59 protein-coding genes, 5 tRNA genes and 1 riboswitch (2 of these 65 running past the window's edge) are annotated in these 57,671 nt (G+C 39.3%); of the genes, 44 read left to right on the forward strand and 20 right to left on the reverse strand.

What is annotated here, in order from left to right; translation table 11 throughout:
• On the forward strand, positions 1–833 hold the 3' portion of the coding sequence (locus MHB66_RS00995; protein ID WP_046313579.1) for a bile acid:sodium symporter family protein. It extends 133 nt beyond the left edge of the window; 833 of the gene's 966 nt are visible here — the last part of the coding sequence; the start codon falls outside the window, past its left edge; it ends in the stop codon at positions 831–833.
• Between the two features lie 43 nt (positions 834–876).
• On the opposite strand, the gene MHB66_RS01000 is transcribed toward MHB66_RS00995, so the two are convergent.
• The 6 genes from MHB66_RS01000 to murQ are packed head-to-tail and all read right to left on the reverse strand — an operon-like array spanning position 877 to position 8,606.
• Positions 877–2,121 carry a DUF1343 domain-containing protein gene (locus MHB66_RS01000; RefSeq protein WP_046313582.1) on the reverse strand — a complete coding sequence of 415 codons (1,245 nt, stop codon included), beginning with the start codon at positions 2,119–2,121 and terminating at the stop codon, positions 877–879.
• Between the two features lie 11 nt (positions 2,122–2,132).
• Positions 2,133–4,052, reverse strand: a complete 1,920-nt coding sequence (locus MHB66_RS01005; RefSeq protein ID WP_046313584.1) for a glycoside hydrolase family 3 protein — start codon at positions 4,050–4,052, stop codon at positions 2,133–2,135.
• Between the two features lie 13 nt (positions 4,053–4,065).
• Positions 4,066–5,421 (reverse strand): penicillin binding protein PBP4B, encoded by a 1,356-nt coding sequence (gene pbp4b, locus MHB66_RS01010; protein ID WP_046313586.1) that lies wholly within the window; start codon positions 5,419–5,421, stop codon positions 4,066–4,068.
• A gap of 13 nt (positions 5,422–5,434) precedes the next feature.
• Positions 5,435–6,814, reverse strand: coding sequence for a PTS transporter subunit EIIC (locus MHB66_RS01015; protein ID WP_025093531.1), 1,380 nt, complete (start codon positions 6,812–6,814; stop codon positions 5,435–5,437).
• Positions 6,811–7,680: a MurR/RpiR family transcriptional regulator gene (locus MHB66_RS01020; RefSeq protein ID WP_025093532.1), complete on the reverse strand. Its 870-nt coding sequence runs from the start codon at positions 7,678–7,680 to the stop codon at positions 6,811–6,813. The genes MHB66_RS01015 and MHB66_RS01020 overlap by 4 nt, the downstream gene beginning before the upstream one ends.
• Before the next feature lie 14 nt (positions 7,681–7,694).
• Complete coding sequence (gene murQ / locus MHB66_RS01025; protein WP_024424451.1) at positions 7,695–8,606, reverse strand: N-acetylmuramic acid 6-phosphate etherase; 912 nt, start codon at positions 8,604–8,606, stop codon at positions 7,695–7,697.
• A gap of 220 nt (positions 8,607–8,826) precedes the next feature.
• Between murQ and MHB66_RS01030 the strand changes: the two genes are divergently transcribed.
• The 22 genes from MHB66_RS01030 (at position 8,827) to MHB66_RS01135 (ending at position 27,631) form a co-directional block, all read left to right on the forward strand.
• Positions 8,827–8,901: transfer RNA gene (locus MHB66_RS01030), tRNA-Glu, on the forward strand.
• A 6-nt stretch (positions 8,902–8,907) separates the two neighbouring features.
• A tRNA-Val gene (locus tag MHB66_RS01035) sits at positions 8,908–8,983 on the forward strand.
• Between the two features lie 3 nt (positions 8,984–8,986).
• Positions 8,987–9,059: transfer RNA gene (locus MHB66_RS01040), tRNA-Thr, on the forward strand.
• 28 nt (positions 9,060–9,087) lie between these two features.
• Positions 9,088–9,172 (forward strand) — tRNA-Tyr (locus MHB66_RS01045).
• A 4-nt stretch (positions 9,173–9,176) separates the two neighbouring features.
• Positions 9,177–9,248, forward strand: a tRNA-Gln gene (locus MHB66_RS01050).
• A 135-nt stretch (positions 9,249–9,383) separates the two neighbouring features.
• On the forward strand, positions 9,384–10,295 hold the full coding sequence (gene rocF, locus MHB66_RS01055) for an arginase (RefSeq protein WP_024424450.1): 912 nt from the start codon (positions 9,384–9,386) through the stop codon (positions 10,293–10,295).
• Between the two features lie 184 nt (positions 10,296–10,479).
• Entirely contained in the window at positions 10,480–11,043 is a 564-nt protein-coding gene (sigW, locus tag MHB66_RS01060; protein WP_046313590.1) for an RNA polymerase sigma factor SigW, read from the forward strand.
• Between the two features lie 14 nt (positions 11,044–11,057).
• A complete protein-coding gene (gene rsiW, locus MHB66_RS01065; RefSeq protein ID WP_024424448.1) occupies positions 11,058–11,684 on the forward strand; it encodes an anti-sigma-W factor RsiW in 627 nt (208 codons plus the stop codon).
• Between the two features lie 217 nt (positions 11,685–11,901).
• Complete coding sequence (gene cdaA, locus MHB66_RS01070) at positions 11,902–12,723, forward strand: diadenylate cyclase CdaA (RefSeq protein ID WP_008344027.1); 822 nt, start codon at positions 11,902–11,904, stop codon at positions 12,721–12,723.
• Positions 12,716–14,143, forward strand: a complete 1,428-nt coding sequence (locus MHB66_RS01075; RefSeq protein ID WP_046313592.1) for a YbbR-like domain-containing protein — start codon at positions 12,716–12,718, stop codon at positions 14,141–14,143. Before cdaA ends, MHB66_RS01075 begins: the two co-directional genes overlap by 8 nt.
• Before the next feature lie 25 nt (positions 14,144–14,168).
• Positions 14,169–15,515, forward strand: coding sequence for a phosphoglucosamine mutase (gene glmM / locus MHB66_RS01080; protein ID WP_034284242.1), 1,347 nt, complete (start codon positions 14,169–14,171; stop codon positions 15,513–15,515).
• Positions 15,516–16,090: 575 nt separating this feature from the next.
• Positions 16,091–17,893, forward strand: a complete 1,803-nt coding sequence (gene glmS / locus MHB66_RS01085) for a glutamine--fructose-6-phosphate transaminase (isomerizing) (protein WP_007498541.1) — start codon at positions 16,091–16,093, stop codon at positions 17,891–17,893.
• Positions 17,894–18,216: 323 nt separating this feature from the next.
• Positions 18,217–20,127, forward strand: a complete 1,911-nt coding sequence (locus tag MHB66_RS01090; protein ID WP_052712406.1) for an AAA family ATPase — start codon at positions 18,217–18,219, stop codon at positions 20,125–20,127.
• A complete protein-coding gene (locus MHB66_RS01095; RefSeq protein ID WP_046313595.1) occupies positions 20,111–21,937 on the forward strand; it encodes a nuclease domain-containing protein in 1,827 nt (608 codons plus the stop codon). Before MHB66_RS01090 ends, MHB66_RS01095 begins: the two co-directional genes overlap by 17 nt.
• A gap of 197 nt (positions 21,938–22,134) precedes the next feature.
• Entirely contained in the window at positions 22,135–22,326 is a 192-nt protein-coding gene (locus tag MHB66_RS01100) for a PLD nuclease N-terminal domain-containing protein (RefSeq protein WP_034621703.1), read from the forward strand.
• 15 nt (positions 22,327–22,341) lie between these two features.
• A complete protein-coding gene (locus MHB66_RS01105) occupies positions 22,342–23,259 on the forward strand; it encodes an ABC transporter ATP-binding protein (RefSeq protein WP_046313598.1) in 918 nt (305 codons plus the stop codon).
• Positions 23,256–24,020 carry an ABC transporter permease subunit gene (locus MHB66_RS01110; RefSeq protein ID WP_046313601.1) on the forward strand — a complete coding sequence of 255 codons (765 nt, stop codon included), beginning with the start codon at positions 23,256–23,258 and terminating at the stop codon, positions 24,018–24,020. The genes MHB66_RS01105 and MHB66_RS01110 overlap by 4 nt, the downstream gene beginning before the upstream one ends.
• Before the next feature lie 115 nt (positions 24,021–24,135).
• Entirely contained in the window at positions 24,136–24,528 is a 393-nt protein-coding gene (locus MHB66_RS01115; RefSeq protein ID WP_046313603.1) for a RidA family protein, read from the forward strand.
• A 231-nt stretch (positions 24,529–24,759) separates the two neighbouring features.
• Positions 24,760–25,482, forward strand: coding sequence for an ABC transporter ATP-binding protein (locus MHB66_RS01120; protein WP_046313605.1), 723 nt, complete (start codon positions 24,760–24,762; stop codon positions 25,480–25,482).
• A complete protein-coding gene (gene skfF / locus MHB66_RS01125) occupies positions 25,475–26,896 on the forward strand; it encodes a sporulation killing factor system integral membrane protein (protein ID WP_046313607.1) in 1,422 nt (473 codons plus the stop codon). Before MHB66_RS01120 ends, skfF begins: the two co-directional genes overlap by 8 nt.
• A gap of 19 nt (positions 26,897–26,915) precedes the next feature.
• Entirely contained in the window at positions 26,916–27,431 is a 516-nt protein-coding gene (locus MHB66_RS01130) for a HEAT repeat domain-containing protein (protein WP_046313609.1), read from the forward strand.
• Between the two features lie 68 nt (positions 27,432–27,499).
• Complete coding sequence (locus MHB66_RS01135) at positions 27,500–27,631, forward strand: hypothetical protein (protein ID WP_259407243.1); 132 nt, start codon at positions 27,500–27,502, stop codon at positions 27,629–27,631.
• Between the two features lie 130 nt (positions 27,632–27,761).
• On the opposite strand, the gene MHB66_RS01140 is transcribed toward MHB66_RS01135, so the two are convergent.
• From MHB66_RS01140 to MHB66_RS01150, 3 genes are read right to left on the reverse strand one after another with little or no spacing between them, the layout of a single operon-like run.
• Positions 27,762–28,682 (reverse strand): ABC transporter ATP-binding protein, encoded by a 921-nt coding sequence (locus MHB66_RS01140; RefSeq protein WP_046313611.1) that lies wholly within the window; start codon positions 28,680–28,682, stop codon positions 27,762–27,764.
• Positions 28,682–29,371 carry an ABC transporter permease subunit gene (locus MHB66_RS01145; protein ID WP_046313613.1) on the reverse strand — a complete coding sequence of 230 codons (690 nt, stop codon included), beginning with the start codon at positions 29,369–29,371 and terminating at the stop codon, positions 28,682–28,684. The genes MHB66_RS01140 and MHB66_RS01145 overlap by 1 nt, the downstream gene beginning before the upstream one ends.
• Positions 29,372–29,384: 13 nt before the next feature.
• Complete coding sequence (locus MHB66_RS01150) at positions 29,385–29,810, reverse strand: DUF4064 domain-containing protein (protein WP_046313615.1); 426 nt, start codon at positions 29,808–29,810, stop codon at positions 29,385–29,387.
• 189 nt (positions 29,811–29,999) lie between these two features.
• On the opposite strand from MHB66_RS01150, the gene MHB66_RS01155 reads away from it, so the two are divergent.
• The 7 genes from MHB66_RS01155 (at position 30,000) to MHB66_RS01185 (ending at position 35,572) form a co-directional block, all read left to right on the forward strand.
• Positions 30,000–30,302, forward strand: a complete 303-nt coding sequence (locus MHB66_RS01155) for a DUF2089 family protein (protein WP_046313618.1) — start codon at positions 30,000–30,002, stop codon at positions 30,300–30,302.
• Positions 30,295–30,582, forward strand: coding sequence for a hypothetical protein (locus MHB66_RS01160; protein ID WP_046313621.1), 288 nt, complete (start codon positions 30,295–30,297; stop codon positions 30,580–30,582). Before MHB66_RS01155 ends, MHB66_RS01160 begins: the two co-directional genes overlap by 8 nt.
• 176 nt (positions 30,583–30,758) lie before the next feature.
• The gene (locus MHB66_RS01165) at positions 30,759–31,886 is read left to right on the forward strand and encodes a DUF418 domain-containing protein (RefSeq protein WP_046313623.1); all 1,128 of its coding nucleotides are present in this window, start codon (positions 30,759–30,761) and stop codon (positions 31,884–31,886) included.
• Between the two features lie 169 nt (positions 31,887–32,055).
• Positions 32,056–32,427, forward strand: coding sequence for a GntR family transcriptional regulator (locus MHB66_RS01170; RefSeq protein ID WP_003217079.1), 372 nt, complete (start codon positions 32,056–32,058; stop codon positions 32,425–32,427).
• Positions 32,428–32,432: 5 nt separating this feature from the next.
• Positions 32,433–33,308, forward strand: coding sequence for an ABC transporter ATP-binding protein (locus tag MHB66_RS01175; RefSeq protein WP_046313625.1), 876 nt, complete (start codon positions 32,433–32,435; stop codon positions 33,306–33,308).
• Entirely contained in the window at positions 33,292–33,897 is a 606-nt protein-coding gene (locus tag MHB66_RS01180) for an ABC-2 transporter permease (protein ID WP_046313627.1), read from the forward strand. Before MHB66_RS01175 ends, MHB66_RS01180 begins: the two co-directional genes overlap by 17 nt.
• Positions 33,898–34,183: 286 nt before the next feature.
• Positions 34,184–35,572 (forward strand): amino acid permease, encoded by a 1,389-nt coding sequence (locus MHB66_RS01185; RefSeq protein ID WP_046313629.1) that lies wholly within the window; start codon positions 34,184–34,186, stop codon positions 35,570–35,572.
• Positions 35,573–35,610: 38 nt separating this feature from the next.
• On the opposite strand, the gene MHB66_RS01190 is transcribed toward MHB66_RS01185, so the two are convergent.
• From MHB66_RS01190 to MHB66_RS01205, 4 genes are all read right to left on the reverse strand, one after another.
• Entirely contained in the window at positions 35,611–36,492 is an 882-nt protein-coding gene (locus tag MHB66_RS01190; protein WP_041115336.1) for a glycerophosphodiester phosphodiesterase, read from the reverse strand.
• A gap of 92 nt (positions 36,493–36,584) precedes the next feature.
• On the reverse strand, positions 36,585–37,919 hold the full coding sequence (gene glpT, locus MHB66_RS01195; protein ID WP_024424430.1) for a glycerol-3-phosphate transporter: 1,335 nt from the start codon (positions 37,917–37,919) through the stop codon (positions 36,585–36,587).
• Positions 37,920–38,143: 224 nt separating this feature from the next.
• Positions 38,144–38,914, reverse strand: a complete 771-nt coding sequence (locus MHB66_RS01200; RefSeq protein ID WP_034284220.1) for a SurA N-terminal domain-containing protein — start codon at positions 38,912–38,914, stop codon at positions 38,144–38,146.
• Between the two features lie 152 nt (positions 38,915–39,066).
• Positions 39,067–41,130 carry a thioredoxin domain-containing protein gene (locus MHB66_RS01205; protein ID WP_080943494.1) on the reverse strand — a complete coding sequence of 688 codons (2,064 nt, stop codon included), beginning with the start codon at positions 41,128–41,130 and terminating at the stop codon, positions 39,067–39,069.
• A 278-nt stretch (positions 41,131–41,408) separates the two neighbouring features.
• Here MHB66_RS01205 and MHB66_RS01210 point away from each other — a divergent pair, with 278 nt between their 5' ends.
• Positions 41,409–41,786: a multidrug efflux SMR transporter gene (locus MHB66_RS01210; RefSeq protein WP_034284218.1), complete on the forward strand. Its 378-nt coding sequence runs from the start codon at positions 41,409–41,411 to the stop codon at positions 41,784–41,786.
• A 335-nt stretch (positions 41,787–42,121) separates the two neighbouring features.
• Here the strand turns inward: MHB66_RS01210 and fabF are convergent, their stop codons facing one another.
• Positions 42,122–43,354: a beta-ketoacyl-ACP synthase II gene (fabF, locus tag MHB66_RS01215; RefSeq protein ID WP_046313634.1), complete on the reverse strand. Its 1,233-nt coding sequence runs from the start codon at positions 43,352–43,354 to the stop codon at positions 42,122–42,124.
• Positions 43,355–43,457: 103 nt separating this feature from the next.
• Here fabF and MHB66_RS01220 point away from each other — a divergent pair, with 103 nt between their 5' ends.
• Positions 43,458–44,294: a helix-turn-helix transcriptional regulator gene (locus tag MHB66_RS01220; RefSeq protein WP_046313636.1), complete on the forward strand. Its 837-nt coding sequence runs from the start codon at positions 43,458–43,460 to the stop codon at positions 44,292–44,294.
• Between the two features lie 141 nt (positions 44,295–44,435).
• On the opposite strand, the gene MHB66_RS01225 is transcribed toward MHB66_RS01220, so the two are convergent.
• Both MHB66_RS01225 and MHB66_RS01230 read right to left on the reverse strand, forming a co-directional pair.
• On the reverse strand, positions 44,436–45,044 hold the full coding sequence (locus MHB66_RS01225) for a transglutaminase family protein (RefSeq protein ID WP_046313638.1): 609 nt from the start codon (positions 45,042–45,044) through the stop codon (positions 44,436–44,438).
• 40 nt (positions 45,045–45,084) lie between these two features.
• The gene (locus tag MHB66_RS01230) at positions 45,085–45,591 is read right to left on the reverse strand and encodes a hypothetical protein (protein ID WP_046313639.1); all 507 of its coding nucleotides are present in this window, start codon (positions 45,589–45,591) and stop codon (positions 45,085–45,087) included.
• A gap of 183 nt (positions 45,592–45,774) precedes the next feature.
• On the opposite strand from MHB66_RS01230, the gene MHB66_RS01235 reads away from it, so the two are divergent.
• From MHB66_RS01235 to MHB66_RS01265, 7 genes are all read left to right on the forward strand, one after another.
• Positions 45,775–46,035 carry a metal-sensitive transcriptional regulator gene (locus tag MHB66_RS01235; protein ID WP_003217059.1) on the forward strand — a complete coding sequence of 87 codons (261 nt, stop codon included), beginning with the start codon at positions 45,775–45,777 and terminating at the stop codon, positions 46,033–46,035.
• A gap of 123 nt (positions 46,036–46,158) precedes the next feature.
• A complete protein-coding gene (locus tag MHB66_RS01240) occupies positions 46,159–46,641 on the forward strand; it encodes a DsrE/DsrF/DrsH-like family protein (protein WP_041088802.1) in 483 nt (160 codons plus the stop codon).
• Positions 46,642–46,653: 12 nt separating this feature from the next.
• Positions 46,654–47,007 carry a rhodanese-like domain-containing protein gene (locus MHB66_RS01245; RefSeq protein ID WP_046313643.1) on the forward strand — a complete coding sequence of 118 codons (354 nt, stop codon included), beginning with the start codon at positions 46,654–46,656 and terminating at the stop codon, positions 47,005–47,007.
• 45 nt (positions 47,008–47,052) lie between these two features.
• Positions 47,053–47,613 carry a sulfurtransferase TusA family protein gene (locus tag MHB66_RS01250; protein WP_046313645.1) on the forward strand — a complete coding sequence of 187 codons (561 nt, stop codon included), beginning with the start codon at positions 47,053–47,055 and terminating at the stop codon, positions 47,611–47,613.
• 14 nt (positions 47,614–47,627) lie between these two features.
• Positions 47,628–48,755, forward strand: a complete 1,128-nt coding sequence (locus MHB66_RS01255) for an MBL fold metallo-hydrolase (protein WP_046313647.1) — start codon at positions 47,628–47,630, stop codon at positions 48,753–48,755.
• A gap of 33 nt (positions 48,756–48,788) precedes the next feature.
• Positions 48,789–49,019 (forward strand): sulfurtransferase TusA family protein, encoded by a 231-nt coding sequence (locus MHB66_RS01260; protein ID WP_034283076.1) that lies wholly within the window; start codon positions 48,789–48,791, stop codon positions 49,017–49,019.
• 58 nt (positions 49,020–49,077) lie between these two features.
• Entirely contained in the window at positions 49,078–49,854 is a 777-nt protein-coding gene (locus tag MHB66_RS01265; RefSeq protein WP_046313651.1) for a sulfite exporter TauE/SafE family protein, read from the forward strand.
• 35 nt (positions 49,855–49,889) lie between these two features.
• Here MHB66_RS01265 and MHB66_RS01270 read toward each other — a convergent pair whose 3' ends face one another.
• The 4 genes from MHB66_RS01270 to MHB66_RS01285 all read right to left on the reverse strand — a co-directional run bounded on the left by MHB66_RS01270 (position 49,890) and on the right by MHB66_RS01285 (position 53,600).
• Positions 49,890–50,066 (reverse strand): hypothetical protein, encoded by a 177-nt coding sequence (locus MHB66_RS01270; RefSeq protein ID WP_164512187.1) that lies wholly within the window; start codon positions 50,064–50,066, stop codon positions 49,890–49,892.
• Between the two features lie 143 nt (positions 50,067–50,209).
• Positions 50,210–51,643, reverse strand: a complete 1,434-nt coding sequence (proS, locus tag MHB66_RS01275; protein WP_046313653.1) for a proline--tRNA ligase — start codon at positions 51,641–51,643, stop codon at positions 50,210–50,212.
• 616 nt (positions 51,644–52,259) lie between these two features.
• Complete coding sequence (locus MHB66_RS01280; RefSeq protein WP_046313658.1) at positions 52,260–52,781, reverse strand: hypothetical protein; 522 nt, start codon at positions 52,779–52,781, stop codon at positions 52,260–52,262.
• 537 nt (positions 52,782–53,318) lie between these two features.
• Positions 53,319–53,600, reverse strand: a complete 282-nt coding sequence (locus MHB66_RS01285; RefSeq protein WP_034283090.1) for a class IIc cyclic bacteriocin — start codon at positions 53,598–53,600, stop codon at positions 53,319–53,321.
• Between the two features lie 161 nt (positions 53,601–53,761).
• Here MHB66_RS01285 and MHB66_RS01290 point away from each other — a divergent pair, with 161 nt between their 5' ends.
• The 5 genes from MHB66_RS01290 (at position 53,762) to MHB66_RS01310 (ending at position 57,453) form a co-directional block, all read left to right on the forward strand.
• Positions 53,762–54,880, forward strand: a complete 1,119-nt coding sequence (locus MHB66_RS01290; protein ID WP_046313660.1) for an efflux RND transporter periplasmic adaptor subunit — start codon at positions 53,762–53,764, stop codon at positions 54,878–54,880.
• The gene (locus MHB66_RS01295; protein ID WP_034283095.1) at positions 54,877–55,557 is read left to right on the forward strand and encodes an ABC transporter ATP-binding protein; all 681 of its coding nucleotides are present in this window, start codon (positions 54,877–54,879) and stop codon (positions 55,555–55,557) included. The genes MHB66_RS01290 and MHB66_RS01295 overlap by 4 nt, the downstream gene beginning before the upstream one ends.
• A gap of 5 nt (positions 55,558–55,562) precedes the next feature.
• A complete protein-coding gene (locus MHB66_RS01300; RefSeq protein ID WP_051627362.1) occupies positions 55,563–56,753 on the forward strand; it encodes an ABC transporter permease in 1,191 nt (396 codons plus the stop codon).
• A gap of 89 nt (positions 56,754–56,842) precedes the next feature.
• Positions 56,843–57,052, forward strand: a complete 210-nt coding sequence (locus MHB66_RS01305; RefSeq protein WP_034283098.1) for a helix-turn-helix transcriptional regulator — start codon at positions 56,843–56,845, stop codon at positions 57,050–57,052.
• A gap of 242 nt (positions 57,053–57,294) precedes the next feature.
• Positions 57,295–57,453 (forward strand): hypothetical protein, encoded by a 159-nt coding sequence (locus tag MHB66_RS01310; protein WP_155267120.1) that lies wholly within the window; start codon positions 57,295–57,297, stop codon positions 57,451–57,453.
• A gap of 164 nt (positions 57,454–57,617) precedes the next feature.
• Positions 57,618–57,671: riboswitch (purine riboswitch) on the forward strand (it continues 46 nt past the right edge of the window).

The raw sequence follows: 57,671 nt of genomic DNA on the forward strand, positions 1-57,671 counted from the left end.
TGACCTTTGCAGGGAGTTTGTCTTCTACTTTTTCGGCTTTAAAGCATACAGTGATGCACCCATTGCCTTTGATTTTATCGTTTATGATTTTGCACGTGTTGATGCCTCTTTATGCTTGGTCAGCGGGACATCTCATATTTGCGGGTGATGCTATGACGATCACCGGTTTGACACTTGCAATGGTGATTCCCACAGGAGTTTCTAGTTTAATATGGGCGGCAATGTATAAGGGGAATGTTGGGTTAACATTATCCATTATTTTAATTGATACATTGCTTTCGCCATTGATTGTGCCAGCCAGTTTGTCACTTTTGGCCGGTACACAGGTTCATATGGACATGGTCGCGATCATGAAAGGGCTGTTTGGGATGGTGGTGCTTCCATCTATTTTAGGGATGCTCGTTCGTCAATATGCAAAGCCTGCTGTGACAAAAATGATTAGTCAGACACTGTCACCTTTTTCAAAAATAGGCTTGTTTGTAGTGGTGTCGATTAACAGTTCTGTTGTTGCGCCATACTTGCGTGAACTGGATGCCGCATTTTTTAGCAAGGCAGCGACTGTGTTTCTCATTGCGATGAGCGGATATGCGTTTGCATGGTTGATTGGAAAGACGATGAAATGTACTCAAGGAGAGATTGTGGCTATCGTGTATACAGGCGGTATGAGGAACATTAGTGCGGGGGCTGTGCTTGCCATTAGCTTTTTCCCGCCTGCTGTCGCTGTTCCTGTGGTGATTGGCATGCTGTTTCAGCAAGTGCTTGCTGCCTTGTTTGGTTTCTTACTCAATCGTTTTGAGCTGAAAGCACCTGCTGTGAACAAATCTTTCTCATGAAAAAACCTCCATCCTTTGATAGATGGAGGTTTTTTCTGTGATCTTAATAGATGAGATATTTTTTTCGTTTCTTTTCGAATGTTTTGAGGTCGTGATGATAGCGTTTCATCATATGTTTGACGGAAGTTCCTTTATTGATTTCTTCTTTCATCCAGCCATTCCCGATGAGTTTGTCAAAGCTGCCTGTTTGAAGGAACTCAAAGTCATTAGGGTATAAATCATGTATTGCTTTGATGATGGATAACCCCGTTTTCACCGCTTCGAAGGATGAGCGGTCTGTGACGTATAACTGCACACCATGAGATAGTGTACCGGCATGTTTAGAAAATGTGGGGGTGAATGACACAGGTCTAAATTGAACGCCTTTTAGTTTTAGCTGATTTAAATGATCTGCCAGCTCGCTGCTATTGATATATGGTGCACCAATGAGCTCGAATGGTTTTGTCGTTCCTCTGCCTTCAGAGACATTTGTGCCTTCAATTAATCCTGTGGCAGGATATACAAAGGTACTATCCACTGTTGGCATGTTAGGAGAAGGAAGGACGAACGGCAGCTTTGTATCATCGAATGTCATGGACCGCTTCCAATTTTTCATTTTGATGACTGTTACATCAGCATTGATATGAAACTCTTTGTTAAACAGTTTTGCAAGCTCACCAGTAGTCATTCCATGTCTTAATGGGATGGGATAGAGCCCTACAAATGAGGCGTGTTCAGGCTCTAAAACAGGTCCTTCTACTTTTAGTCCGCCAATGGGATTTGGGCGGTCTAGGACAACAAAGGGAATGTTGTTTTCTTTAGCGGCTTCCATCGCATAGGCCATCGTGTAAATATAGGTGTAATAACGAGTACCAACGTCTTGAATATCAAACAGCAGGACATCTACATTTTTCAGCATTTCAGGAGTTGGTTTTCTTGTTTTTCCATAAAGAGAGTAAACAGGAAGCCCTGTTTTTTCATCGGTATAGGATTCGACGCCTTCTCCTGCTTGTGCATCGCCGCGTACGCCGTGTTCAGGTCCATATAAAGCAGTGAGCTTGATATTTGGATGTTCAAATAGGAGATCGACACTGCTTTTCATATTTGCATCGATGCCAGTCGGGTTTGTAATGAGACCAACTCTTTTCCCTTTTAGCCATGAAAGATTGCTTGAGAGTAGTGTTTCGATCCCTGTTTTGACTGATGCTTTTTTCCCTTTTGTGACTGTTCGTTCTTCTGCGGGAGAGGCAGCGGTCATTGTGCTCATCATGAGAAAGCTTGCGAGTATGAAACTGACTGTTTTCTTCAAGAGAATCCCTCCTATTTGATCTGTTTCCCTTTCAAGTTGAGGCCATAGCCGAATGGGTAAAGGGTTTGATTTGGATGAGTGACAGATGGGATATCAACTGGCAGTTTCCCTTTAGGTGATGCAGCTCCAAATATCACTTCTAGTCCAGCAGGAATATTTGGCTGATTGAATTGTCCGTTTGAGTAGCCTTTAAAACCGTACACAGCTAGTAAGGCATCGGCTTCTTCAAAATTTGCCGCATCATAAGGATTTCTAAGACTCATGATGACCATTTTTTTGTTTTGTGCTGCTGCTTCTTTCATGACAGCACGAGGAAAGGCGGTTGCCCATTTTTTCGGATCCTGGACATTGTCATCAATTACGCCATCATTCACTGCTGGATCATTTTGGACAACGTAAGAGCCAGTGATGACATAGTCAGCTTCTTGAATCAGTTTGGCTGTATCTTTGGTGAACGTTTTATCCGCAAAAGCATATGACTGGATGCTTACAGGCTTGATCTTTTTTTGTTTCATGAGAGATTCGACTGTGACAGACATTGCTTTTGTCTGATCTTCGTAAGGTGCCATGACCACGATTTTGTCATTCTTTTTAGGCTTGAAAGGTAAGGTTTTTTTGTTGTTTTTAAGCAGGGTGATCCCTTCACGTGCCATTTTTTGTTCTGCTTTAAGGTGCGACTTTTTCCCAACGACTTGAGTGGCTTTTTTGATTTTTTTCTCAAGATTGATTGGTTTTTTGGAGGAAATAATGCCGCGTTTGATTTTCAATTGAAGAATTTTTTCGACAGATTCGTTGATCTGCGACATCGGAATCTCTTTCTTTAAAATCGCTTGTTTGACAGCATTGAATACATTCTCTAGGTTTTTCTCTGTTTTTAATGAGGTGACTGGTGCTGGCATGAGAGCGATGTCGACGCCTGCTTTAATGGCCATCACGACGGCTTCTTCCTGTCCGAAATTATCTGCAATCGCTTTCATATTTAGAGCGTCTGTCACAACAACACCTTGAAAGCCCATCTCTTCTTTTAATAAGTGTGTGATGACTTTTTTTGATAAGGTTGCTGGAACCATGATGTCCTCGCCATCTTTTTTGCTTCGATACGTTGTGTCATCAATGGCAGGAAATTGCACATGAGCGGTCATGACCATATCTGCACCAGCATTGATCGCTTGTTGGAACGGATACAGCTCAACCTTTTTTAAACGATCTAGGTCATGCTCTACGAGCGGCAAGCCGTAGTGACTATCGACGGCTGTATCACCATGTCCCGGGAAATGTTTTAGTGTGGAAATGGTCTTTTCCTTTTGAAGTCCTTTCATGGTTTGAAGGCCAAGTCTAGAGACAAGAGCAGGATCAGAGCTAAAGGAACGGACACCAATGACGGGGTTGTTTGGGTTATTATTCACATCAAGCACAGGAGAGAAGTTTGTATTGATGCCTAAGGCGTTTAATTCTTTTCCGATGATTTTTCCTGTGTCATATGCATTTTTTTTGCTTCTAGAGGCACCAATCGACATATTTCCTGGGAAATGTGTTCCCTTTTGTAACCTTGTGACGATTCCGCCTTCTTGATCAATGGAAATGAGTAAAGGAATGTTTGGTGATGCTTTTTGAAATTCATGGGTTAGTTTCACGGTTTGTTTTGTATCAACGACATTCTCGGCAAATAAGATGACACCGCCTAGATGATATTTTTCTACTAGGTGAGATACTTCGTTATTCATCTTTGTGAAGCCTGTAGGTGCGGATTCATCTTTTGTTTGCCAATTGCGAAAGTCCGGCATGAGCATTTGACCTATCTTTTCATCCAGTGACATGTCTTGAACCATTTGTTTAGCGGTTGGCAGAGAGGCAGAGCTAACCTTTTCCGTTGGAATGGAAGAGGTTAGCAGGGCTAAAACCAGTGCAGCGGGGAAGAGAGCTTTCAACATCGAATTCCTCCTTTTACTGAAAAGATTCGTAGATTGCGGTCATGATGCTTCCATAAGTACCAGTTGGGAACAGGTCACCTTCAAATTGATTAGGATTTGTTTCTGGTGAAACAACGGGTGAATGTTTCTTATTCGTCAGCAACACGACACCTAAATTGTGTTTAGGATCAATCAACGTCATGGTGCCGGTCCAGCCAGTATGCCCATAGGCTTCGTTACTTGCATATTTTCCAAACATCCATTCCATGTCAGTATGACCGTTTTTTCGCCAGCCTAGCCCGTAAGTTGGGTTCGTATCAGATGAGGCTGTAAAGAGATCGATAGAAGCCTGATCAAAGATGGTTGTTTTTCCATAGCCTCCTTTATTAAGCATCAGCTGAAGCAGCACGGCCATATCTGAGGTATTCGAGAAAAGTCCAGCGTGGCCGGAGATACCTGCCATTGAGTAATATGCTTTCTCGTCGTGTACTTCACCTAGCAGGGTGTAACGTCGGATGTTTTCAAAATCGATCACACCGTCTCGTGAATTGCCTAAACGTTCAGTTGCTGCAAAATGCTTCGGCTTGAACCCTTTTTGCAGTGGATTGAACATTGTATGTTTGAGACCTAGCGGCCGATAAATCGTTGACTCGACATATTGATCAAGAGGCATGCCTGTTTTCTTTTCGATGATCATGCCTAGCAGCATGTAATCAATGTCACTATAAATGTGCTGGGTACCTGGCTTGTATTGCAGCGGTACCTTTGGCAGCCATTTCATCGTTGTTTTTCTGTCTTGAGAATAAAAAGAGCCAGCTGATTCTTTGCTATAAAATAAGACACTGGAAGGGAGACCCGCAGAATGGGTGAGAAGATCTTTTACCCGAAGCTGGTCTTTACCGGTTACCTTTGCATCAGGTTCATCCTGAAAATCTGGAAGGATGGTCTGTATTTTTTCGTTGACATCAAGTTTTTTCTCGTAGACAAGCTTTTGCAGGGCATAGTTGGTCGCATACATTTTTGTATTGGATGCCAAATCGAATAGTGTATCTTTTTTCATTTTTTTATACGATTTGAGTTCTGTTGTGCCATCATATTTTTGCCGGTAGCCATAGGCTTTTTGATGGACGATCTTTCCGTCCTTGATAATGATGAGAGCGGCTCCTGGAAATCCTGCTTTGATGTCATTTTGAATCATTTGATCAACCTTCCTCAGCTGCCTGGAAGAAACACCTACTTGTTCCGGTCGTTTTGATTTTTTTAAGACGGGAGATTCTTCAGGAGCTGTTTTAGACAAAGACGATACAGGATGGGAGCTAGTTGCAAATGTTTGTACTGGTAACCCAAGGAGCATGAGCAGACATGTGATCAAAAGAAAACATTTCTTCAAGGTCTAGACCTCCTTATTGATTGTGATCCTCGAATTCAACAGCCATATCATCATGAAACCCAAATAAGTATGTGAAGAAAAATCCAGCAACATATGCGATGAATAGTCCAATTAAGTAAAGAAGCATTTGATGTGTGTGAACAATAAAGGTTAATGGAAGACCGGATACCCCGATGGCTTTCGTCGCAATTTGGAAGTAGGCTTGAAATGCGCCGCCGATTCCTGCACCAAGACAAGCGGTGAGAAATGGTCGTCCCAGCGGGAGTGTGACACCAAAAATGAGTGGTTCGCCAATGCCCAGCATCCCTGAAGGAAGTCCGCCAGCAATGGCTCTTTTGAGCTTTTTCTTTTTTGTTTTCATATAAATGGCGAATGCAGCGCCTACCTGTCCTGCACCGCCCATAGCGAGAATTGGCAGAAGCGGGTCATCTCCAATTGAATTGATGAGTTCCATATGAATCGGTGTCAGCCCTTGGTGAAGTCCTGTTACAACAAGTGGGAGGAAGGTAGCACCAAGAACAAATCCTGCGAAAATTCCGCCCATATTCAATAGATAAGTCAGTCCTGAGGTGATGGCATCAGATATAAATCCGCCGACTGGCATGAAGACAACGTACGTGAAAATGCCTGTAATGAGTAGTGTGATGGTTGGTGTGACGATGATATCAAGTGATTGCGGGATGAAGCGTCTAATTCGGGTTTCCACAAGTGCCATAAAGATGGCGGCTAGAAGAACACCGATGAGTCCGCCTCTGCCTGGTAGAATATTTGTGCCAAATAACATAATGTCTGCGGAGGCTGGGTTAATAATGAGGATACCAGCTAATGCGCCTAATGCAGGAGAGCCTCCAAATTCCTTTGCGGCATTTGTTCCGACTAATATCCCGAGATAAGCGAAAAGTCCAGAACCGATAACCGTTAAAATAATCGCCGCTTGAGATTTTTCGTCAAGCCAGCCTGCTTGCACGATTGCTTTTGTAATTCCGGTAATCAGACCTGAGGCAACTAGTGCCGGAATAATTGGAATGAAAATGCTGGCAATCCGCCGTAAGAACAGCTTGAACGGTGTACGGTTCTTTTGTGAAATGGCTTGCTTGTTTTTTTGTGCTTCGTTGTTTAAATCATAAGAGCCAGAGGCATTTAGCAGCTCTTCAAACGCACTGGATACTTGGTTGACAACGCCAGTGCCTAAAATGATTTGAAGCGTTTCTGCTTCGACGACGCCAATGACGCCATCGAGTTCTTTGATTGCTGTGACGTGAACTTTTTCATTGTCCATCGGTGTAATTCGGAGCCTTGTCATACAATGTGTATGGGAAGAGATATTTTCAGAACCACCACAGAGTGAAAGAATGTCTTTCGCCAACTGCTGATATTTCTTTTGATGACTCATGTTGAATCCCCCTTTGATTTTCGTTTCATGGAGCGGATGGCATGTCTTGTTTTGTCAATATATTGGGCTGTCTCTTCATATTGACGAGAAGCTAAACTGAGGAACAAGACATCAATTAAGTAGAGCTGTGCCATTCTAGAGGAAGTGGCAGCACTGCGAAAAGGTGCTTCATTGGAACCGGACGTCGATAGGTGAACATCACATAAAGCAGAAACGCTTGTATGACCTGGATGTGTTAAAGCAATGGTTTTCACTTGATTGTCTTTTGCGAGCTGAAGGGCTTGAATGATGTCTAACGTTTCTCCTGAAAAGGAGATCCCAAACACAATGTCATTCTCACCCGCATTTGCAATGACCGTAGATGCAATGTGCATGTCAGTGAAGGCTGTTGCTGCATAGTTAATTCTGAGAAATTTCTGCTGGGCATCAGCTGCGACGATGCCAGATGCACCAACACCGATAAAATGAATTTGGTTTGCATGCAGCAGTAATTGAACAGCCTTTTCTAAAGCATCTGCATTTAAAATAGAAGCGGTGTCCTTAATCGATTGAATCGAGTTTCCTGCTGTTTTTTGAATAATGGATTGAAGCGGTTCATCTTGTTCGATATCTCTGTAGCCTTGTTTATCGTCATGCATCAAGTCTCCAGCGATCCGCATTTTTAAATCTTGATAGCCATCCAGCCCGAGAGATTTACAAAGGCGGATGACTGCAGAGCTGCTTGCGCCGGCTGCCTGACTAATTTCATGTACTGTGCTTTTAATGACTTTGTCAGGATGGGCAAGGATATAGTCTGCAATGATTTTTTCAGATTGGGGAAGCTTTGATTTGATTGTGTGTAGTAGGGTAAGTCCACCTGCTGACATGAGCTCTGCCTCCTTTAGGATTGATAACGTGAGATCGCTTTGTCAATATGGCCATTCGTTTTGTTGAGTAAATCTTTGGCTGTTTTCTTATCTGTATTTGTTTGGAGCATGACGATGGCCGTTTTGACTTCTAAGTCTGCTGCTTCAAGAGTCTTCACGGCTTGTTCGTAGGAAGCATTTGTCACATGTTGAATGATGGTGATGGCGCGTTCTTTTAATTTATGATTGCTGACTTTTACATCAACCATCAGGTTTTCATATACTTTGCCTTGTCTGATCATGACTGAGGTGGAAAGCATATTTAAAATCATTTTATGAGCGGATGCTGCTTTCATTCTTGTTGACCCAGTGATGGCTTCTGGTCCTACAATAACCTCAATGGCGCAATCTGCAAGCTCGCTAATTTCTGCTTGTTCATTGCAGCTGAGTGCTACTGTTTTAGCTCCAATTGACTTTGCGTAGTTTAAAGCGCCGATGATATAAGGTGTCCTGCCGCTTGCGGCAATACCGACGACTGTATCTTTTGATGTCAGGTGGATGTGTACTAAATCCTGTTTGCCGGCATCTTCACTGTCTTCCACGTCTTCGGCAGCTTGAGAAAAAGCTGAGTCTCCGCCTGCCATGATGCCAACAATGACATCAGGTGAGACGCTATAGGTTGGCGGACATTCGACAGCATCCATTACGCCAATTCTGCCGCTTGTTCCGGCGCCTAAATAAACGAGTCGGCCTCCATTTGAGATGGATTCATAAGCAAAGTCACTTGCTGTTTTGACATGTGGAAGTACAAGGTTGACTGCTTGAGCGACCTTCATATCTTCTTCATTGATCATCTGGAGTATTTCAAGCGGATCTGCTTGAGAAATTCCCATTGTGTTTGGGTTTCTTGATTCTGTTGTCAAAGAACGCAGTTGAGATGGCTGCATGTGACATACCTCCTTATTTCTTCATTTTCAGTATATTGAGTATGATATGAAATTTCAATATTATATTTGAATATTGAAATTATATTTCAGTCAGATTGTTGAACGAATAGGGAGTAAATAGTTAGAAAATAAAAAAAATAAAAATCCCCTTTACAAAAGGGGGACAACCTGTATATAATAACTTTTGTCAGCTTCACGGAAACAACAAACTTGACAAACTGGCCCGTTGGTCAAGCGGTTAAGACACCGCCCTTTCACGGCGGTAACACGGGTTCGAATCCCGTACGGGTCACCATGATGTGGAGGATTAGCTCAGCTGGGAGAGCATCTGCCTTACAAGCAGAGGGTCGGCGGTTCGAGCCCGTCATCCTCCACCATATGCCGGTGTAGCTCAACTGGTAGAGCAACTGACTTGTAATCAGTAGGTTGGGGGTTCAAGTCCTCTTGCCGGCACTGTTTTTTCTTTATCAATTCCATATGTGGAGGGGTAGCGAAGTGGCTAAACGCGGCGGACTGTAAATCCGCTCCCTCCGGGTTCGGCGGTTCGAATCCGTCCCCCTCCACCATTTTTGGGCTATAGCCAAGCGGTAAGGCAACGGACTTTGACTCCGTCATGCGTTGGTTCGAATCCAGCTAGCCCAGTTAAGACACCTTTTTGAAAAAGGTGTCTTTTTTATGTTGGCAGAGGGACTGTATAACTATTCAAAATGTTGTCGAGTTGAGTCAGAAGGCATCAAGAAAGTAAAATATAAGCATGAACGGAAAGGGGATGTACATATGGGAGAGCAAAAGAAGGTCACGATTATTGGAGTTCCAATGGACTTGGGTCAAACGAGAAGGGGCGTCGATATGGGCCCGAGTGCGATTCGTTGTGCAGGCGTAAAAGAAAAATTGGAAACGCTCTCATTTGATGTAGAGGATCTTGGAGATATTCCAGTTGAACAAAGAGATGATGAGAAAGGTTTATATACAAGTGAAAAGCTGAAAAATTTGACGGAGAATGCTGGGGCAAATCAGCTGCTTGCTGAGAAGGTTGACAGTATTGTGCAATCTGGTTCGTTTCCGCTCATTTTAGGCGGTGATCACAGCATTGCGATTGGCACACTTGCTGGGGTAGCCAAGCATTATGAAAACTTAGGGGTCATTTGGTATGATGCACACGGGGATTTGAATACGGAGGAAACCTCTCCTTCTGGAAATATTCATGGCATGCCGCTTGCTGTCAGTCTCGGTTTTGGGCATGCTGATTTAACGAACATTGGCGGTTATTCGCCTAAATTGAAGCCTGAAAATGTCGTTATAATTGGTGCTCGATCTTTAGATGAAGGAGAGCGGGCATTGATTCGAGAGAAAGGCATTAAAGTGTATACGATGCATGAAATTGATCGTTTAGGGATGACAAGGGTGATGGAGGAAGCGATTGCGTATCTAAAGGAGAGAACCGATGGTGTCCATCTGTCGCTTGATTTAGATGGATTAGATCCAGCGGAATGCCCTGGTGTAGGTACTCCGGTAGCAGGCGGCATTAGTTACCGGGAGAGTCATCTCGCAATGGAGCTTTTAGAGGAGGCGGGTATTTTAACGTCTGCTGAATTTGTTGAAGTAAACCCGGTTTTAGATGAGAAAAACAAAACCGCAGAAGCGGCAGTTGCGTTAATTGGTTCATTAATGGGTGAAAAGCTATTGTAGAGCGGGACTTGTTCCCGTTCTTTTTTTGTTTTGGGAAAATTTAAGGATATGTTAAGGTTTTTACCGGTTGATAAGCGTAACACACTGTCAAAAATTTGTTACACTATTTTTTAGAGGAGAATGAAACCTTTTGGAAAGAGGTTCGTATACATAAAGACCGGTGAAGGCAGAGGTTGAATATACTATGGACACAATGATTAAAAAGAGAATTAAGCAAGTGAAAAAAGGCGACCAGAACGCATTTGCAGACATCGTAGACCTGTATAAAGACAAAATTTATCAGCTGTGCTACCGTATGCTTGGGAATGCACATGAAGCGGAGGATATTGCGCAGGAGGCGTTTATTCGTGCTTATGTGAATATCGAAAGCTTTGATGTGAATCGCAAGTTTTCCACGTGGCTGTACCGCATTGCAACCAACCTGACCATCGACCGTATTCGCAAAAAAAAGCCGGATTATTATTTAGATGCAGAGGTGGCAGGAACAGAAGGATTAAATATGTATTCTCAAATTGCTGCTGATGGCATTTTGCCAGAGGATGAGGTGATGTCTCTTGAATTATCGAGTACCATTCAGCAAAAAATTTTAAGATTACCCGACAAATATCGTTCGGTCATCGTATTAAAGTATATTGATGAACTCTCGTTAAAAGAAATTAGTGAGATTCTGAATATACCAGTTGGTACGGTGAAAACGAGAATACACAGGGGTAGAGAGGCTCTCCGGAAACAGTTGAGAGACCTTTGAGTGAGGTGATTTTGATGAGCTGTCAGGATAGAATCGTCCAGCTTATGCATCAGTATTTAGACGGGGACATTGAGCCCCAAGACGAAAAAGAATTAAAAAGCCATCTGCAATCGTGTGAGGAGTGCCGTACTCATTTTCAACAAATTGAGAAATCCATCGCGCTAGTGCAGAGTACATCTCATATAGAAGCACCATCTGATTTCACTGCAAAGGTGATGGCAGGTCTTCCAAAGGAGAAAAAGCGTGTGTCGGTTCAAAGATGGATCAAAGCTCACCCGCTGATGGTAGCCGCTGCCCTCTTTCTCATTTTAATGGGAGGCAGTCTGTTTACGAGCTGGAATACCGATCATAATTTCAGTGTGTCAAAGCAGCCGAATCTCGTCGTTGAAAATGATACAGTGACCGTACCTAAAGGGGAAACCGTAAAGGGTGATGTCACTGTCAAAAATGGCAAGCTGATTGTAGAAGGCAAGGTTGATGGAAATGTCACCGTCGTCAATGGGGAACAGTTGACTGCTTCTGCCGGACAAGTCACTGGTCAAATTAATGAAATTAATGAAGTATTTGATTGGATCTGGTACAAAATGAAATCAACAGCACAAAACGTAATGCGGGTCATTGGGCCAGAGGAGCAAAAGTAACTCAATCGGCTTAAAGAGCAGTCTCTAAGGGGGCTGCTCTTTTTCTATACATTGGTGGGATTCACGCATACTAGCAACTCAGCCAGATATGGCAACTATTTTCCTTGCTGAAACAAAATGTGGTATAATAGCCACGCTATGTATTGATACATAGGCTCTTTTTTTATTAAAAAATGCATCAAACGAAGAATAACTGAAAATTCTGGAGGACGAGGAAATGGCTTTAGGGGATATTCCTTTTTTGCAGTACCTCGGTAATGCTGTTGATATTCTCGTTGTTTGGTATGTGATATATAAATTAATGATGGTCATCCGCGGAACAAAAGCGGTTCAGCTTTTAAAGGGAATTGTGGTCATTGTTCTCGTCAGGATGGGAAGTGCGTATCTCGGTCTTAACACACTTCAATGGCTAATGGATCAAGCGATTACGTGGGGATTCCTTGCGATCATTATTATTTTTCAGCCAGAGCTAAGGAGAGCGCTTGAGCAGCTTGGGCGCGGCCGTTTCTTCTCAAGAAGCGGGACACCTGTAGAGGAACAGCAGCAGAAAACGATCGAGGCAATTACAAAAGCAATTAACTATATGGCGAAACGCAGAATCGGCGCACTGCTGACAATTGAGCGCGATACCGGAATGAATGATTACATAGAGACAGGAATTCCTTTGAATGCAAAGGTGAGTTCAGAGCTGCTCATTAATATTTTCATTCCGAATACACCGCTTCATGACGGTGCTGTCATTATGAAGCGGGATGAGATTGCAGCTGCAGCTTGCTATTTACCGCTGTCAGAAAGCCCTTTTATCTCTAAGGAGCTGGGGACGCGTCATAGGGCTGCAGTCGGAATTAGTGAAGTGACAGACAGCTTAACTGTCATCGTTTCTGAGGAAACTGGCGGTATTTCTGTCGCAAGGAATGGTGATCTCCACCGAGAATTGACAGAAGAAGCGCTTGAAGAAATGCTGATTGCTGAATTTAGTAAGAACAGCAAAGATGCTTCCTCGACCAAATGGTATTGGAGGGGCAAGAAAAATGGATAAGATTTTGAATAATCGCTGGGCCGTTAAGCTTCTTGCATTGGTCTTCGCTTTATTGCTGTATGGTGCAGTCAATTCAGCGCAAGCGCCCACGCCGAAAAAAATCGGTGAATCCTTTTTCCCAACATCGACGACAGATGAAGCAACTTTAACCGACATTCCTGTTAAAGCGTATTATGATGACGAGAAGTACGTCGTCACTGGTGTGCCGCAGACAGTCAATGTCACGATTAAAGGATCAACTAGTGCTGTGAAAACAGCAAGACAAACAAAGAATTTTGAAATTTACGCAGACATGCAGAACTTATCGACAGGTACACATAAAGTGGAGCTGAAGGCAAGAGATGTATCGAAGGGACTCACACTATCGATTAATCCATCTGTGACGACTGTGACGATACAAGAAAAAACGACAGCTGAATTTCCTGTTGAAACCGAGTTTTATAATCAAAATAAAATCAAAGACGGCTATTCACCTGAACAGCCCATTGTGAATCCGAAAAAGGTCACAGTTACTGGATCAAAGGACGTCATCGACAAAATTTCTGTCATTAAAGCTTTTGTAAACTTAGAAGATGTCGATCAGCAAATTGAAAAAGAAGCGAAGCTCACTGTGTATGATAGCAGCGGGAATGAGCTGCCAGTTGAAGTAAGTCCGTCCGTGGTGGATATTACGGTCCCAATCTCTAGTCCAAGCAAAAAGGTCCCTTTTAAAATTGAGCGGACGGGCAGCTTGCCAGAAGGGATCAGCATCTCAAGCATTGAGACAAGCCCGAGTGAGGTCACAGTGTACGGCTCTCAAAAGGTGCTGGATGCCCTTGATTTTATTGATGGCGTCAAGCTGGACTTAAGCAAGATCAAAGATGATACGGAGATTGATGCCGATATTCCCCTGCCAGATGGTGTGAAAAAGGTATCACCCGAAACTGTTAAGATCAAAGTGAAGGTTGCAACAGCTGAAGAAAAAAAGATCGATAATGTACCGATTTCTGTCGTGGGTTTGAGCAAGGATCTCACATCTGATTTTGTGAGCCCCTCTTCTGGACGGCTCACGTTAACAGCAAAGGGATCAAAGAGTGCGATTGATAAACTAAAGGCTTCAGATGTTGAAGCCTATATCAATGCAGGGGACTTGAACGAAGGAACCCATGAGGTCAAAGTTCAAGTGAATGGTCCTCAAAATGTGACTTGGACATTATCGAGATCAAAGGTCAAAGTGAAACTCACTTCTACTGAAACAGAGGATCAGCCGGCTTCGACGAATGATCGGAAGAATCAAAAAGATCAACAAGATCCATCAACTGATGACGATGATCAGGGTGAGAAGAGTAAAGAAGAATCCACGCAAGATAAAGCAAAGAAAGAATCGAGTCAAAGACAGCGGGTCAAAGAAGATAAAAAAGAGGACGAAGCGTCCTCTTGAATGGTAAAAAAGGAGCGATTGAAACATGGGCAAGTACTTTGGAACTGATGGTGTAAGGGGTGTAGCGAATAGCGAATTAACGCCAGAGCTCGCATTTAAAGTTGGGAGATTTGGCGGCTATGTGCTCACGAAGGATAAAGAACGTCCAAAGGTACTCGTTGGTCGAGACACACGTGTATCTGGTCATATGTTAGAAGGAGCGCTTGTTGCAGGCTTACTTTCAATTGGAGCCGAAGTGATGCGTCTAGGTGTGATCTCAACACCTGGTGTGTCTTATTTAACGAAGGCAATGGATGCTGAAGCGGGTGTCATGATTTCTGCTTCACACAATCCAGTTCAAGACAACGGCATTAAATTCTTTGGCGGTGACGGCTTTAAGCTGTCAGATGAACAGGAAAACGAAATTGAGCAGCTGATGGATCAGCCAGTCGATCAATTACCACGCCCAGTTGGAGCCGATCTTGGAACGGTGAACGACTACTTTGAAGGCGGTCAGAAATACCTGCAATTCTTAAAGCAGACAGCGGACGAGGATTTTACAGGTATTCACGTGGCGCTTGACTGTGCACACGGTGCAACCTCTTCTCTAGCGACACATTTATTTGCAGATTTAGATGCTGATGTGTCCACAATGGGAACATCTCCAAACGGATTGAATATCAATGATGGTGTAGGTTCCACTCATCCAGAGGCACTTTCTGCTTTTGTGAAGGAGAAGGGTGCAGATATTGGTCTTGCGTTTGATGGTGACGGTGACCGTTTAATTGCAGTCGATGAAAAAGGTGATATCGTAGACGGCGATCAAATTATGTACATATGTGCACGTTATTTGAAGGATGAAGGCCGGTTAAAGGATGACACCGTCGTGTCAACGGTCATGAGTAACCTTGGTTTCTATAAAGCGCTTGAGAAACAAGGCATTAAGAGCATTCAAACAGCTGTTGGTGACCGCTATGTGGTCGAAGCGATGAAAAAGGATGGCTATAATGTCGGCGGTGAGCAGTCAGGCCATTTGATTTTCCTTGATTATAATACGACAGGTGATGGCATGCTTTCTGCGATCATGCTTGTGAATACGCTCAAAGCGACAGGGAAAACATTATCAGAGCTTGCAGCGGAAATGGAAAAATTCCCACAGCTTTTAGTGAATGTGAAAGTGTCTGATAAATATAAAGTAGAAGAAAATGAAAAAGTAAAAGCGGTGATCCAAGAGGTCGAAAAAGAGATGAATGGTGACGGCCGTATTCTTGTTCGTCCATCTGGAACAGAGCCGCTTGTACGTGTCATGGCAGAGGCGAAAACAAAAGAGCTGTGTAATGAATATGTGGCTCGAATTACAGCTGTTGTGAAAGAAGAAATGGGTATTGAGTAATAGATGAAAGCAAATCGCTAACAGCGGTTTGCTTTTTTTTCGAATAAGCGACATAAATGGATGGATTTGTACGAATCTTATAAGCGAGGGCAATTTGCCGCTGTCTTCATACATAGGAGAGCACATCAAAGGTAGAACGAGACAAGCCTCATCGCATATAGTGTATGGAGGTCTCACTTTCTCAAATGAAGGGGATTACCCGCACATTGTGATTGACGGAGGTCAGACCTTATAGTACAATCATCCTTGTGTTACTGGATTTTTATTCTATCAGGAAAGGCAGGGTAGATGTTCAGAAACTCTCTTATAATTATAGCGCCCGAACTAAGCGATCGGACGAAAGATGCTTAGTTGACGAGGATGGAGGTTATCGAATTTTCGGCGGATGCCTCCCGGCTGATCAAAAAAAGAGATCACAGCCGTAAGTGTTTCTTTAAAGCAAAGAGGTGACTCTTTGTACAAAGGGAATACACATGATCTCCCAAATTAAACATGTAGAGAGGGACGAAGAAATGTCCCTTCTATTTTAGTAGGCTTTCTTTGTCCCTTTCACATGATCGGGAGGAAGAATATTTATGTGTGGAATCGTAGGTTATATTGGTCAGAATGATGCGAAGGAAATCTTATTAAAAGGTTTAGAGAAGCTTGAGTACCGCGGGTATGATTCAGCAGGTATCGCTGTGGCAAACGAAGATGGCGTGCATGTGTTCAAAGAAAAAGGACGTATTGCTGAGCTTCGTGAAGTCGTAGATGCTAACGTGGCATCTTCAGCAGGAATCGGACATACACGCTGGGCAACTCACGGTGTACCAAGCCATCTAAATGCGCATCCGCATCAAAGTGCTTCTGGCCGTTTTACGCTTGTTCATAACGGTGTCATCGAGAACTATGTACAATTGACACGCGAATATTTACAAGACGTCACACTAAAAAGCGACACAGATACAGAGGTTGTTGTTCAAGTCATCGAACAATTTGTAAACAGAGGTCTTGATACAGAGGAAGCTTTCCGTCAAACGCTTCTTCAACTAAAAGGCTCTTACGCAATTGCCCTTTTCGATAACGAAAACAAAGAAACAATCTATGTGGCGAAAAACAAAAGCCCATTATTGGTTGGTTTCGGCGAAGATTTCAACGTTGTGGCTTCTGACGCAATGGCGATGCTTCAAGTAACAAACGAATATGCGGAATTAATGGATAAAGAAATGGTCATTGTTACTAAAGACGAGGTTATTATTAAAAACCTTGACGGTGATATCATGACACGTCCTTCTTATATCGCTGAGCTTGATGCAAGCGACATTGAGAAAGGCACATATCCTCACTACATGTTAAAAGAAACGGATGAACAGCCGCTTGTTATGCGTAAAATCATCCAAGAATATCAAGACGAAAACGGCAAGCTGTCAGTTGCTGGCGATATCGCAAGCGCAGTAGCAGAAGCAGACCGCATTTACATTGTGGCTTGCGGAACGAGCTACCATGCTGGACTTGTCGGTAAACAATACATTGAAGACTGGGCAAAAGTACCTGTAGAAGTCCATGTAGCAAGTGAATTCTCTTACAACATGCCGCTTCTATCGAAAAAACCGTTGTTCATCTTCCTTTCTCAATCTGGGGAGACTGCGGACAGCCGTGCTGTACTTGTTCAAGTCAAAGAACTTGGTCATAAAGCATTAACGATCACAAACGTACCAGGATCTACGCTTTCTCGTGAAGCGGACTTCACATTGCTTCTTCATGCAGGACCAGAAATCGCAGTGGCTTCAACAAAAGCCTACACAGCTCAAATCGCTGTACTTGCAATCCTTGCATCCGTTGCAGCTGAATTAAACGGTCAATCTCTTGACTTTGATCTTGTGAAAGAGCTTGGTATTGTAGCAAACGCAATGGAAGCCCTTGTGGATCAAAAGGATGAAATGGAACAAATCGCTCGTGATTTCTTCACAGTGACACGTAACGCATTCTTTATCGGAAGAGGACTTGACTACTATGTGTGCCTTGAAGGTTCACTGAAGCTAAAAGAGATCTCTTACATCCAAGCAGAAGGCTTTGCTGGCGGAGAACTCAAACACGGCACAATTGCTTTAATTGAAGAAGGCACACCGGTCATTGCCCTTGCAACACAAGAGCACGTGAACCTCAGCATTCGCGGTAACGTCAAAGAAGTCGTTGCACGCGGAGCAAACCCATGTGTCATCTCACTAAAAGGCCTAGAAGACGAAGGCGACCGTTTCGTCCTTCCAGCTGTACACCCAGCACTTGCACCACTTGCATCTGTTGTTCCATTACAGCTGATTGCTTACTACGCAGCCCTTCACCGCGGGTGTGATGTGGATAAACCACGTAACCTTGCGAAGAGTGTGACGGTGGAGTAGGAAAGCTCTTTTATTTTTAAATAAAAAATATAGAAACTATTTAAAGCAAAATCCGTAAATCCGTTCCCTTAATTAGATACTAAGGGGACGGGTTTTTTAATATAGGATTAACTTATGGGGAAATTACTTATCTAAACTCTCAAACATTTGAAAGTGATTTAAAAAATTGGATATAATTAGTATCAAAATCAAAAGATGTTCTTTGAATAGATCAAACATATTTAACATGTTCTCCGTAATTTAGTTTTTTGGTGTTAACTTAAGTGCTATAATAAGGTAAATAAAAGACTTTTGATTACTCAATTTAGTAAGGTGGAAATTATATGGAGTTAAATATATACCTAGTAGGTGTTTTAGCACTTGAAAGTAGACTTAAATCATTCTATCCCAATTTACAACCAGTTAGAGCAAGCAATACTGATTTTAATCAATTTCAATTTTTTTTAGAAGTTTTAAATACTGATGATATTCCATATGATTATCAGAATGCATTTAAAAACAAATTTGCACTTGGGAGGAGTATCCAGGTTAAATCCATAGAATGGAATGACATAGCCAAAGATAATTTCTTTAATGAGGAAAAATTTGAAGAATTTGCTTCTGATAAGTTATTTATTTTTAAACCATATATAGAAGAGACTAACTATGGTGAGAAAAATATCAAGGTATCTAATAATACATTAAAGATAGTTGAAAAACCAAAAGGTTTTTTTAATAAATCACCAGGTGGTTTAATTACAATTCCAATATTTAATGATTACAATCAGTATAATTTTGAAAAAAGATTGCTCTCATCCCAATCTATAAGTAATTATGAATTTCTAGATAAAATTACTACATCTTGTGTTGTTGCTGGCTCCTACATATATGGCGAATTTTCCAACTTTGAAAAATTAAATGATGGTTGGCATTTTTCAATTGATGAAGAAATAAAAAAACTACCTATTGATTTTGAAGCATATAAAGATCATCTTATTATTGAACCTCATGCTGTGTACATTGATGATGAGTTCTTTTTCGATGTAATTCTAAGCGAAGGTTTAAATAAACATGGAATAAAAGTTTCCTTGAATAAGGAAATAAAAACTAAAAAAATTGATGAAGATATAGAAATGGATCTTGAAAATGATCATTTTTCAGAAGAGGATTATTTAAGTAAATTATTAAATGATTTAAGTAAAGAAGGTTTGATTTTTGAGAAAAATCAAATTATTAACTTTCATACAGCGTTAAAAACAAGAAGGCTTGTAATTTTAAGTGGTCCTTCCGGAACAGGTAAGACACAACTAGTATATCAATATGCTAAGGCATTAGGGTTAATAAAAAAAGGCATACAACAATTTAGGCTCATACCAGTTAAACCAAACTGGAAAGATGATACTGATTTAATAGGTTTCTTAGATACAATTAATAATATTTATCGCCCTTCAGATTCAGGTCTATTAGACATATTAATTGAGGCCAAAAATAATTCAGATAAATTGTATTTGGTATGTTTCGATGAGATGAATTTAGCGAGAGTAGAACATTATTTTTCACAATTTTTAAGTGTTCTAGAATTAGAAGGGCATGAAAGGAAAATATCACTATATAGTAAGAAAATGGTTGGGAGAGTACTTAATGGAGAGCAATTCCCTCATGAAGTGAATATATTACCAAATGTATTATTTGTAGGGACTATCAATAATGATGAAACTACTGAAACACTATCAGATAAAGTTTTAGATCGTTCTAATTTTATAGAATTTGGGATTCCAGAAAACCATATTAATAATTGGATAAACTCATTTACTCATGATCATGAAAGAGAAGGGAAAATTCCATCGAAAAATGAAAATGAAACTGTAAATTTTCATTATTATAATAATTGGACAAAGTGTAAAAGTAACATAGGTTTATTACCTAATGAAATTGATATATTGAATAAGATAAACAATATTTTAACTAAAGAAGATGATATAAAAGGAATAGGTTTCCGAGTATTGGATCATATTAATTCCTATATGATTAATTTACCTGAAAATTTAGAATTTAGTCGTTCGGTTGCGTTTGACTTACAAATTTCTCAAAAGATTGTGCCGAAAATTAGAGGTACTATCGATGAATTAAAAGATGTTTTAATGGATGATGAGAACTCATTAAGGAGTATTCTGGATCAAACAATATTTCCTATCACTACTATGGCGCTTGGTCGAAAGGTTAGGGAGTTGAAATTATATGGCTATACTTATTGATGGTGAACATAAACATGAGGTGGATTTCACTATCGAATTTGTAACTTACCACAATAAAAGTGGAGAGGTTAGGGAGTTGAAAAGGTTTGAAAAATTCTCTAGAAATCCAAACCCACCATTAATTGAGGATATAGGTATTAGAGAGTATGATAATTTGGCTGTGAGGTTTACTTCAAACGAAAGAAGCGAACAGGATAGTAAATTATATATGGACTGTTTCGATTTTATTGATGAATTAGATGATGATATAACTCTTGGGCAAGAAGATACTGGGTTTATTACAATAAATAATGAAATTGTAATACATCGACATTACGACAATGATGTTGGCAGTCCACTTATTCCAGGTGTATATAAAATTAAGGTAATATCTAATGGAGAGAATTATTATAGTCAGATTTTAATAAAACCAAATAATCTTGAAATAGAAGAGCATTATCAAATGATTAAAGAAATAGAAAACAATGTTAAGGGGTTAGCGAGAGATTGGGTTAGGAAAAATAAGTCTTTGGATATTTTAAAAGACTATATAGATATTGATCCAACTTATCTAGATTATGCTTTATTGCTCTTGAAAAATAAAAATTTATTAAAATATTCAATGAATATTATAAATAAAAACCCATTTAGTAATTTAGTTAAGGGTTATAATGAAACACCGCTTTATAGAAGTGGCAATTTAGATAATAAATCAATGAAATTGAATCAACTAAAACCTAGTGCAGCTATGTATAGATTTGTAAATTCAAATGAAAAAATTTATTCTTATAACATGGAAGTGCATTTTAATAATAAGGTTAATCAATACTTATTGAAAATTCTATATGACTTTATGTATATCCTAAAAAAATCACTCGAAGATATATATAAAGTAAAAAAATATTTTAAAACAGAGTTAAATGAGTTGAATAGATATAATCGAAATAAAAACATTGGACAAGAATCAAAAATATTTAATAGGAAACAACAACTATCGAACATAATAAATATTGAAAATAATATTAAAAATTTTTATAAAGAATTACAGTATTTCAAGAATAACTCAGTATTAAAAAGTATAAAATTATCACATAAAACTAAGATCTCCCAACAGTTTATTAAAAATCCTGGCTATAATAATTTTTATAGAGTTTCATTGCTTATTAATGGACAATTACAAAATCAGATTGAGGATTTATATGATTATAATTGGAAGTCAACAGAAGTACTCTATGAGTATTGGTGTATGATCAAACTCATAGAATATCTTAAAGAGTTAGAATTCCACCCAGTGAAAGGGTGGTTTTTTGAGAGCTACGATGATAATGAAAAAGTTACTATTCCTGCTATTCCTGATGGAACCTACATTCAGTTAGAAAAAGGCGAATTAAAAATAAATTTAATATTTAATTTAGCTATTGGGAAATCTCCAGAAAAGGCTGAAAGGGATGGCTCTCCCTATTGGATTAGAACAGAGCGAAATAAGCCTGACTTTAGATTGGATGTTTATAAAGGAGATGTTTTTCAAAAAGCAATCATAATGGATGCTAAATATAGTTCGGCAGAGCGATTTTGGGATAAGAAGCATATAAACACTTCTAAAAAAAGTAAAGTAGTAGAGCAGCTTAAATTATATGCGAATAACATATATAATATTAATAATAAAAGGGAAAACGTAGTTGAAGTTGTTATCGCATTGTGTCCAACATATATAAAATTCAATGCTCCTTTCGATAATGATGATAATCATTCGATAGGTGTTGCTACATTAAAACCGGGATTTGATAACAAAGAATTTAGAGAGAGACTAGAACAATTTATACTTCAATAATGTAATAAATTTGTTAATATAAATTAAAATATAAAAAATTTCAGAAAAGCCCAGTGAACTAACCTTCACTGGGCTTTTTTATATCTTATAGATCATTCGACCAATAAAAATAAAATCCATTTGAACGAATTCTCTCTTCATGTCGTCAAAAGAAGTAATACCAAAACAAATTGGCGTTTGAAAAGGGAGTGGCGTGGATGGATATGAAGATGATATTACCTCTTATTTTGCTGCAAGCGATTTTGATGGTGATTGGTTTGTTTGATTTGCTGAAAAGAGATCCATCGAGGATCAGAGGAGAGGTGAAGTGGATTTGGGCGTTGGTGATCGTGTTTGTGGCGAGTGTCGGTCCTATTGTGTATTTGATTTTTGGTCGTAAATCATCTTAAAAGGGGGGGATTTGCTTGAATATGCTGGAGTGTCATGGGCTGACGAAATCGTATGGCCCGAATAAAGTTTTAAAAGATGTTTCGTTTTCTGTTGGGGAGGTTGGATGTGTTGGCTTTTTAGGGGCCAATGGCGCGGGGAAGACAACAACGATCCGGATTTTGACGGGACTTGCTCGTCCTACGTCTGGTGTCGTGAAGGTGGCGGGTATGGATGTGACAAAGGACATGGATCAAATCAGTCATGTGATTGGGTATTGTCCGCAGCATCCTGCATTTTATCAGGATATGACGGGGCAAGAGTGGATGCATTGGGTTGGCGGGTTATTTCACTTAGAGAAAAAAATCATTCGCTCCAAAATAGAGGAGCTGTTGAAGCTTTGCCGGGTGTATGAGGCGAAGGATCGTGCCATTGGCAGCTATAGCGGAGGCATGAAGCAGAGGCTTGCCATTGCGCAGGCGCTTATCAACAGCCCGAAGGTTCTCATCTTGGATGAACCTGTGTCTGCACTTGATCCCATGGGGAGAAAAGACGTTCTGACATTGATTGAGCGTCTGAAACAAGAGATGTTGATCTTTATGTCGACCCATATTTTAGATGACATTGAACGTGTGGCAGATCATATTATCATGATCAACAGTGGCAAAATTGAGATGTCTTCTTCCATGAAACAGATCAAAGAAGACTATATCCAGCCAGTGATTGAATTTCAATTAGAACAACAGAATACGAAACTAGTGGCTTTGTTAAAAGAGCGGGATTGGGTGGAGGAATGCTTTGAGACAGCAGATGCTTATCAGGTGCGAGTAAACGATCAACAAATAGCATTGAAGGAGCTGCCTCGTCTCATCACTGAATCTGGCGGTGTTCTCCTCCATTATCGACTATCTAAGCTGACGCTTGAAGATATATTCATGAAGGTTGTGAATGCATGATGATGTTGAAAAAGGAATTTAGGGAGTTATTTACTAGCTATAAAATCTTATTTGTTCCTATCATTTTTACGATTTTAATGATCACACAGCCTATTACGCTCAAAATGCTGCCGGATCTTCTATCGAAATCAGCTAATTTACCTGAAGGATCTACATTTTACATACCAGAGCCTAGTGCAGGAGAGGCTTTGGCGAGTGCATTGAGTAAATTTGATTCGCTAGGTGTGTTTATCCTGATTATGATCGTGATGGGGACGATCGCTGGAGAGCGTGCCTCTGGAGTGACTGCGATGATTATGGTGAAACCGATCAGTCGAACGAGTTACTATGTCTCGAAAATATGCGCCTATGCCTGTTTGACTTTGTTTAGTTTGGTGGTGGCGGTGCTTGTCTCTGTTTATTATGTGGACATTCAATTTGGGCATGTGGATTGGGTCAATGTGTTAAAAGGAACACTTCTTTATTATCCAAATTTATTGCTGATTGTGGTATCGACCATTTGTGCTTCGGCGTTCTTTCAACGTTCTGTCACAGCTGGCGGTGTGTCGCTATTAATCAACCTTATTCTGTTTACCGTACCTTCATTTTATGAAGAGACATTAGGGAAGTTTGCGCCTAAAGGCGTGACAAGTGCAGCCGAAGAGATGATTCATAAAGGGACTTATTCGGATCAGGCACTTACAAGTTTTCTAGGTGTATCGGTATTGATTGTTTTCTTTTTTCTCATCGGATGGTTTCTTTTTAGAAAACAAGAATTATAGCAGCCTGTTGCGATTGTTTCTGAAAGTTTACTATGAGCATAAAAATCTGAATACGGTTGAAAATTTGATATGATGAGAAAAATTGACTGTATTTTCAGAAAAGGGGTTTTTATTCATGAGAACATCACGTAATCCTGAGACCATTCACCCGCCACTTGCACCATATACCCATCAAATAGAAACAACTGGACCACAGCGGTGGTTAACTCTATCAGGTCAGGTGGGAATGGAGGCGGATGGAACAATTCCCGAGAGCCCGTTGGAGCAGCTAGAGCTAGCGTTAGAGAATGTGAAGCGAAACGTAGAAGCGGCAGATATGGCTGTGGAAGATATAACGAAACTAGTATTTTATCTCGTGGGAGAGTTCGATGCTGAGAGTAGGAAACAAATCATGGGGCAGTTTTTGGGCGATCATCTGCCTTGTATGACGATGATTTATGTGGTGGCATTGGCTTCCCCTGCTTTAAAGGTAGAGGTGGATGCTTGGGCGTGTAAGGAGATGGTATAGGGTTAATAGATAAAAGATTGGGATGCTGCAACCCAATCTTATTTTATTTTGTACATAATATAATTTCTTTTTCCGTTGTTTATAGAATAGATTATCTCATTCCTATTACCTTGTTATTCTCTATATGGTAATATTAGGTTAAGAGATAAGTGGGTCTATTGACATTCGTTTTTTGATTTTATGACACACCATAGATAAGCATACATCACTCTAATCAAAGGGAGAGATTTGATGCCGTTCATGGAGGTTCAGAATGTAAGCAAGCGATATAGCAATGGTGATGGGATAGAGGGTCTGTCATTTTCCATCGAAGCAGGTGAGGTTGTGGCGCTGCTTGGGCCTAATGGTGCCGGGAAGACGACAACGATTCGGTGTGTAACAGGTCTATATAAACCAGATGGAGGGGATATTCTCATAGAGGGTTTCCCGCCTGGTCATGCCCATGTCCAAAAACAAGTAGCTCTTATTCCTGATCAGCCGTATTTGTATCCAGATTTAACGGCTGCTGAACATGTTCAATTCCGTGCTCGTGGATATCATAAGGGCTTAAAACAGATCAAGGAAAAGGTATATGAAGCGTTGAAAGAAGTACATATGGAAAAGAAGATGAATGAACTGTGTGGAAGGCTGTCAAGAGGCCAAAAGCAGCGTGTCGTCTTAGCAGGAGCCATTGTTCAAGATGCCTCCCTTTTTATATTAGATGAACCGACTGTCGGGTTAGATATTCCATCAAAACAGTGGCTGTCGGATTGGCTGAGACAAAAAAGCAGTCAAGGTGGGGCGGTCTTTGTGTCGACTCATAGTCTGGAGTTTGTCCTAGATACGGCTAGCAGGGTTGTATTGATTCGAGACGGTGCCATCATGAAGAGTATGGATGTTCCTCAATTAAAGGAAGAACAGGTTGAGTGGAGGGCAGAAGTTATTCAACTTTTGGGGGAGTGGTCAAGTGAATAACACACTCTCCCTTTTATGGATGAAATCTCAAAGGCGCTTGATCAGTAAAAATCAAGAAAAGAAAATGCCTTTTCTGATCTTACTTCTTTTCATTGCGGCAATTGGTTTTCAGCTAAGCGCAGTTTCAAGTATGGGTGATTGGGATACAAGTGCAGCAGGATGGATCATTGTCTGTTTGTTTGTTCTTTATACGGGTTTTGGTTTGTTTACAAATCGGCTGCCTAGTCAGATGAACGATATCATTTGGTTATATGGAAATGGCGCTTCTTTATGGACGGTTGTTATCAGTGTGTGGATGTATCACATTTTCTGGCGAGGGGCTCTTCTCATTTTCTCTGCTGTAGCTGCCGATCTACTCCTGTTTTTTATGACGCAGCAGTACCCGTTTCTGCTTGGCAAATCACTCATTCTGACAGGGCTGTTATGTTTGGTCGAAACTTGGATGATTGCGGTGTCTTGTGCTAGAACCATTCGAGTATACAAGCGTTTGCTCTTACTCAGTTTTGTCTTGATGTTTTTCAGCTTTGCACTACTTGTTTTGAATCAATTGGTGATGAAACAGCCTTCATTGATGAACATTGCTGATTCTTTGATGTTTCAAGTTGGACGTATGATCGAAGAGTTCTCCATTCTTTCTGTCTTCATTTTTATTGGAGTGATGTTTCTATCTTTCATGATGATTTACAGTGCTAGTCATCGTTTAGAGATGAAGGAGTCTTTAGTCAAGGAGGCAGTATTTTGGGAGGAATTTGAGGGGAAACATATTCAATCAAGTCCAATCGTTCAAAAAAAGAGCAGGACATGGTGGGGACTTCCGGCATTAACGGGCATTTGGGCTTTTCTTTGGATTGAATTATTGCTGATAAAAAAGTATATGATTTTCCATGTACTATCTACTATGCTGTTAATTGGTACTTACTATGTCGTCTTTACTTATTTTTCAGATTGGCTGAATCTATTCTTGATCGTCATCGCGGCATCCGTTCTTTTTAGTTCATATTATGCAGGGATTGTAAGACACGCACAAACGGGAGTGCTCTACCTTTTTCCAGGTGCTTTATATCAAAAAATCATTCTGTTAGAGGTGTTTCAAACCTTTTGGCTGTATGCTTTCTACTTGATTTCTCTTTATTTGGTTGAGATTCAGGATGTATTGTATTGGACCTTATTTGGTGGAGGAGTTTATATATGGTTTTTGGCCATACGACTCTTTGCCTTTATGCAGCCTCTGAGACGAGAAATGAGTTTTGCTTTGGCTGCCTATTATCGATCATTGCTATTTGCGTCTGTGATCAGTGCGATGGTCATGATTAGTATTCATCTCATCACTGATGGCTTGTTGACTACAATTGTATCTCTAGTGGCTGGATCTGGATCTTATGTGCTTTGTTATCGATACCGTGCGGTTCATTAAAAATAGGAGTTGATTGTAAATGAAACCAGAAAATAAGCTGTCTCAATCAGTTCAACAATTGACCAATACAAATGAAGTAACGATCGTTCAAGCAATAGGGGAATTGAGAAAATCAGGAAAAGATGCAGTGCCCGTCCTTGTTGATGCTTTAAAAGAAAAAGGGTCTTTGCGGAACATTGCAGCAGCTGTACTTGGCGAATTTGGAGCAGATGCGGGGGACGCAGCAGAACCGCTAGCTCGGCTATTAGAAAGTGACGAAGAAGATACAAGAATGGCCGCTGCCATGTCACTCATGAGGATTGGGCAACCTAGCTTGCCATTTCTTCTGGCACTGGCTAAACGTTATGAGGGACCTACTTGTTTCTGGGCATCATGGTGTATCTCTTGGATTGATCCATCAAAAATTGAAAAAAACATGTACGAGTGCTTAAAACAAGAACAAGAAAATCCAACAGGCAGCGTCACTCCTTTTGCTGCTGAGGAAGCATTAGGGAAAATTATCGCTTTTCAGCTAAAGGAAAAAGGGGATGAGTAATATTAAATGTGTATATGTTATAAAAATTACGCCACATAAACTTGGAATAAATAAGAGAGGGGATCGTTATGTTTCGATCAAATAAAGAGTTAAAAAGAAATGCATTTTTCTATGCAGGAGTTGGTATCGTTCTAGTGATTATTTTCATTCTTGAAGTGGTGCCAATTAGTTCTGAATGGGAATTTTCCTTTATTTTTTAGGATTGGCCATCTTGTTTTATCTTAAATTTGTCATGCGCATAGAAGAAGAACAGACATCATTATAAAGAGTATTCTTATCAACTGTAGATTTAATAAAATGTCGTTTATAAATCTACAGTTGATGGATTGTTTAAATGGGATTGTCAATGTTCATAAATATTTCTTCTAAAGAGGGCTCATCGACTTCTAATCTAAAAATATCAATATTTTTTGATAAGAATAGTTTGTTGATGGTTGGGATTCTTGCTTCGTCCTCAATCACTAGATGGGAATTTAATTCGTTAATTTTGCATTTTTCCACGTTTTCCTTCAAGTCTCTTAATAAAGATTCCTGCTGGTTCTTACAAATGGCACTGTGTTTAATATAAACAGTCAAATTCTTTTTATAGGTTTTTCTTAAATCCTCGATACTACCTTTCGCTTGAAGAACACCCTTGTTCATGATGGCCACCTCGTCACATAATTTTTCTACCTCATTTAAGTTATGTGATGTTAAAAATATAGTTGTCCCATTTGCAGCGATTTCTTTCAACATGGAATGGATTGTCAATGCTGAGTTCGCATCGACCCCAGAAGTAGGTTCATCTAAGAAAATGAGTTCTGGATTATTGATCAGTGCTTGTGCAATTCCCAGTTTCTTTTTCATTCCGAAAGAAAAGTGTTTAGTTTTTAATTTTGCAGCATCTTTTAACTCAACTTTATCAAGGAGTTCTAATAAATCCTCTTTCTTCAAATATAACTTCAATATTTTGCTGAAATACTCCATATGTTCAATGGCTGTCATATTTTCATAAAGTGATGAGTAATCAGGAAGAACTCCTATTCTCCTCCAACATTCTTTTTGTTGCGCTTTTTTGTAACCTAATAATTCGTAGTATCCTCCGGTTGGTTGAATGATGCCTGTTATCATATTAATAAATGTCGACTTTCCAGCACCATTTTTCCCTAAAAACCCAAATATTTTTCCCTTTTCAATGGTCAAATCTATTTCATTAACCACGATCTTATTTCCATACTTTTTTGTTAGTTTTTTTGTTTTAAGTGCATACACTATAAATCCCTCTTTCTTAAAGTGATGATACTTATGAGTAAAAATATGACAGGGAATATGACCACAATATAAGTGAAGTCAGTCTGATCGTTTGTGAAATAATAATATGGTGTGATGTAACTTACGATTTGAATGAAAACATTTGTAGTTCCGATGCTGATCATACCAATGATCGGCAAAATAATGGATATTGTTATGCCTAAAAACATCGTAATTGAAGGGCTTGAAATAATAGTAGATAGCAGCAAGCTGAACCCTAAAAAGTACGAGATAAAGATGATGGACTGAATCAATTCTAAAAAGTAAAATGCGTTTGAGAAAGGCATTATTAGAATGAAAGAAATTGTTAAACATACAACCCAAAACAGAAAATTCCCGAGAAATTTTCCAAGTAAGATACTACTTCTGGACGTCTTAGTGACTAAGAAACGAACTGTACGAGAATAAACCTCTTTATTCACAGCGTTATGAGCGAGACTTGTGATAAAAAGTGGAGCGGCAATAAAAAGTAAAACCATTAATCCACCTACATATGCATTTTCATTTAGACCTAGAGAATCGAATTGATTACTAAATTGACTAAGGATTTTTGCAGTACCTGTTGAAATTCCAATGATGATAAAAACAATTAGGATGGATCGTATACTTTTAAACAGTACTTTAAACTCTTTCAATCCTATTGCAAACATGACATCCCCTCCTCTAAAGATGGATTTTATTTTTTGTGGCTGAATGATTTTTAGAAATTACAATCATTCCAGCTATTAAATATGCAGCACTGCCAATTAAGCCAGAGAAAACAGTTAATAAGCTACTTGAAATACCTGTTGTGATTAACATAATACCTGCAGCCCGCACATTTCTTTTCATGACTTGTAAAGAAATTGCCCCAACTAAGCTGCTTAGCATAGATAAAATGATCATATATATAGTTCCGTTCGAAAGAATGACAATTATTTGTTCTGGTGTGATACCTGTGATGTTTTCATCTTGTAAGAAGCTTTGAATTAAATTGTTTGTATCCTCACTATTTCTTGTACCTTCATGCAATATAAAACTTCCAATCGATAATAAAATAAATAATGAAATTCCTAAAAAAATAAGTGATTTTTCTAAAGTTTGATTCATAATAGCCTCCATAAATACCAATTTATTGTTTGGTTATCTTAAAAAGACAATATCATGGATCTAGTCCATTTATCCATATATTTTTTAATAAAGTTTAAAATAATTTAATATTGTTAAAAAAATTATTGAAATTATGATCATTTTTATTTAATATATGTTATGCTATTAGCAAAGAGAGGTTGTGGATACATGGAAAAAGATATTCCTACGTGGATTCTAGCTGTAGATGCTGAAGATAGAGAATTTATCAGAAAATTTATTCTCAGTTCAGGCTCTTTAAAACAAATGGCAAAAGATTATGATGTGTCCTATCCTACGGTCAGGACTCGTCTAGACAGAATTATTGAATTAATTCGTTTAAATGACACGTTAGAACAAGAAACATTGATTAAATATGTAAAAAAACTTGCAATTGAAGAGAAAATCAGTTTAGAAGTGGCCAAAGGTATAATAGAAAAATATAAAGCAGAAAGGGGTAAAGATGATGAATGAAATCTTGTACTTTCTTATAATCGTTAGCATTTTTGCTTTGCAGTATTTCTTATCAACACGAAATCATTTGATGTGGGGAGCGTGTATTCCTATTATCTTTTTAGTAGTAATGGGTTGGTTATATTTCACGTATCAGGTAAATCATCATATTGGTTTTATCATATTGCTGTTGGTGGGATTAGCTCTTTTGATCGAAGAATGGAATCGAGGCCGGAGAATGCTTCATCAAAAGAAGAAAAAAGAAATTGAAAAAATGAAATCACAGGATATTGTATTATAAATTTTTAAGTCATTTTATATGGAGATAGCATATTACATATTAATAGAAGATGATGAAACTCCTGTTCAAAATATCTTCAGTAAAATAGCAACTTTATAGGATGATATATCCTTAATTTTAAAAATAAGGTATGATAAATATGCTTTATCTTTATATTGTCCGAAGGAGCTGTCGAGTTGAAGGGATCTAGGGTTGAGTTAATTGATAGTTTACGTGGTTTTAGTTTATTAGGTATTTTGATTGTGAATATGCTTAATTTCCAATATGATTATGATTTTGAGAAAATGTTTGATTCGAGTTTTTGGGGACAGGAATTCGGTGTATATGTGACGGAAATTTTGTTCCAAGGGTCTTTTTATCCGATTTTCTCCTTTTTGTTTGGGTATTCTTTTATCAAGCTGATTGAATCGACGAAGGCCAAGGGGCTGAATACGAATGCCATTGTCGTTCGCCGTGGTTTTGGTTTGATTGTGCTTGGGATGCTGCATTACATCTTTATTTGGAACGGTGACATTCTTCTTTATTATGGAGCTTGTACGTTTTTCTTGATGATGTTTTTGAGCAGCCGGATTAAAACAATGCTTATTTGGTCGGGTGTGTTAGGTGCGTTGTCATTAGTCGTTTTGCCATACATGATGAAATTTGTTTATGGAACTGATGATTTATTAACCGATGTGTATGCAAAAGGTGATTATGGGGATATTTTGCTCAGCCGGATTACGGTTGAAGACGATATGATGATTGTGACCATGATTCTGGCGATCGTGACCATTACGCTTATGCCGATATTAGGTTTTCTTTTTGGTACGATCATGGTTGGCCCGTTTGCACTGCTTGGCATGGCGATCGGGAAAAAGGGTCATTTGACAGAAGAAGATCGAGGCATGGCTTATCGTAAAGGCTGGGTTTGGATGATTATCATCGGGCTCGGTTTAAAATGTGCGACGTTCATTGATGCTCCTTGGAGTGAATTGGTGATTACGCTGGGTGCCTATGTGCTGACGATTGGGTATATTCAAGCCTTTATTGTTTTCTACTATTCGAAGGCAGCCCAAGGTTTCAAACGTCTGCTTGCAGGGCTTGGCCGTTTGTCTCTCTCAAACTATTTGGCGCAGTCGATTATTTGTACAACGATTTTCTATTCTTATGGACTTGGTCTATTTGGACAATTGGGATCAATGTTTGGGCTGCTGCTTGCTGTCGGACTGTACACAGCACAGCTGTTCATCAGCTATCTCTATTTGAAAAAATGGAGAAGAGGTCCTGTGGAGTGGCTTATGGGAAAATGGGTATATTGGAAATAAAGCATTTTGTTAAAGAACCGCATGGCTTAAGGGCTGTGCGGTTTTTTATTTTAAAAAAATGAGGAGAACATTTTTTAAAATGCTTGAATATTCTTTTAGTGTGTATATAATGTATATATAGTGTATATACAATATTTTGTTTCAACTATCTGAAAAAAGAGGTTTTTATATGCAAATTACGATTTCAAACCATTCTAAGGAGCCTATCTATGAGCAAATTACGAATCAAATCAAATCGATGATTTTAACGGGTGAGCTTGCGGAAGGTGCAGCGCTGCCGTCTATTCGAAAACTGGCGAAGGATCTACAAATTAGCGTGATTACAACAAAGCGAGCGTATGAAGAGCTAGAGAAAGCGGGATTTATTTATTCGATTGTAGGCAAGGGATCTTTTGTTGCGGAACAAAACCTAGAAGTGATGAGAGAGAAGAAGTTGAAGGTGATCGAGGAACAGCTTGGAGCAGTAGTCACAAACGGGAAAGAATTAGGCTTATCTTTTGATGAATTGCAGCAGTTATTAAAGTTCTTATATGAGGAGTGAGATGAGTGGAGCATGTGATTGAATTCAAAGGAGTATCGAAACGATTCAAGGACTTTTCCGTTCAGGATCTTGATTTACGGGTTAAGAAAGGCTTTGTTACAGGGTTTATTGGAGAGAATGGAGCGGGTAAGTCGACCACCATTAAAATGATCATGAATTTGTTAAAACCCGATTCAGGTGACATAAAGGTCTTTGGATTGGATTATCATACTCATGAAAAAGAAATTAAGGAAAGAATCGGATTTGTTTACGATGCCAATGTTTTTTTTCCAGGGTTGAATTTAAAGGACATCAAACGGATTGTGGCTCCTGCCTATAAACGTTGGGATGACCGGCTTTTTGATCAATATATTGAACAGTTTGGTCTGCCGCTGAATAAAGCGATTAAAACATTTTCAAAAGGGATGCAGATGAAGGCTTCACTTGCGATTGCGCTGTCGCATCATGCAGAGCTGATTATCATGGATGAACCAACTGCTGGTTTAGATCCGGTTTTTAGAAGAGAGCTGCTCAGCACGTTACAAGAATTGATGATTGATGGAAATAAGACGATCTTTTTCTCGACGCATGTGACGACTGATTTAGACCGGATTGCGGATTATATTGCGTTTATACAAAATGGAAGATTGGTCTTTCAACAGTCGATTCATGAAGTGGCAGAAAGTTATGCGCTTGTGAAAGGGAGCCTGGAGTTGTTGGATCGAGACACAGAAAAGGCCTTTGTCCATATCCAGCGTACAGCAGCCGGATTTGAAGCATTAACCGATCGTGTTGATGAGGTGAAACTTATTTTTGGGGATGCTGTTGTGATTGAACCGGCGTCGCTTGAGGATATCATGTTTTATTTGAAAGGCGGGGTTGCGCATGTTTTATTTAATTAAGCGTGATGTGATTTTGCAAAAGAAGCAGTTACTTATTTTTATTCCGTTTATCTTATTTTTTATTTTCATGGATGTCCATCCAGTATTGACGTTTCTAGTCGCTAGTGTCTTCATTCCATTTAACACATATGCGTATGATGAAAAGGCAGAAACGAATATTCTATTAAACTCCTTGCCCTATACACGTAAAGAAATTATCGCATCACGTTATCTTGGCGCCATTTTCTATATGAGTATTTCGATCGTGCTGACAAGTGCTGCATTATTTGTGTTTGGGAAGCTGTTTTCGCTGTCAGATATTGCGATTGGCAGCGGGTTGTTTTTATTGTTCGCGGCGTGTACATTTCCATTGTTTTATATCTTAAAGCCTGGTTATATCACAACGGCAGTGATCATTGGCTTTATCGTATTATCTGCTATGGGTCCGCCTGTTGTTCTCTATTTAGCAGAGCAATTTAGTGGGATCACTGATTTTATTATGAATTTATCGATCCCTGTTTTATATACGGGGTCAGCTGTGCTGATTATGCTCTTCTACTTGCTGTCTTGGGGACTTTCTACTGTGATTTATCAGAGGAAAGTGTTTTAGGAAAGCAATTGCTGATGTCCCTATAAATTTACAGTTTGAGCTTAGAAGACCGTGTGAGCGGTCTTTTTTTGAAGATTTTTCTGGTTATTGATTATATCAATATAAAACAATTTGAACTTAATTTTATGTCAGAATATTTTGTTAATAGTGTTTTCCTCAAAAAAACAATTGTTTTTTAAGGGTAGATTTATTATGATAATATACATCGAAAGATTGATGTTTCTCAATCAGAATGAAAATTCTGATTTTTATTTTTTATGTTGTTTGTTGATGAGGGGGAAGAAAAGTGGCTCAAAAGGAATTAAAGAGAGGGTTAAGTGCCCGCCATATTCAAATGATCGCTCTTGGCGGCACAATCGGTGTTGGCTTATTTATGGGGTCAGCGAAGGCCATTCAGTGGACAGGTCCATCGGTTCTCCTAGCGTACGCAGTGTGTGGTATTTTTATCTTTTTTATTATGCGTGCGATGGGAGAAATGTTATATCTTGAGCCGAGTACAGGGTCATTTGCTACATTCGGGCATCAATATATTCATCCGCTTGCAGGGTATATGACGGCTTGGAGTAACTGGTTCCAGTGGGTCATTGTCGGAATGTCTGAAATTATTGCGGTTGGGGCTTATATGAAATATTGGTTCCCAGAGCTGCCTGCGTGGATTCCAGGGTTAATTGCGATGATCATTTTAGGAGCAGCCAACTTGATTTCGGTTAAGTCGTTCGGTGAGTTTGAATTTTGGTTTGCGATGATCAAAATTGTGACGATTATCTTGATGATTGTTGCAGGTTTAGGCATTATTTTCTTCGGTTTTGGAAATGGCGGAACTCCTATTGGGCTGTCTAACCTTTGGGCACATGGCGGGTTCTTTACAGGTGGGTTTAGCGGATTCCTGTTTGCATTGTCTCTAGTTATTGCTGCTTATCAAGGTGTCGAGCTGATTGGGATTACAGCGGGTGAGGCGCAAAATCCGCAAAAGACGCTGACAAATGCCATCAAAAGTATCATCTGGCGTATTTTGATTTTCTATATCGGTGCGATCTTTGTCATTGTGACTGTGTATCCTTGGGATCAGCTGAATACCCTTGGCAGTCCATTTGTGGCGACGTTTGCGAAGATCGGGATTACAGCAGCTGCTGGTATTATTAACTTTGTTGTCATTACAGCAGCGATGTCCGGCTGTAATAGTGGTATTTTCAGTGCGGGCCGTATGCTTTATACATTAGGTGTGAATGGTCAGGCGCCTGCTTTCTTTACGAAAATTTCGAAGAACGGTGTACCGTATTTTGGGACATTCGCTGTGCTGATTGGTTTAGCGATAGGAGTGGTCCTGAATTATGTTTCTCCGCCAAACATTTTCGTCTATGTGTATAGTGCGAGCGTCCTTCCTGGGATGGTGCCTTGGTTTGTCATTTTGATTAGTCATATTGGCTTCAGAAAGGCAAAGGGGGCAGCGCTTGAAAAGCATCCGTTCAAGATGCCGTTAGCACCGTTTTCTAACTATCTTACAATCGGATTTTTATTAATGGTTCTTGTGTTTATGCTCATTAATCAGGATACGCGTATTTCTCTTATTGTAGCAATTGGATTCTTGATTTTAGTGGCACTTAGCTTTTTTGTATTTGGAATTGGAAAACGAAAGCCGATTGAAACAGCTTCTTCTGATCAAACGGTGAAATAATCAAAAGCCTTGCGGGATGGACCGCAAGGCTTTTTTATTTAGAGTGAAGCTTTTACACGGTTAAAGACATCTGGAAAGTTGGTGAAAAGACCGGTGACGCCGTATTGCAGTAGACGGGTCATGTCTGCTTCGCTGTTGACTGTATATGGATGAAGGAGGAGTCCGTGGCTTCTGACCTGCTGGACGTTTTCAGGTGTTAATGCTCTGAAATTCGGTCCAACACCCACGGCGTACGTTTTGATAAAGTCGAGCTGATCGTCTGTGATGGATGTCATTTGGTTTCTGTCTAATAGCTGTACTTTTGGCAGGCGTGGAGCTAATTTCTGCAGCTTTATCAGGCTGTCCTGACTAAAGGATTGTATGATAACCTGCCCTTTTCTTGTGTGTTTCCCAAGAAGATGATGTTTCTTTAAGGCGGCCAATAGTTTTTCTTCCATTTGCGGATAAAGGTCTGGTTTTTTTGTTTCAATATAATAATTCTCTCGTTTGCCGAAATAGCGCAGCACCTCATCTAATGTAAGGACTCTCTGTCCGATATAGTTGGCATTTTGTCTGTCGGGATTGGCTTCGTTAAACCATGTACCAGCATCAAGCTGTTTAATTTCAGCAAGTGTGAGGTCTTTGACCCAGCCTGTTCCGTTTGTGGTCCGGTCAACGGTTTCATCATGCATCACGATGAGATGCCCATCCTTTGTCATTTGAAGGTCGAGTTCGAGGTAATCTGCATTCATCTTTGTGGCGAGCTTGTAGGAAGCCAGGGTATGCTCTGGTGCATACCCTGATGCTCCGCGGTGTGCAACGGTTAAGATGCGATCTGGAGATAAAAGGTTTTCATGTGCCGATACGGTGGCCGGCACCCACGCAAAAGACAGTAAAGCAAAAGAGAGCAACACGAAAGCAAGTAATCTACTTTTCTTCATATTTTATCCTCCTTTTACGGTAACTGCCTCCATCATAAGAAATAGATGTAAAGAGCATGTTGGGCGGATATGAATCTTTTATGTGATTTTCATTAAGCTTGCTCTACGCGCTTTCCTGTATTCCATGTCATGGCGAGGAAAACAATCGCAAGCACACAAGAACCAACCAGTAAAATGAAGCCTCCTGTCCAGTCATAGTGATCCACGACGACACCCATCATGGCATTGGCAAAGGCAGAGCCGCCAATGTAGCCGAAGAAGCCTGTCAGTCCGGCTGCAGTGCCAGCCGCTTTTTTCGGAGCGAGATCAATGGCTTGAAGTCCAATGAGCATGACAGGTCCGTAAATCAAAAAGCCGATGCTGATAAGGGCAATGTTATCGACCATTGGATTGCCTGCAGGGTTTAGCCAGTAAACGAGAACGGCAATTAACACCCCGGCCATAAAGATGACGCCAGCTGGTGCGCGGCGGCTTCTGAAGAAGCGGTCACTAATCCAGCCGCACAATAATGTACCGGGAATGCCTGCATATTCATAAAGAAAATAAGACCAGCGTGAATGCTCTGGTGAAAAGCCCTTTGCTTCTGTTAAGTAGGTCGGCGCCCAGTCAACAACACCGTAACGGACGAAGTATACAAACACGTTGGCAATGGCGATATACCATAGGAATTTATTGTTGAGTACATATTTAAATAAAATTTCTTTCACTGTTAATTCTTTTTCTTGATCCTCATAGTTTTGTGCCGGATAGTCATTTCGATATTCCTCGATTGGCGGAAGACCAGTGGATTGCGGGGTATCCCGTACAAGAAGAATGATCACGAAGGAGACGATAATGGCAATGATGGCAGGGAAGAAAAAGATGCTTTTCCACGTCGCAAACAGTACAATCCCTAATGTGATAAGCGGTGCAAGAATCCCTCCGCCGATATTGTGAGCGACGTTCCAAATGGACATTTTCGTACCACGTTCACTAACCGAAAACCAGTGCGCCATCGTACGTCCGCATGGCGGCCACCCCATGCCTTGAAACCAGCCGTTTAAGAACATGAATAAAAACATGATCCATACACTGGATGTGACCCATGGAAATGAGACAAATAGGATATTGATAAGAGCTGATAAAAAGAGTCCGGCGGCTAAAAAGTATCTGGGGTTACAGCGGTCTGAGATCATCCCCATGATGAATTTACTAAAGCCATAAGCAATGGATACGGCTGCGAGTACAAAGCCTAATTCACTTTTTGTGAACCCCTCTTCCTGTAGATATGGAATGGCAAAAGCGAAATTTTTGCGCAGCAAATAGTAGCCCGCATACCCGATAAAGATGCCTAGAAAGACTTGCAGCCGCAGCCGCTTATACGTCTCGTCTGTTTTGGCATCATCAAGCCTGTCGATATGCGGAGCAGGTTTAAACCATTTGAACATAATGATCCTCCTTTTGTAGATGTCCGATTGACTGAAGCAAAAGTACGAGAATTGCTTTTGATCCTGTACCTTTTCAGAGACAAAAGAATTGTTAGCGCTTTCTTTTGTACTCCCATCATATCGGATGGAAGAGACGTTTATGATGAGGCTTTTGTCATAAATTTGGAAAAATAGTTCATGAAGTAACAAAAAAATCCGCACAATGGCGGATTTTTTCTTAGCGGTTATAGAGAAACATTAATTTTCGCAGATTTCTTTAGTTTTTCAATTTCTTTTTGGATTTCTTTTTGCTTTTCTTGAGATTCTAGCTGTTTTTTAATTTGTGATTTAACCTCTTTGTATTCTGGTGCTTTTTGCTTTTGTTTTTTCATTTGGTCTGCGTATTGATCATAGTACGCTTTGACGTCTTTCTCAGAGACGGAGGCTGATTTGATTTCTTTATCGACATATTGGCTGTATTTGATGCTGTCGGCAATGTCACTCTTCAGCTGATCCAATGTGAGTCCGCTCTTTTTAAGTGCTTCTTCAAATTGAGCGTTGTCTTTGAACTGTTTCTTTTCTTCCTTTAGCTGCTTATCTACCTCTTTGTCAGAGGCTTTGAAGCCCTTCTTCTCAGCATCTTGCAGGATGAGCTCTTGTCCTACGAGCGCATCAATGGTTTGTTTCTTGACTGCTTTCTCGCCTTCTTTAGAAGTTGGGTCTTGCCCGGACTGCTGAAGCTGGCCTTGAATGGTAGATAAGGCGCTATTGTATTCACTGCCTGTGATTTTGTCTTTGTTGACGGTCGCAACGACCTTTTGATCATCGATTTTTTGTGCGTCTAATTTCTTTTGCATTTCTTCCATTTGCTTTTGCTGCTCTTTTTGATCAGCCTGTGTTGTTTCCTTGTTTTTGGCTGCGTCTTTTTGCTTATCTTGTTTGGCATCGTTTGACGAGCAGGCTGCAAGTCCAACAGATAACAAACAAGCGATGAGTGTGTATGATACCTTTTTCATCATTTTCTCTCCCTTCGGTATGAGAACGTCTAGTGCGCATTCTAACCGTTTTTTAGGAAAAATAAAACCGTACAGACAATTTGTTAGCGGATTGACATGTTTTTTATCTGTTTGTCCTCATTTTGTCTTCTCATAGTCATCTCATGACAAACTCAATCGTGGCATAACTGTTTCATCGCCTCGTCGATATTGGTGATCGGCTGGCGGCAGCTGTAGTTTTCACAAATATACACGGTGGTTTTGCCATCGATTGTTTTGTAATCTTTTGTAAAGGGCGCGAGCTTCGCTAATTCTTTCCCTGTTTCGGCAGTCAATATGATATCAAATGGAACGAAGCGTTTTTGAAGCGCCTGTAAAAGCCGTTCTTTTTGAGGGTCGCCGTTTTTTCCGAGAATGATGATTTCTCTTTTCGCCGCATATTGACTTAGGAGCCCTTGCAGAAATGCTGTGTGTCCGCTTGGGTAGGCAGAGACATCCACATAAAAGGCTTTGAACATCTCTTCTAAGGTTTTCAGCCAGTCTTGACGTCCTGTCATTGTGCTGAGTTTCAAAAGCTGATGGAGTGCGGTGCTGTTACCAGAAGACATGGCGCCGTCGTACACTTCTTTTTCTCGAACGAGGAGCGCTTCCGCATCTGATCCCGAGAAGAAAAAGCCCCCTTTTTCCTTATCCCAAAACAGCTCAAACATGTTCTCGGCAATGGCTGCCGCCTTTTCCAGCCACGCTAACTCAAAGGTCGCTTCGTATAAAGACATATACGCTTTTAGCATATGCGCATAATCCTCGATAAAGCCGAGATGCTTCACGTCACCTTCTCTGTAGCGGACCATGAGCCGCTCATGTTGAACAAGATGTGTTTCTAGAAAAGACATCGCCTGCTTCGCCATATGGATCGCTTCCTCTGCATCAAAGACCCTTCCTGCTTTGGCGAGAGCTGCGATCATCAGCGCATTCCAAGATGTAAGCACCTTGTCATCGACAAGCGGCGCGGGTCGCTGCAGTCTGACTGATTGTAAAATATTCCGGGCTTCTTGCAGCTTGGATTGAAGGGTTTTATCGTCGATCGAAAAAGAGGCTTTGATGTCCTCAAAAGAGGTAGAAATGGTATGAGGGATGTTCTCCCCTTCAAAGTTCCCCTCTTCTGTGATGTGATAGACGTCGCAAAATAAAGCGCCAAGCTCCTCCCCTAAATGGGTGATGATCTCATCTTTTGCCCAGACGTAATATTGTCCTTCTTTCCCTTCAGAATCTGCATCTATCGCTGAATAAAAGGAGCCGCTAGAATTCATCATATCTTGTTTAATGAATTGGATCAGGCGTTGGACAAGTTTTTCATACTCAGGTTTTGAGGTGAGCTGATACGCTTCTGTGTAAGCTTCCATCAGCAAGGCATTATCATACAGCATTTTTTCAAAATGCGGCACAAGCCATTTCTCGTCTGTTGAATAACGAGAAAAACCCGAACCAATATGGTCATATATACCGCCATTTGCCATCCCATCTAACGTTTTCGTGACTGCATACAGCGCATTCTCCTGTCCTGACCATTCGTAATAGCGCATCAGAAATGAGAGCATATGAGGTGCAGGAAATTTCGGTGCGGAGCCGAATCCGCCATACAGTGTATCAAAGCTGCTCATGAGCTGGTAATAGGCTTTGTGAATTGCCTCTTGTGACAGCGTGTTTTCTGTCTGCCCTGCTGCTTTAATCCGCAGGTTATTTGTCGCTTTCTCAGCCAATGATTCAATATGATCTCGGTCATTATGGTACGCATCCAGCAATTGTGTCAGTGCCTCGATGAAGCCAGGCCGCCCGTAAGCACTTCTTTTCGGGAAATATGTCCCAGCATAAAAAGGCTTTTGATCCGGCGTGACAAACACGTTCAACGGCCAGCCGCCTTGCCCCGTCATCATCTGACAAACCGACATATACATCGAGTCGATATCTGGACGCTCCTCACGATCGACTTTGATTGAAATGAAATGCTCATTTAAGATGTCAGCGACTTGTTGATCTTCGAAGCTTTCGTGTGCCATGACGTGGCACCAGTGGCAAGTGGCGTAACCGATGCTGACAAGCACTGGTTTATCTTCACGTTTGGCTTTATCGAATGCTTCTTGCCCCCACGGGTACCAGTGAACTGGGTTGTGAGCGTGTTGAAGTAAATAAGGAGACTTCTCAGCGATTAATCTATTGGGCTTATTGTTAGTGGGCATTGGATCACCTTCTTTCACTTTTCATTATTTGTTTTTATGTTTACTGTACCATAGTGCAGTTTAGTTTATATCTTATTAGATTATCTAGATTAGATTTTATCTACTGGACTAAGGATCACCAGTCATTTTGCGCACAATTTTTTTGAAAAATAAAGACTTAAAAACATTTTTGGTTTCTTGTAAAGTTGTACTTAATAAAGATTTAGTGAAGTAAACCTATAAAGGTTTAATACAGTTTTTTAAGTCGTTGATTATTTATACAGGAGGAGAGAGTAATAATGGCATATTTATATTTATTGCTCGCAATTATTGGTGAACTTATTGGTTCTTCTATGCTCAAGGCTGCAGAAGGCTTCTCAAAACTTTACCCTACTATTGGTACAATTATTTCTTTTATAGGCTCCCTGCTCTTCTTATCACTTGCAATGAAGACCATACCTTTGAATACCGCCTATGCACTTTGGTCTGGTATAGGTATTATTCTTACTACAATAATCTCGATTTTGATTTGGAAAGAAAAAATTAACGTTGCCAGTGTTACTGGGATTGTTTTGATACTTGTAGGAGTTGTAATATTAAATCTTTTCGGGCCAGGTCATGGTGAAGCACATAGTGTTGAAAACGCAAGCGCTACAACAAACAATGAAGCTGAGTGATTAGAAAAGCATGAACATAAATATCAAAGCGGAGAATAACTTTTGTTATCCTCTTTTCTTTTTTTTGCATTTCAACATCTATCATGTCAAGACATGTAAGTATTGCTATTGCAGCAAAGAAATGCAATCAAATTGCTTGCGCGTAGCCCAAATGTACCTTTTTACATTAAGAATTGTAAATGGCTTTTTGATCTAATATATTACAATTAATGTAAATATAGTATAATATTATAAAGCTGTGGGGTTAATATATCAGATTGAGGCCCTTCATAATTTGTCTGTGAGGTATTCCCAAAATGAAAAAAATCAAGGGCTATAAACCCTTGATAGCTACATCAATCGTAATGCTTTAACAAGATGGCTGAATTATGTCCTCCAAAACCAAAAGAATTGGATAGCCCGTATTTCAAAGGAAGCTGTCTCGCTTCTAATACAACATCTAAGTTGCAGTCTGGATCTTGATTCTCTACATTAATAGTTGGCGGAATCATTCCTCGTCTCAAACTTTCCACTAAAGCAATGGCTTCTACTCCGCCGGCAGCACCAAACATATGCCCTGTCATTGATTTGTTTGCCGTTGTTGGAATTTCAACTGAACGTTCACCAAATAATTTCTTAATAGCTAGAACTTCTGAACGATCACCTACTTGTGTACTTGTTGCATGTGCACTAATAACATCAATATCATCTGTTGATATGTTTGCACTTCTCAACGCCTTTTTCATGGCTAAGTAGGCACCTTTACCTTCTGGGTGGGATGCTACCATATGATGAGCGTCTGAACTAGCTCCGTACCCCACTACTTCACATAATATCGGCGCATCTCTAAGAATCGCGTTTTCTAATGATTCTAATACTAAGATACCTGCGCCTTCACTCATCACAAAGCCATCTCTATCTGTATCGAATGGACGGCTGGCCCGACTTGGGTCTTGGTTTCTAGTAGATAGTGCATGTGCGTTTCCAAAACTAGCCAAAGATATCTGTGAGACGGCAGCTTCTGCTCCTCCGGCAAATATAATATCTGCATCATCATTTCGGATCGCATTGAAAGCTTCGCCAATAGAGGTGTTCCCAATAGAACAAGCTGTGACTGGTGACAATGATGGCCCTTGTGCCCCTAATTTAATGCTGATTTGGGCCGCAGCTGCGTTTGAAATCATCATGGGGACAAGGCTGGGGCTTACTCTTGAGGGACCACGTTTATCTAATACATTGACATGATCAACAAGCGATTGGATTCCCCCGATTCCTGAACCAACATATACGCCTAAACGTTCAAGATCAACTTGATCTAACTGTAATTGCGAATTTTTTAATGCTTGTTCGGCTGCTGCTAAGGCAAACTGGCTAAAACGATCTAAACGTTTTGCTTCTTTTCTTCCCAATATTTCATCTGCATCGAAATCACGAACGATTCCAGCTATTTTTGTTTTATAATCAGTTGTATCAAAAGAATCAATGAGAGATATTCCCGATTGTCCTTTGATTAGTTGATTCCAAAAGCTATTTACATCATTTCCTAGTGGAGAAATAACTCCCATTCCAGTAATGACAACTCTTTTCATGATCATTCCCTCCTTGTTTTTATTAACTTTAGCCATTGTGTTATCCTATTACAAGTTGTTGTTTATCCTAGTATAATTAATAATATTTTAAAGGGAGATCTTCATGAAACCTGAAACAAGACTTCAAGCATTATCAGAATTTCTAAAAAACCAACGTTCGAAAATCACGCCTCAAATGGTTGGTTTACCTGTAGGAACCCGCAGAAGAACACCAGGACTAAGAAGAGAAGAAGTGGCTCAACTAGCCGGTGTGAGTCTTACTTGGTATACATGGTTAGAACAAGGCAGAGATATAAAAGTATCCACTTCGGTATTAGATGCTATTTCTCGAGCATTACAATTAAATAATGATGAAAGGAGATATTTGTACGCTTTAGCGTTAGAGGAAGGAGTGAAACAATCCTTTATCATTGAGAATGAGAAGGAAATCAGTCCGGCTTTAGTGAAAATTTTGCAGGAACTTCGTTATTGCCCGACGATTATATCTGATAGAAGAAGTCAGATTGTTGGGTGGAATCAAGCAGCAGCTAACGTATTTTTGGACTTTGAACAAATCATCCCGGCAGAAAGAAATATCATACGCTTACTATTCGCAAGAAAGGAATTCAAAAGTTTAGCCGTGAATTGGGAGCATTTTGTTAGAGGATATATCGCCATATTTAGAACGTATTATGGACAGTATGTGGCTGATGACTGGTATGAGCAATTTATAGAAGAAATGGAGCAGGCATATCCTGAGTTTCGTAAAATTTGGAATGAAAATGAGATCAGCTATGCGCCTGAAGTATTAATTGAATTTCGTCATGCTAAGGCAGGTAAAATGTTGTTTAATCTCACTTCATTACAAGTGTATGGGGATACTGATTTAAGATGCAGCGTCTATACTCCAGTTGAGGATACTGAAACGGAGCTTAAGTTAAAACGTTTGATTGAAGGGTAGATATCGTTTGGATGAAGTTATTGAGTGTATTTAATATAAAATAGATCCTATGCAAATCAGTGACAAGGGGCATAACCGATGCTGACATGCACCGGTTTATTTTCACGTTTGGCATTGTCGAAAGTCTTTTTGCCCCCAAGCCTATATCATTTCTGGTAAATGATGTTTATACATCTCAATAGCATCTGTATGTTCTTTTAAAACGCTCATTGTCTTTGGATGTGGTTTAACATATATCAAAGGATAGTCGACTTCATCTAATTCTTGTTGGGTATGAAAAGCTAACCTTTCATGATCAAGTGAAAATTGAGCATCAATTCCTGTTTTGTTGCCGCGTGCATCTAATCGAATCCATTTATTAAGTGAATGAAAAAATACAGCATTTAATGCGTGAATACAATATCCCTTATCTGGCGTATCGAACAACATTAACCGCTGGTAACAAAAACCTGTAGGTATTTCTTGTGAGCGCAATAGAGCAGCTAATAGGTTGGACTTTGCGTAGCAAATTCCCTCTCTAAATGTTAATACCTCTGATGCATGACAAGTCACTCGTTTGGATTGAATATCCCATGTATGGGGAATTTCATCTCGAACAAACTCATAGGCTACTTTTGCTTTTTCTATTTCTGTCTGCAAAGGATTGAAAAGTTCATTTGATTTTGCTCGAATTATAGGATGAGAATAATCAACTTCAGTTAATTCACATAAATAATCATCAAAATTTTTAGATTCACATGTCAAGTTCATTATAGTGTCTCCTTTTCTCTATAATTTTACCTCAGGAGGTCTATTTCTTCACCAACACATATTGTAAGTTTTCTAATTCAAACATATCAATCAGTTCATCGATCTCTTTAAAATTGATATGTTTTCCAAATCGTTTTTTGCTTAGGTCAATTTCTACATCCAATTGATCATCCTTTTCTTTCGTTTCCAGTTCATCTAGACAAGAATAGATTTCGATGCTTTCTCCTTTTGACAGCTCTTTTTCAATGAATTTAAAAAGTGCACGAAGAGAATGAATGATGTCTAATTCATAAACAAAAGGATGCGTGAATTTGTTTCTTACCGCTTCATAGACGGGATCTAGATCATCAATGTGAATGCCTTCGAAATCCTCTTCTGTTTCAAATACTTCTATCAAAAGCTCTTCTTTTTGATAGGTTTTTAGCTTTTTTTGTTTTTTATCAAACATGTTGATATTGAGTTCAGAGAATGGTTTATAGGTAGGATTTTGACCAATGGTACCAAGCGGCAGTTCTTTGTTTGCTCCAATATAATGATGTAAAGTCATGGGCTGCCCTCTTTTCTTCAATGATTTCTCGTTCGTTGATTATTTTCTTTTTATCAATAAAAGGTGGAATGTGCAATTCTTTTCACATACATTTTCTACAAAAGAGTAGGGCAAGTCGTTTGACTAAATACCTCTTAGGGTATACTATCTGTTCATAGAAAGAATAGAAAGGGGTACTTGTGCATGGAATATAATCAGCAGATGAAGAACCGTCTTCGCCGGATTGAGGGGCAGATTAAAGGGGTTCTTGCGATGATGGAGCAGGGAAAGGATTGCCGCGAGGTGGTGACGCAGCTGTCTGCATCACGCAATGCCATTGATCGGGCAATGGGTGTGATTGTGAGTACAAATCTTGAGCAATGTGTTCGTGAAAGTCTTGAACAAGGCAAGGATACGGAAGGTCTTGTGAAAGAGGCAGTTGAGCTATTGGTGAAGAGCCGGTAAGAAATTCTTCAGCCTTTGAAGGTTGACGGATTTTTTTACTTGTTATAATATACCCTTACCGGTATGTGTATATATTTTTTGTTTTCTATATACCCCCATGGGTAATAATGAAGGAGGAGCAGAATGGAAGAACAGAAAAAACGCACGACGATTGTGCTATTTAGTGGAGATTATGATAAAGCGATGGCGGCTTACATTATTGCAAATGGTGCAGCAGCCTATGATCATGAAGTGACGATTTTTCATACCTTTTGGGGGCTGAATGCCTTGCGCAAGGATGAGATGGTGCCAATGAAAAAGGGTTTTTTAGAAAAAATGTTTGGCAAGATGATGCCGCGCGGGGCTGATCGAATGGGCATTTCAAAGATGAATTTTGCTGGAATGGGCCCAAAGATGATTAAGCACGTCATCAAAAAGCACAATGCCATGACCTTGCCGCAGCTCATTGATATGGCGAAGGAACAGGAGATCAATCTCGTAGCATGTACAATGACGATGGACCTTTTAGGGCTGCAGGAGAAAGAATTATTAGATGACATTCAATATGCTGGTGTGGCGGCGTATTTAGCAGAGGCTGAAATTGGGAATGTGAATTTATTTATTTAGTGAGGTGATGAAATGATTCAAACGATTTTGTTCATCCTGGTGATTGGCTTACTTATGAGCCGTTTCCTGCCGGCACGAGGTGTGAACCAAATAGATGCAGCCGATATGAAAAAAAAGCTGAAAAGCAAAGGTCAACAGCTCATTGACGTACGATCTCCAGTAGAATTTCAAACAAACCATATAAAAGGATTTCGAAACATTCCTTTACCTCAGTTAAAAGAACGAGCTTCTCAGCTTGAGAAAAATGAAGAGATCTATGTCATATGTCAAAGTGGAATGAGAAGTATGCAGGCAGCGAAAATATTGAAGAAGCAAGGATTTACTCATATTACAAACATCAAGGGTGGTATGAATGCTTGGCATTAAGCACGCATAAAAATATACCCCCACCCCTATAAAGGAGGACATCACATGCAGCAACCAACAGTCATTTTAGATGCAAAAGGATTGGCATGCCCGATGCCGATTGTGAAAACAAAAAAACAAATGAATGAGCTTTTGCCAGGAGATGTGCTTGAAGTGCAAGCTACCGATAAAGGATCAGCAGCGGATTTAGCGGCTTGGTCAAAAAGTGCCGGTCATGAGTTTTTAGGAACAAGAGTAGAAGGACAGGTGCTTCATCATTTGATTCGTAAGGGCGGAGCGCAAGAAGAAGAGGGGGAGCCCATGATTTCGGAAATATCTTTGAATGCCTTTCAACAGAAGGTAAAAGAAGATCAATCTCTGTTTATTTTGGATGTAAGGGAGCTGGATGAATACGAAGCAGGGCATATCCCAGGAGCCGTTCATATCCCGCTTGGTGAGGTGGAAGATCGTGCAGAGGAGTTAACAAGAGAATTGGACATTTATCTCATCTGTCATTCAGGCAGAAGAAGTGAATTAGCTGCGCAAAAGCTAAAAGAGAGAGGATTTCAACAATTAATCAATGTGGTGCCAGGCATGAATAGCTGGACAGGAGCCATTGAAAAATAGGAGCTGAATAAAACATGACGGTAAAAGCCATGACTGCAGAGCAGTTAACAAAAAAGATCGTGGGCAAAGAGCCGCTCTTTTTGCTAGATGTACGAAATCAAGCAGATGTGCAGGACTGGAAGATTGAAGGGGAAGCAATCGTTGATATGAATGTGCCTTATTTTGATCTGCTTGACGGAGTAGAGGGCCTTTTACAGCACATTCCTAGTGACCGTGAAGTGCTGGTGGTTTGTGCCAAGGAAGGTTCCTCTATCCTGGTGGCGGAGATGCTGTCAGAGGCTGGCGTGCCTGTTCATTATTTGCAGGGCGGCATGAAGGCATGGAGTGAGCATCTAGAGCCAGTGAAAATAGGGGATTTAAGCGGCGGCGGAGAGCTGTATCAATTTGTACGGATGGGCAAAGGGTGTCTGTCCTATATGATCATGTCCAATGGAGAAGCCGCGGTTGTGGATGCAGCTCGAATGACGGAGGTCTATATTGATTTTGCGAAAAAGCATGATGTCTCTGTGACGCATGTGATGGATACTCACCTTCATGCAGATCATATTTCTGGTGGGAAAAAGCTGGCTGAACTAACTGGTGCTGCCTACTGGCTGCCGCCAAAAGATGCAGAAGAGGTAACCTTTGAATATGAACGCCTTGAAGAAGGACAGCGGATAACGATTGGAACAGCTTCTATTGATATTCAACCCATTTATTCCCCGGGACATACGATCGGCTCAACATCTTTTATCGTAGACAATCAATATCTTCTTTCAGGTGATATTTTGTTTATTGATTCAATTGGAAGACCTGATCTTGCTGGAATGGCGGAGGACTGGGTAGATGATTTGAGAGAGACGCTTTATGAACGGTATATGGCGTTTTCAAAGGAATACATCGTTCTGCCTGCGCACTTCATGACCAAAGAAGAAATGAATGAAGACGGCAGTGTTTGGAAGGAGCTCGGCTCACTTTTAAAAGAAAATCATGGGCTTCATATTGAAGATCAACATGTGTTTAGAAAGATGGTGACGGAAGGTCTGCCTGCACAGCCGCATGCCTTTCAAGAGATTCGTCAAGCCAATATGGGGAAGCTGAACCCAGATATGGAAGAGCAGCGGGAAATGGAAATGGGTCCAAACCGTTGTGCGATTCGGTAATGTCCAATAAAATAAGAGAAGAGGAACAATCAAATGACATCAGATCAAATTTTAGACGTAACAGGGCTCGCATGCCCAATGCCGATTATTCGAACGAAGAAAAAAATGAACGACTTGGCGGAAGGTCAAGTTTTAGAAATACATGCAACAGATAAAGGGGCTAAAGCTGACTTGGCCGCATGGGCGAAGTCAAGCGGACATGAATTGATCACGCAGACAGAAGAAGGTCACGTGCTGAAGTTCTGGGTGAGAAAAGGGTCCTAAAGGATGTAGGGGTATCTGCTGAAGATCCCCTTTTCCTTTTGCAAAGGAGGAGACCAGCGTGGATTTTGCATTTTTGATTACACTTTTTATCATCGGATGTATTGGTTCCTTCTTATCAGGAATGGTGGGGATCGGCGGATCTGTGATCAACTATCCCATGCTGCTTTATATCCCGCCTCTTTTTGGTGTGATGGCACTATCAGCACACGAGGTATCAGGGATTGGCGCCATTCAAGTGCTTTTTTCGACGCTGGGTGGTGTACTCGCTTATCGGAAAAGCGGATTTTTACATCGCTCGCTGATTTTATATATGGGAAGCAGTATATTGGCGGGCAGCTTATTAGGCAGTTATGTATCACATTTTATGCCGGAGAAAGGGATGAACCTCGTCTATGGATTACTCGCCATTGTGGCGGTTATTCTCATGTTGATTCCGAAAAAAGGACAGCGTGCAGACGCAGAGGGAGAAGTTACTTTTCATAAAGGGCTGGCATCAGCTATTGCCTTTGTGATTGGCAGTGTTTCCGGGGTATTAGGTGCAGGGGGCGCATTTATTTTAGTGCCTGTGATGCTGTCTATTTTAAAAATTCCTGTACGGATGACGATTGCATCGTCACTTGCGATTACGTTTCTTTCTGCGATAGGCGCATCGACTGGAAAGGTATTGACGGGTCAGGTCATGCTTCTTCCTGCTGTTGTGCTGATGGCGGCAAGTTTGATGGCAGCTCCGATTGGTGCGAAGGTCGGTCAGAAAATCAACGCCGTCTATTTGCAATGGGCCCTTGCTGTAATGATTACAGCGACAGCGGTCAAAATTTGGCTGGATATTTTATAAAAGAAAGACCAACAGAGCAAACGTGTTGGTCTTTTTTATTTGACGTCATCGTGCTCGATATACGTTTCTAGTGCGGGGTGGTACTCTTTTTGATAATGAAGGTTGGGACATGTTTTCACGACTTTGCCTTGCAGGGCATTGGACTTTGAGACTTCTAATGCTGTTCTACATTTAGGGCAGCGTTCGGCAAAGAATGAGGGCCAGCGTTTCATATATCACCACTCCAGTTAAAGTCTTAAAAACCGATTATATTAATATGAATTATAGGGGATCATGCAGGTGAGGTCAATGGGTGTTTGGGTCTTTTTAACAAAAAAGAAGCATCATGAGAGATGCTTCTTTATCGTTCATATTCTTAATAGGCTTTCGCCCAGAACACCATATCAGATGCAGGCTTTCCGCAGCAGACACATGTGTCAGAAATGGTTTCCTGTTCGAATGGAATACAGCGTGAGGTCGCACCTGTTCTTTCTTTAATGTCGTTTTCACAGGCTTCGTCACCACACCACATGGCTTTAATCAATCGGTTTTCTTCTGCAAGAATTTGCTCGATGTCTTCGATTGTGAGGGCTTGTGATGTTTTTTCATGTAATCGTTCCTTCGCCTTTTCGAACATGGTCCGCTGGATGTCTTCAAGCGTTGCTGTGATGGTTTGTTCAAGTGCATCTAATGTGACAGCTTGCTTTTCACCAGTGTCTCGTCGTGCGAGCATCACTTGTCCTTTTTCGATGTCCTTTGGTCCTACTTCTACACGTAGCGGAATACCCTGCATTTCACATTCGTTGAATTTCCAGCCTGGCTGTTTATCGCTTGCATCGATGTCAGCACGTGCGATGCGGGCGAGGCGATCCTTCAATTCGTAGGCATGATCCAGCACCCCTTCTTTATGAGAAGCGATTGGCACGATACGCACTTGGGTTGGTGCAATATTTGGCGGGAGGACGAGCCCTCTGTCATCGCCATGCACCATGATCATAGCGCCGATAATTCTTGTTGTGAAACCCCAAGAGGTTTGCTGGACATGCTCTAGTTTTCCTTCACGGTTTAAGAATTCGATGCCAAATGCTTTGGCAAATCCGTTCCCGAAGAAATGAGAAGTGGCCGTTTGAAGCGCTTTTCCGTCATGCATCAAGCTTTCAACCGTATAGGTGAAGCGAGCGCCGGCGAATTTTTCCTTCTCTGTTTTTCTCCCTTTAATGACAGGAATGGCAAGGAGATCTTCGCAAAGAGAAGCGTAAGTGTGAAGCATTCTTTCTGTTTCTTCAATCGCTTCTTGCTCAGTCTCATGGCACGTGTGTCCCTCCTGCCATAGGAATTCAAGGGTTCTGAGGAAGGGACGTGTTGTTTTTTCCCAGCGGACGACATTGGCCCATTGGTTATATAGCTTTGGTAAATCGCGGTAGGAATGAATAATGTTTTTGTAATGCTCAGCGAACAGCACTTCAGAGGTTGGTCTGACGCAGAGCCTTTCTTGTAATTTGGATTCACCGCCATGTGTGACCCACGCCACTTCAGGAGCAAAGCCTTCGATATGATCTTTTTCCTGCTGCAGCAGGCTCTCTGGGATAAAGAGGGGCATATAGACATTCTCATGACCCGTTTCTTTAATCTGGCGGTCAAGTTCGTCGCGAATATTCTCCCAAATTTTAAAGCCGTACGGCTGAATGATCATACTGCCTCTCACGCTTGAATAATCGACGAGCCGCGCTTTTGTGACAACATCTGTATACCACTGGGCAAAGTCGTCTTCCATGCTTGTAATTTTTTCAACAAATTGTTTTTTTGACATTGCAGGTTCCTCCTTTTTTAAAACAAAAAAGCTGTACTTTAAGTTAGGGACCATTCCTGGTGGTACCACCCTAATTTAAAGCACAGCTTTACACTCAATCATGATAACGGTATGAACCGCTGTATGAAACAGAACTAAATCGGCAGGTTCACTTGAAGATGTCAGTAGGAACTTCTCAGCACCGTTCCCTCTCTGTTAAAGATCGATTCAAGCTACTATTCCAGATCTACGTTGATCCTTGTTCGTTGATTTTCCATCAGTTTACCTGTAAATGGGGGAGAAAGCAAGTTGATGCCAAAAAACAAATAAAGGTAAATTGTATTTTGGATTGAATTATTAAATTGAGGTTTTAAAGTATGATATTGTGAAAGGAGCTTCCAATGTTTTTAAGGAGCAATGAAATAAAATGTTCGAAATGTAACGGTGTAATTAAAACTAATGATAAATTTGTAGCCATTATGACTATGCCCAGTTCATACAAGCAACCCTATGGAACGATGGATGCAGTATTGAAAAAGATATCAGATGTTGTCATTTGTCTGAATTGTTCAAATTCAGAAAAGTTGAATTAGTATTAAAGAAACAGACACTTTAAGGATAGTGTCTGTTTCTATTTTTATTGAGTAATTAGTGTGTAAGCAACATTAATAATAGTGAGTGCAGTTATTGAAATAGTTGATATTTTTGTGAGTATATTTTTCTTAAATTGATACCACATTACAATTAAAAAAGTTACAAAGACAACTGTAATATTCGAGTATTTTAATAAACCGCTTATTTCTGCTGAAATTGTTTCCCCAAGGAAAATAGAACTTAGCGTTAGTATTGCAAAATGTAAACTATACACCCCAAAGAAAACTATAAAATAATCAGCTTTCTTAACTTCATAGTCTTTCAAGTTTTCTCCTTTATTAAATGTAATACCAAGAGATGTGAAAAGCCAAAAAAGGTTTACCATTATAAGAATTACGAAGAAATTAAAAGCTAATCCTACGGATGAAATTAATAGTTTAGGTATGTTAAATTTATTAATCACATTAGCAATATCACCAATTGTTAAGGCTACCTGATGACTATAAGTCATATAAGCGAATATGTAAGCAATAATTATTAAGATTAGTATATATTTTTTATTCATACTTCTCCTTTTATAAAGAAACAACAGAATATACATAATATATTCTGTTGTTTACGTTCGTTTTATTAAGAGAAATTACTGATAACGAGATTGGGAGTTATAAAACTCTCTACTAAAGCCCCTAGAAGTATAAGAGCAACAGAGACTGAAATTCCTTTAAGGGTTCTCTTATCAAATTTATTCCTATCTAAAGTCTGTAGAAGTACATATGCTAAAAACAATAGAGCAGGGATTTCTATTAATCCGTGTGGGATTAATAATAACAAATATGATAGAGATTGAAATTTCGATATTACAAGTCCAATTAAAATCCCGTTTGCGATAATAAACGTTTTTACAAAAATTGATCCCAAAAAAGAAATTAAAATCATTAATAGTATACACATCAGATTATTTATTGTGATGTGTGAAATAAAATAAGTATAGTCAATCTCTCTTATGGTTATAGAGGATGGCGATAAAAAAATCTTCCCATAAATATAACCTATTAAAACTGATGTACTAAAAATGATAATAATCTTTTTTAGTAGTTTATTATTATGCAGCATACGCTCCAAGAGCAGTAGCAGCAGCAGCGAGCCAAGCAGGTAGAGTTACACCCATAACGATGGCTGCAAAAGTAGTTAAACTTCCACCAGCAGCTAACCAGTCAGTTAATTGGCGATACCAATCTGCTGCAATTTTAATTCCAAAAAAGTCAGCAATCAGATTTAGGTTTAATGTAATCCCAATTAACACAGCTGTAGCGAAAAAACCTGCTAAAATAATTGATTCAAATTTTGAAAGATTTAAATGGTCAAGAATTAGACTCGCTCTCATACTTTTTCCTCCTAGTAGTTAAATTTTATGGTGTACGTACACACGTCTAATATAACATAATTTTACCCAAAAGTGTAATAAAAAGTTATTTTTGACTATTTTTTTTTTTTTTTGTAAGCTTGTTTTGTCTGGAAATTTACTAGGATAAAGAGGAGCGAAAAATGAATACTAAATTTCAAACAGAGATAAAGAAAAATAACAAACTTGTATTTTTTGTAATCATTATTATCATTTTGGTGTTTATATTTTTCTTAGCAGCGATTAATATTTATATGTCTAAAAATCAAGGAAAAGAAGGTAAAGTGCCTTATAAGTTTACCAAAATAACTACAAAAAATTTCGATGAAACGCAATTATTGAGTGGAATTGTTAAACCAAAGAATACAGCTTCATATTTTATTGAGAATAATAAAAATGAAATTTTGGTGAAAAATGGCGATTATGTAGAAGAAGGTCAAAAAATTCTGGAATATAACAAAGATGAATTTAAGAGAGAACTGGAAAAGTTGAGCATTGAAAACCAAAAAATAAGTCGAAATTTACAGATTATAAATAAAAACATCGAAATGTTAAATAGTAAATTGAAAAAAAATGATGAGAAAAATCCTGTTTATGACCAATTAAAGAAAGAATTGGATGAAAACAAGCATCAAAAGGAGATACTAAGTTTAGATCTTAAAAGCAATGAAAGTTCAAGAAATGATAAAATAAATGATTTAAATAATTCAACAATCAATGCGGGAATTCCTGGGTATATTCAATTGAAAAAAGATGAAACAAATAAAATAATTGCTATTTATATAATGAGTAAAGGTTTAATTGTGGAAAGTCAAGTTACTGAACTACAAAAGCCCTCGATTAGGAAAAAGGATCGGGTGAAAATCACCTCTAAAGTAATGAAGGATAAATCATGGAGTGGTAAAGTAATTGAAATATCAGATTTCCCTAATGAAAATACAATAGAAATAAAATCTAATCTATCTGAGTATAGTATGAAAGTATCGATTGACAGTGCTGAGAATTTATTGAATGGTTACCACGTGATATTAGAAATTATTACTTCTAAGGAAAAATTAAATGTTGTGCCGATTAAGAGTCTGATCAAAACAGGTAAAACAAGTTATGTATTCGTTTTGAATAAAGATAAGCTGGTTAAGAAGGAAGTGAAAGTGAAGTACACAGATCAGCATTGGGCAGAGATCACTGGTGGTCTAAACGATACAGATGAAGTTCTAGAAAATCCCTCCTCGCAAACAAGAGAAGGAGAAAAGGTAAAATGATTAGTCTTAGAAGCATATCAAAGAGTTATCGGTCAGCGGAAGAAGAAATAAATATATTACATAATATTAATCTTGATATAAAGCAGAATGAATTTTTAAGTATAATGGGCCCTTCAGGTTCAGGTAAAACAACATTATTAAATATTCTAGGTTGTCTTAATAAACCTTCAAGTGGACATATTTATATTAACAATGAAGATATCACTAACTATAACAATAACCAATTATCATGGGTTAGGAAAGATAAAATCGGGTTTATATTTCAAAATTTCAATTTATTACCTAGATTAAGTGTTTTAGATAATGTTATCTTGCCATTAATATATAAGAGGATAAAAAAAAGAAAGAGAAAAATATTGGCCCTAAATGCTTTAGATAGAGTGGGTTTAGGAGGAATGGAGAAAAAATATCCTACTCAGTTGTCGGGTGGACAGAAACAGAGGGTTGCTATAGCTAGAGCTCTTGTAACTGAACCGCATTATTTAATTGCAGATGAGCCAACGGGATCACTAGATTCTATTAATACAACGATTATTATGGATCTTTTAATGTCAATTCATAGAAAGGGAACTACAATTATTTTAGTTACTCATGAAGAGGATGTAGCTAATTATGCAACAAGAAGAATTACTTTAGTAGATGGTCAAATTTTATTTGATTCTAAAAATAAGGAGTGAAAGGTTTGTTTTTAGACAATTTCCGAATGGCTTATAGTTCTATTATGGCACATAAACTAAGAACGATCCTCACGATGCTTGGAATAATAATAGGAATAAGTTCTATTTTATTAATCGTAGCTATTGGAAAAGGTGGGGAGCATTTACTCAAAGAGAACATTATTGGAAATAGCGATGGCACAATTGGAATTCAATACCTGGATGAAAATTTAACTTCCATTTATGATAATCAAGATACTCCTATTTTTGAAGAAGATAAGTTACTAGAAATGAAACAGAAATTTCAATTGCAAAACGTCATTATTAAAAACAATAGTGTTGAATTATTTATTGATGATAAGAATAATGATAAAAGGTTAAATGTAATTGGAGTAAATTATGATTACATTCAGATCAATTCATTAGAGATGATTAATGGTAGAAATATAAAAGAGGAAAACTTTAATCAAATGCAAAATAGTGTTTATTTTAGTAAAAATGCTGCATTAGAATTATATAACTCTGATGATGTTGTTGGAAAAATAATAGAAATAAGAGATACACCATACATAATATCAGGAGTATATGAGTCTGATGGTGGTAGTTTGAGTATTCCTGAAATCATAATGCCTTTTTATTCTTGGCCATTAACTTTTAATACAGATAAGATACAATCAGTTTCAATAAAAACTGAAGATTCTAATGACTTAGTTGAAACTGCTAATGAAGTAGCTAAATGGTTGAATGAAACAAAGCCTACTTTTTTGGCAGGAGAATATCAAATTTTTAATATTAAGGATGTAGAAAAGGGAATTTCTGCGGTGACAAGTATTTTGACTTTGATCATAGGCAGTGTTGCTGGTATTTCATTAATTGTAGGTGGCATTGGTATTATGAATATGATGTTGGTTACAGTAACAGAAAGAACACGGGAAATAGGGTTAAGAATGTCATTAGGTGCAACTAAAGGACAAATTTTAACTCAATTTCTGTTTGAGTCATTAGTCATCTCATTCACAGGAGGGATAATTGGGATTTTGTTAGGATTAACTGGTGGTGTTATTGTATCTTATTTTACCGAATTCCCAGTGCTGGTTAGTGTACCTTCAATTATCTTAAGTAGTATGTTGTCTATTTTTATTGGTGTAATCTTTGGGATAATTCCAGCGAGTAGAGCTGCACGTCATCATCCATCTGAATCATTGATGTATGAGTAAAATGTTCTTTTATGAATGACAAGATATCTTTACTTTTTTGGATTGTCTTGTTATAATGAATTTAACAAAACAATCCAGAAGGACAGGGTATGATAAAAAATAACATTAAATTATTAAGAAAGAAAAGGAAAATTTCCCAAAAAGATTTGGCTAATGCATTGAATGTAACAAGACAGACTATAGTAGCTGTTGAAAATAACTACTACTATCCAAGCTTGGAATTGTCATTGAAATTAGCAAAATATTTTAATGAACCAGTGGAAGCTATCTTTACATTACATGAAAATATTACTGATTAGAGATGAGGAGGCGATAATATTTTTAAAAAAGCAGATGAATTTGAGACATATCAATCTAATAAGGCTTTAAAATTTGTATTCGTATTTTATACAGCTGCATTGTTTATTTGGTTAGCTTATGATTTTGTTGTAACTGGAAAATTAGGTTTACAATTTCTCATTTTATTTATCGGTCAAACACTATACTTTGTTGTGCTCTATTCAAAGAAAAATAAATTAGATAAATTAGAGGAGGATGCGTAATGAAAATGTTAAATAATATTGTTATTGGTTTATTGATTTTGTTAGGGATAGGATTAATGACTCAAGGAAATCAGTGGGGATCAGCTTGTATTGTCGTAAGCATTTTTTATAGTGTGTTTTTACTCTATAAACGCAAACAAATTAAACATAGTTCGTAAAAAAGGAAAGCTCATCTCGTGAAGGTGAGCTTTCCTTTTAATTTTTAATAATATTAAAAGAGCTAAGAATGTATTTTCTTAAGTCCATTTTTAAATTTCCAATTAAAATTAAGTACTGCTATCTTTTGTAGCAGCTTGCGAGTTATGTAAGGCTATGCTAATATATGTGAAGAAAAAAATAGACTTGTATAACCTCAATAATATGGTTTGAGGGTTTC

It is taken from the genome of Bacillus sp. FSL L8-0167 (assembly GCF_038630295.1).
GTDB classification, from domain to species: Bacteria; Bacillota; Bacilli; order Bacillales; family Bacillaceae; genus Bacillus; species Bacillus safensis.

Bases quoted from the DNA above. Each gene is read 5' to 3' on its own strand.
- MHB66_RS01110 (WP_046313601.1), top strand. From the start codon at position 23,256: ATGATGATGTTGAAAAAGGAATTTAGGGAGTTATTTACTAGCTATAAA.
- MHB66_RS01235 (WP_003217059.1), top strand. From the start codon at position 45,775: ATGGAATATAATCAGCAGATGAAGAACCGTCTTCGCCGGATTGAGGGG.
- glmM (WP_034284242.1), top strand. From the start codon at position 14,169: ATGGGCAAGTACTTTGGAACTGATGGTGTAAGGGGTGTAGCGAATAGC.
- rsiW (WP_024424448.1), top strand. From the start codon at position 11,058: ATGAGCTGTCAGGATAGAATCGTCCAGCTTATGCATCAGTATTTAGAC.
- MHB66_RS01280 (WP_046313658.1), bottom strand. From the start codon at position 52,781: ATGAATAAAAAATATATACTAATCTTAATAATTATTGCTTACATATTC.
- MHB66_RS01200 (WP_034284220.1), bottom strand. From the start codon at position 38,914: ATGAAAAAGGTATCATACACACTCATCGCTTGTTTGTTATCTGTTGGA.
- MHB66_RS01005 (WP_046313584.1), bottom strand. From the start codon at position 4,052: ATGTTGAAAGCTCTCTTCCCCGCTGCACTGGTTTTAGCCCTGCTAACC.
- cdaA (WP_008344027.1), top strand. From the start codon at position 11,902: ATGGCTTTAGGGGATATTCCTTTTTTGCAGTACCTCGGTAATGCTGTT.
- MHB66_RS01205 (WP_080943494.1), bottom strand. From the start codon at position 41,130: ATGCCCACTAACAATAAGCCCAATAGATTAATCGCTGAGAAGTCTCCT.
- fabF (WP_046313634.1), bottom strand. From the start codon at position 43,354: ATGAAAAGAGTTGTCATTACTGGAATGGGAGTTATTTCTCCACTAGGA.
- glmS (WP_007498541.1), top strand. From the start codon at position 16,091: ATGTGTGGAATCGTAGGTTATATTGGTCAGAATGATGCGAAGGAAATC.
- MHB66_RS01180 (WP_046313627.1), top strand. From the start codon at position 33,292: ATGTTTTATTTAATTAAGCGTGATGTGATTTTGCAAAAGAAGCAGTTA.
- MHB66_RS01090 (WP_052712406.1), top strand. From the start codon at position 18,217: ATGGAGTTAAATATATACCTAGTAGGTGTTTTAGCACTTGAAAGTAGA.
- MHB66_RS01095 (WP_046313595.1), top strand. From the start codon at position 20,111: ATGGCTATACTTATTGATGGTGAACATAAACATGAGGTGGATTTCACT.
- MHB66_RS01245 (WP_046313643.1), top strand. From the start codon at position 46,654: ATGATTCAAACGATTTTGTTCATCCTGGTGATTGGCTTACTTATGAGC.
- MHB66_RS01155 (WP_046313618.1), top strand. From the start codon at position 30,000: ATGGAAAAAGATATTCCTACGTGGATTCTAGCTGTAGATGCTGAAGAT.
- MHB66_RS01120 (WP_046313605.1), top strand. From the start codon at position 24,760: ATGCCGTTCATGGAGGTTCAGAATGTAAGCAAGCGATATAGCAATGGT.
- MHB66_RS01230 (WP_046313639.1), bottom strand. From the start codon at position 45,591: ATGACTTTACATCATTATATTGGAGCAAACAAAGAACTGCCGCTTGGT.
- MHB66_RS01270 (WP_164512187.1), bottom strand. From the start codon at position 50,066: ATGAAACGCTGGCCCTCATTCTTTGCCGAACGCTGCCCTAAATGTAGA.
- MHB66_RS01160 (WP_046313621.1), top strand. From the start codon at position 30,295: ATGAATGAAATCTTGTACTTTCTTATAATCGTTAGCATTTTTGCTTTG.
- MHB66_RS01075 (WP_046313592.1), top strand. From the start codon at position 12,716: ATGGATAAGATTTTGAATAATCGCTGGGCCGTTAAGCTTCTTGCATTG.
- MHB66_RS01290 (WP_046313660.1), top strand. From the start codon at position 53,762: ATGAATACTAAATTTCAAACAGAGATAAAGAAAAATAACAAACTTGTA.
- proS (WP_046313653.1), bottom strand. From the start codon at position 51,643: ATGTCAAAAAAACAATTTGTTGAAAAAATTACAAGCATGGAAGACGAC.
- MHB66_RS01135 (WP_259407243.1), top strand. From the start codon at position 27,500: ATGTTTCGATCAAATAAAGAGTTAAAAAGAAATGCATTTTTCTATGCA.
- MHB66_RS01225 (WP_046313638.1), bottom strand. From the start codon at position 45,044: ATGAACTTGACATGTGAATCTAAAAATTTTGATGATTATTTATGTGAA.
- MHB66_RS01190 (WP_041115336.1), bottom strand. From the start codon at position 36,492: ATGAAGAAAAGTAGATTACTTGCTTTCGTGTTGCTCTCTTTTGCTTTA.
- MHB66_RS01285 (WP_034283090.1), bottom strand. From the start codon at position 53,600: ATGAGAGCGAGTCTAATTCTTGACCATTTAAATCTTTCAAAATTTGAA.
- MHB66_RS01020 (WP_025093532.1), bottom strand. From the start codon at position 7,680: ATGTCAGCAGGTGGACTTACCCTACTACACACAATCAAATCAAAGCTT.
- MHB66_RS01145 (WP_046313613.1), bottom strand. From the start codon at position 29,371: ATGTTTGCAATAGGATTGAAAGAGTTTAAAGTACTGTTTAAAAGTATA.
- MHB66_RS01220 (WP_046313636.1), top strand. From the start codon at position 43,458: ATGAAACCTGAAACAAGACTTCAAGCATTATCAGAATTTCTAAAAAAC.
- MHB66_RS01100 (WP_034621703.1), top strand. From the start codon at position 22,135: ATGGATATGAAGATGATATTACCTCTTATTTTGCTGCAAGCGATTTTG.
- MHB66_RS01170 (WP_003217079.1), top strand. From the start codon at position 32,056: ATGCAAATTACGATTTCAAACCATTCTAAGGAGCCTATCTATGAGCAA.
- MHB66_RS01240 (WP_041088802.1), top strand. From the start codon at position 46,159: ATGGAAGAACAGAAAAAACGCACGACGATTGTGCTATTTAGTGGAGAT.
- MHB66_RS01250 (WP_046313645.1), top strand. From the start codon at position 47,053: ATGCAGCAACCAACAGTCATTTTAGATGCAAAAGGATTGGCATGCCCG.
- glpT (WP_024424430.1), bottom strand. From the start codon at position 37,919: ATGTTCAAATGGTTTAAACCTGCTCCGCATATCGACAGGCTTGATGAT.
- MHB66_RS01210 (WP_034284218.1), top strand. From the start codon at position 41,409: ATGGCATATTTATATTTATTGCTCGCAATTATTGGTGAACTTATTGGT.
- murQ (WP_024424451.1), bottom strand. From the start codon at position 8,606: ATGCAGCCATCTCAACTGCGTTCTTTGACAACAGAATCAAGAAACCCA.
- MHB66_RS01130 (WP_046313609.1), top strand. From the start codon at position 26,916: ATGAAACCAGAAAATAAGCTGTCTCAATCAGTTCAACAATTGACCAAT.
- MHB66_RS01115 (WP_046313603.1), top strand. From the start codon at position 24,136: ATGAGAACATCACGTAATCCTGAGACCATTCACCCGCCACTTGCACCA.
- MHB66_RS01015 (WP_025093531.1), bottom strand. From the start codon at position 6,814: ATGAGTCATCAAAAGAAATATCAGCAGTTGGCGAAAGACATTCTTTCA.
- rocF (WP_024424450.1), top strand. From the start codon at position 9,384: ATGGGAGAGCAAAAGAAGGTCACGATTATTGGAGTTCCAATGGACTTG.
- MHB66_RS01150 (WP_046313615.1), bottom strand. From the start codon at position 29,810: ATGAATCAAACTTTAGAAAAATCACTTATTTTTTTAGGAATTTCATTA.
- MHB66_RS01305 (WP_034283098.1), top strand. From the start codon at position 56,843: ATGATAAAAAATAACATTAAATTATTAAGAAAGAAAAGGAAAATTTCC.
- sigW (WP_046313590.1), top strand. From the start codon at position 10,480: ATGGACACAATGATTAAAAAGAGAATTAAGCAAGTGAAAAAAGGCGAC.
- MHB66_RS01255 (WP_046313647.1), top strand. From the start codon at position 47,628: ATGACGGTAAAAGCCATGACTGCAGAGCAGTTAACAAAAAAGATCGTG.
- MHB66_RS01295 (WP_034283095.1), top strand. From the start codon at position 54,877: ATGATTAGTCTTAGAAGCATATCAAAGAGTTATCGGTCAGCGGAAGAA.
- MHB66_RS01310 (WP_155267120.1), top strand. From the start codon at position 57,295: ATGAAAATGTTAAATAATATTGTTATTGGTTTATTGATTTTGTTAGGG.
- MHB66_RS01260 (WP_034283076.1), top strand. From the start codon at position 48,789: ATGACATCAGATCAAATTTTAGACGTAACAGGGCTCGCATGCCCAATG.